The organism is Kitasatospora sp. MAP5-34 (genome assembly GCF_029894335.1).
Classification (GTDB): domain Bacteria; phylum Actinomycetota; class Actinomycetes; order Streptomycetales; family Streptomycetaceae; genus Kitasatospora.
In genome coordinates, this window is record NZ_JARXZC010000009.1 from 115,343 (window position 1) to 171,123 (window position 55,781).

Below are 55,781 nucleotides of genomic sequence, written 5' to 3' on the forward strand. Positions count from 1 at the left end.
AGCAGCGCGACCACCGCGAGGGCGTTGCCCTGCGGGGACCAGCCCAGGGTCAGCGCGATCGCCGAGAGCAGCGCGACCTGCAGCGCCTCGGTGACCAGCACGCATCCGGTCTTCGCGGTGAGCAGCGCCCAGCGCGGCAGCGGGCTCGCGCCCAGCCGCTTCAGTACCCCGTACCGGCGTTCGAAGCCGGTCGCGATGGCCTGGCCGGTGAAGGCCGTGGACATCACGGCGAGGGCCAGCAGTCCGGGTGCCAGGAAGTCGACCCGCTTGCCGGGCCCGGTCACCGAGACCACGTCCACGGCGCTGAAAAGCACCAGCAGCACGGTCGGGATGATCACGGTGAGCAGCAGCTGTTCGCCGTTGCGCAGCAGCATCTTGGTCTCGAACAGGGTCTGCGCGAGCAGCATCCGGCCGACGGGGGCCGCGCCGGGGGCGGGGGAGTAGGAGGTGGTCATGAGCGCAGGTCCCGTCCGGTCAGATCGAGGAAGACGTCTTCGAGGCTGCGCCGTTGCACCGTCAGGCGGTCCGGCATGACGCCCGCCTGTGCGCACCAGCCGGTGACGGTGGCGAGCAGTTGGGGGTCGATCGGTGCCTCGACCCGGTACGAACCGGGGGTGGGTTCGGTGACGGACGCGCCGTCGGGGAGCACCTTGAGCAGTGCGCCGAGGTCGAGTCCGGTCGGGCCGTCGAAGCGCAGGCTGCTCTCCGCGCCGCCTCGGCAGAGCTCCTCGGGGCTGCCGGTGGTGATCACGCGGCCCTGGTCGATGATCGCGACCTGGTCGGCGAGCTGTTCGGCCTCGTCCATGTGGTGGGTGGTGACGACGACGGTGACGCCGTCCCGCCTGAGGTCGCGGACCAGCTCCCAGGTGGCGTGGCGGGCCTGCGGGTCGAGGCCGGCGGTGGGTTCGTCCAGGAAGACCAGCTCGGGGCGGCCGACCACGGCCATCGCCAGCGCGAGGCGTTGCTGCTGGCCGCCGGAGAGCCGCCGGTAGGTGGTCCGGCCGCAGGAGCCGAGGCCGAGGCGCTCGACCAGGTCGGGGACGTTCAGTGGGTTCGCGTGCAACTTGGCGGTGTGTTGGAGCATCTCGACGGCGCGTGCACCGGCGTACACGCCACCGGACTGCAACATGACACCGACGCGAGGTTTCAGCTGTGCGGCGTCCGTGACCGGATCGAGTCCGAGGACGCGGACGGTGCCCGCGTCGGGGCGGCGGTAGCCCTCGCAGATCTCGATGGTGGTGGTCTTTCCGGCGCCGTTCGGGCCGAGCACGGCGGTGACCGCCGCGCCCGGGATGACCAGGTCGAGGCCGTTCACCGCCGCCTTGGAGCCGTACCGCTTGACCAGTCCGGCCACCGAGACCGCAGGTTGATTCCGCATACGAGGGAGTCTAAAAGGCGCTCGCCGGGGCTCTCAGGTAAGGCTTGCCTGCGTGACTGACACCACGAATGAGGCGTGCATCACGGCTTGTCCTTCCGTGAGTAATTACGCAACACTGGTGTTGTGAAAACATCTCGCGAGCACGACCAGCAGCTGGAGGCCGAGTCGGCCCCCGGTTGCGCCGTGCCCGAGACGGCGACCGAGGTGCTGCTCGACGGGCACCGGGCCACCAGGGACAGGGTCGCTCGTTCGATCCTCGACCACGGGCCCTCCTCGGCCGCCGACCTGGCAGGACGGCTGGGCCTCACCAGCGCCGCCGTCCGCCGCCACCTGGACGGGCTGCTCGCAGCCGGCCTGGTCGAGTCCCGCGAGCAGCGGGTCTACGGCAGCCGGGGCCGGGGCCGTCCGGCCAAGCTCTTCGCGCTCACCGAGTCCGGCCGGGACGCCTTCTACCAGGCGTACGACCAGCTCGCCGCCGACGCACTGCGCTGGATCTCCGACGCGGTGGGTGGCGGCAAGGCGGGCGAGGAGGCGGTCGCCGCCTTCGCCCGGGCCCGGTTCGCCAAGCAGGGCCAGAAGTACCTCGATTCGCTGGAGCAGGCCGGTGACGGCCTGCGGACCGAGGCGCTCGCCGAGGCCCTCAGCGCCGACGGGTACGCTGCCACTGTGCGGCGAGTGCCGTCAGCCGGTGTCTCGAAGGCTCCGGTCGGCGCTCAGCTCTGCCAGCACCACTGCCCGGTCGCGCACATCGCCGAGCAGTTCCCGCAGCTCTGCGAGGCGGAGACCGAGGTCTTCTCCCAGCTTCTGGGCACCCATGTGCAACGGCTGGCCACGATCGCCCACGGCGACGGGGTCTGCACCACTTATGTGCCGGCACCCGGTGCCGCATCGTCGCACGGCAAGCGCCAGGCGCCCGATGCCGCGCCGACTGCCGGTACGTCAATCCCATCAGCACCTGCGTCCGCGCGGAGGAACCTCGCATGACTGACACCGTTTCGCACCCGGAGCTCGACGGCCTGGGCACCTACGAGTACGGCTGGTCCGACCCCGACGCCGCCGGTTCGCTGGCCAAGCGCGGCCTCAGCGAGGACGTCGTCCGCGACATCTCGTCCAAGAAGTCCGAGTCCGAGTGGATGCTGAACCTGCGTCTCAAGGGCCTCAAGCTGTTCGGCAAGAAGCCCATGCCGACCTGGGGCTCCGACCTGTCGGGCATCGACTTCGACAACATCAAGTACTTCGTGCGTTCGACCGAGAAGCAGGCCGAGTCCTGGGAGGACCTGCCCGCCGACATCAAGGCGACGTACGACCGCCTCGGCATCCCGGAGGCGGAGAAGCAGCGCCTGGTCGCCGGTGTCGCCGCGCAGTACGAGTCCGAGGTCGTCTACCACCAGATCCGTGAGGACCTGGAGGAGCAGGGCGTGCTCTTCCTCGACACGGACACCGCGCTGAAGCAGTACCCGGAGATCTTCAAGGAGTACTTCGGCACCGTGATCCCGGCGGGCGACAACAAGTTCGCCGCGCTGAACACGGCCGTCTGGTCCGGCGGCTCGTTCATCTACGTCCCCCCGGGCGTCAAGGTGGACATCCCGCTGCAGGCCTACTTCCGGATCAACACCGAGAACATGGGCCAGTTCGAGCGGACGCTGATCATCGTCGACGAGGACGCCTACGTCCACTACGTCGAGGGCTGCACCGCGCCGATCTACTCCTCGGACTCGCTGCACAGCGCCGTGGTCGAGATCATCGTCAAGAAGGGCGGCCGCTGCCGCTACACGACGATCCAGAACTGGTCGAACAACGTCTACAACCTGGTCACCAAGCGCGCCGTGGCGTACGAGGGCGCGACCATGGAGTGGATCGACGGCAACATCGGTTCCAAGGTCACCATGAAGTACCCGGCCGTCTACCTGATGGGCGAGCACGCCAAGGGCGAGACGCTGTCGATCGCGTTCGCGGGCGAGGGCCAGCACCAGGACGCCGGCGCCAAGATGGTGCACATGGCGCCGAACACCTCCTCCAACATCGTCTCCAAGTCGGTGGCGCGTGGCGGTGGCCGGACTTCGTACCGTGGTCTGATCGAGATCGGCGAGGGCTCCAAGGGCGCCAAGTCGAACGTGATGTGCGACGCGCTGCTGGTCGACACCATCTCGCGCTCGGACACCTACCCGTACGTGGACGTCCGCGAGGACGACGTGTCGATGGCGCACGAGGCGACGGTCTCCAAGGTCAGCGCCGACCAGCTCTTCTACCTGATGAGCCGGGGCCTGACCGAGTTCGAGGCGATGGCGATGATCGTCCGTGGCTTCGTCGAGCCGATCGCCCGCGAGCTCCCGATGGAGTACGCGCTGGAGCTGAACCGGCTGATCGAGCTGCAGATGGAGGGCTCCGTCGGCTGACGTCAGCCGCGCGAAGCCTCAGCCCACACCTTTCAGGAAGAGAGCACCACGACAGCCATGGCTGACGTCAACACCCCCTCCGGCTCCACGACGGCCGGTTCGATCGAGGTCGGCACCGCCGGCGCAGGCGTGCAGCTGGCCGGTCCCGGCACGGGCCGCGCCACCGTCACGCAGCCGATCGACGCCCGCGTCGCGACCAAGCCCTCGTACGACGTGAACGACTTCCCGGTGCCGACCGGCCGCGAGGAGGACTGGCGGTTCACCCCGCTGCACCGCCTCGCCGGTCTGCACGACGGCACCGCCGCCGAGGGCGCGAACGGCGAGGACAAGGTCGAGTTCGGCCTGCCCGACGGCGTCACCGCCGAGACGGTCGGCCGCGACGACGCCCGCCTGGGCAAGGCCGGCAAGCCGGTCGACCGGGTCGCCGCGCAGGCGTTCAGCTCCTTCAAGGAGGCGCTGGTCGTCACCGTCCCCAAGGACGCGGTGCTGACCGAGCCGGTGAAGATCGACGTGCACGGCGAGGGCGGTGTCCGCTTCTCCCACGTGGTGATCGACGTCAAGCCGTTCGCCGAGGCCGTCGTGGTGCTGAACCACACCGGTACCGGCACCCGGGCCGCCAACGTCGAGCTGCTGGTCGGCGACGGCGCGAAGCTGACCTTCGTGTCTGTCCAGGACTGGGAGCGCGACGCGGTGCACGCCGCGCAGCAGACCGCCCTGGTCGGCCGGGACGCCTCGCTCAAGTCCGTCGTGGTCACCTTCGGTGGCGACCTCGTCCGGCTGCACCCGCGTGTCACCTACGCCGCCCCCGGCGGCGAGGCCGTGCTCTACGGCCTGTACTTCGCGGACGCAGGCCAGCACCAGGAGCACCGCCTCCAGATCGACCACGACACCCCGCACTGCCGCTCCAACGTGGTCTACAAGGGCGCGCTGCAGGGCCAGGACGCGCACGCGGTCTGGGTCGGCGACGTGCTGATCCGCGCCGCCGCCGAGGGCACCGACACCTACGAGCACAACCGCAACCTGGTGCTCACCGACGGCGCCCGGGTCGACTCGATCCCGAACCTGGAGATCGAGACCGGCGAGATCGTCGGCGCCGGCCACGCCTCGGCGACCGGCCGCTTCGACGACGAGCAGCTGTTCTACCTCCAGTCCCGTGGCATCCCGGCCGACGAGGCCCGCCGCCTGGTGGTGCGCGGCTTCTTCGCCGAGCTGGTGCAGCAGATCGGTGTCCCGGAGATCCAGGACCAGCTGCTGGAGAAGATCGACGCCGAGCTGGAAGCGAACGTCGGATGAGTTATCTCCGTGCCTGTTCGATCGCCGACCTGGCGGAGGACGTCCCCAAGCGCGTCGAGCTCAACGGTGTGCCGGTCGCTCTCGTCCGCACCGACGAGGGGGTGTTCGCGATCAACGACATCTGCTCGCACGCGAACGTCTCGCTCTCCGAGGGTGAGGTCGAGGACTGCATGATCGAGTGCTGGCTGCACGGCTCCAGCTTCGACCTGCGCTCCGGCAAGCCCTCCGGGCTGCCCGCCACCAAGCCGGTTCCCGTTTACCCCGTAAAGATCGAAGGGGACGATGTGCTCGTCTCCGTCAACCAGGAGTCCTGAGCATGGCAACCCTTGAAATCCGCGACCTGCACGTCTCCGTCGAGACCGAGGGCGGTGCCCGCGAGATCCTGCGCGGCGTCGACCTGACCGTGAAGCAGGGCGAGACCCACGCCATCATGGGCCCCAACGGCTCCGGCAAGTCGACCCTGGCGTACACGCTGGCCGGCCACCCGAAGTACACCGTCACCAGCGGTGAGGTGCTGCTCGACGGCGTCGACGTGCTCGCGATGACCGTTGACGAGCGCGCCCGCGCCGGTGTCTTCCTGGCCATGCAGTACCCGGTCGAGGTCCCCGGCGTCTCGGTCTCCAACTTCCTCCGTACCGCCGCCACGGCGATCCGTGGCGAGGCCCCGAAGCTGCGGCTCTGGGTCAAGGAGGTCAAGGCGGCGATGGCCGCCCTGCAGATGGACCCGGCGTTCGCCGAGCGCAACGTGAACGAGGGCTTCTCCGGCGGCGAGAAGAAGCGCCACGAGATCCTCCAGCTCGAGCTGCTCAAGCCGAAGATCGCGATCCTCGACGAGACGGACTCCGGTCTGGACGTCGACGCGCTGCGCCAGGTCTCCGAGGGCATCAACCGGGTTGCCGCCTCGGGCGAGGTCGGCACCCTGCTGGTCACGCACTACACCCGGATCCTCAAGTACATCAAGCCCGACCACGTCCACGTGTTCTCGGCCGGTCGCATCGTCGAGTCCGGTGGCGCCGAGCTCGCGGACAAGCTGGAGAACGAGGGCTACGCGGCATACGTGAAGGGCGGCGCTTCCGAGTGACAACCCATCCCGGCTCGGCATTCGCGGGCCTGCTGGCTCCGGCCCAGGAGTTCGGCGACCTGCTCCGCAAGGACTTCCCGATCCTGCAGCGCGTGCTGCACGACGAGAAGCCCCTGATCTACCTGGACAACGCGGCGACCTCCCAGAAGCCCCGGCAGGTGCTGGACGCCCTCAACGCGTACTACGAGCGCCACAACGCCAACGTGCACCGTGGCGTGCACGTGCTGGCCGAGGAGGCCACGGCGCTGTACGAGGGCGCTCGTGACAAGGTCGCGGCGTTCATCAACGCGCCGAGCCGGGACGAGGTGATCTTCACCAAGAACGCCTCGGAGTCGCTCAACCTGGTCGCCAACATGCTCGCCTGGGCCGATGAGCCGTACCGCGTGGACGCGGACGCGGAGATCGTCATCACCGAGATGGAGCACCACTCCAACATCGTCCCGTGGCAGCTGCTCTCGCAGCGCACCGGCGCGAAGCTGAAGTGGTTCGGGCTCACCGACGAGGGTCGGCTCGACCTGTCCAACATCGACGAGCTGATCACCGAGAAGACGAAGATCGTCTCCTTCACGTTGGTCTCCAACCTGATGGGCACGGTCAACCCGGTCGAGCAGATCGTCCGCAAGGCCCAGTCGGTCGGCGCGCTGGTGCTGATCGACGCCTCGCAGGCCGCCCCGCACATGGTGCTGGACGTGCAGGCGCTGGAGGCCGACTTCGTCGCCTTCACCGGGCACAAGATGCTGGCTCCGACCGGCATCGGCGTGCTCTGGGGCCGCCAGGAGCTGCTGGAGGACCTCCCGCCGTTCCTGGGCGGTGGCGAGATGATCGAGACCGTCACGATGGGCTCGTCCACCTACGCCCCCGCGCCGCACAAGTTCGAGGCCGGTACGCCGCCGATCGCGCAGGCGGTCGGTCTCGGCGCGGCCATCGACTACCTGACCAACATCGGCATGGACAAGATCGCCGCTCACGAGCACACGCTCACCGAGTACGCGGTCACCCGCCTGCAGGAGGTCCCGGAGCTGCGGATCATCGGCCCTCGCACGGCCGTCGACCGTGGCGCCGCGATCTCCTTCGTGCTCGGCGACATCCACCCGCACGACGTGGGCCAGGTGCTGGACGAGCAGGGCATCGCCGTCCGGGTCGGCCACCACTGCGCGCGGCCGGTCTGCCTGCGGTACGGAATTCCGGCGACCACCAGGGCGTCGTTCTACCTGTACTCCACGCCGTCCGATGTCGACGCACTCATCGACGGCCTGCAGCACGTCCGCAACTTCTTCGGCTGACGGGCGGAGGGACCACACATGAAGCTCGACTCGATGTACCAGGACATCATCCTGGACCACTACCGGAACCCCCACGGCAAGGGCCTGCGCGACGGCGACGTCGAGGTGCACCACGTCAACCCGACCTGTGGCGACGAGATCACCCTGCGGGTGCGGCTCGACGGCCCGGTCGTGGCCGATGTCTCGTACGAGTCGCAGGGCTGCTCGATCAGCCAGGCCAGCGCGTCCGTCCTGAACGACCTGGTGGTCGGGAAGAACGTGGGCGACGCCCAGGCCGTCCAGGAGGCGTTCCTGGAGCTGATGCAGAGCAAGGGCACGTCCGAGGGTGACGAGGAGGTGCTGGAGGACGCCGTCGCGTTCGCCGGTGTGTCCAAGTTCCCGGCCCGGGTGAAGTGCGCACTGCTGAGCTGGATGGCCTGGAAGGACGCGACCGCCAAGGCGCTCGCCCAGCAGCCCGCCGTCAACGACTGACCTGCGACCTACCTGCCCGAGGAGGGCTTAGAACATGAGCGACACCGAGACCACCTCGGAGGCCGCGGCTCCCGAGGCCGCCGCCACCGAGGGGCCGACGGTCATCGTCGGCACCACGGCGGGCACCGTCTCCGTCGAGGACCTGATCGAGGCCCTGATGGACGTCGTCGACCCCGAACTGGGCATCGACGTGGTCAACCTGGGCCTGATCTACGGCGTCCACATCGACGAGTCCGACGTGGCCACCATCGACATGACGCTCACCTCGGCGGCCTGCCCGCTGACGGACGTCATCGAGGACCAGGCGAAGACCGCCACCGACGGCCTCGTCCAGGATCTCCGGATCAACTGGGTCTGGATGCCGCCGTGGGGCCCGGACAAGATCACCGACGACGGCCGCGACCAGCTGCGGGCGCTCGGCTTCAACGTCTGAGCTCTTCAACGTCTGAGTTGAGGTAAAAACGCCACTGCCGTGGACTCCCTTCCGGGGTCCACGGCAGTGGCGTTTCTGTGTGCGTCCGGCTGACCGGCGGGGGCGCGTGGTCTGCGCAGCTACTTCCTCTTGACGACCGCTGCGGCGAGGCCCAGGCAGGCCAGCGCGGCGAGGGTGGCGAAGCCGCTGACGGCCGGGAGGAGGCCGTAGTTCTGGCTGATGGCGCCGACCGCGACGATCGGGAGGGAGCTGCCGAGGTAGACGATCACCCAGAGGGCGGAGAGTTCGCTGCCGCGCCGCTCCGGGTCCATCGCGGCGACCGCGCTGGTGAACAGTGAGCGGAAGGCCACGCCCTGGCAGGAGCCGCCGAGCACGCTGCCGATGAAGAGCAGGGCCGGGGTGCCGGTGTAGGCGGCGGTGACGACCAGGGCCAGGCCGGTGGCCAGGCCGGTCATGCCGAGGGCGATCACCACGCGGTCCGCCGTGGGCGGCACGAGCAGCTGGGCGGCGGCGGAGGAGCCGAGCAGCAGGGCCGCCACCACCGCGCCGGTCATGTGCGAGCTGCTGTGCAGCAGCTTGGCGGAGAAGGCGGGCGCCAGGCTCAGGTACACCCCGAAGACCGCGTACGAGACGAAGCCGGCCCCGGAGGCGAGCAGGAACTCGGCCCGGCCCTGGGCGGGCAGCGCCAGCCGGCGCGGGCGCAGGTGGGCCGGGGTGGTGATGCGCGGCGGGGCCGCCGGGGGCCGCTGGCGGCCGGGCATCCGGGGGTGCACCAGTGCGAGCGGGACGCAGAGCGCCAGCAGCGCGACGGCGTGCACCAGGAAGGGCGTCAGCAGCGGGTTGGCCCCGCCGGAGAGGGAGGCGCCGACGATCGGGCCGAGTGCCACCCCGCCGGCCGAGCAGGCCAGCGTGAGCTTGGCGGCCAGCGTCGGGTGGTCGGGCAGCAGGTCGCCGAGGGCCGCTCCGGCAGCGCCGGTGGCGAGGCCGACCGCGATGCCCTGGACGGCGCGTCCGGCGGCCAGCTGCCAGAAGCTGTGGGCGGTCGCGAAGAGCGCGTCCCCGCCGGCCGCGAGGGCGATGGCGGGCAGGATCATGGCCCGGCGACCCAGGTGGTCCGACCAGTGTCCGACGGCGGCGAGCACCGGGACGAGGGCGAAGACGTACACCGTGAACAGGATCGTGGTGTCCAGGGCGGTCAGCCCGAGACGCTGCTGGAGTACGGGGTAGATCGGCGTGGCCAGGTTGGCGCCGATCAGGAGGAAGAGGAGGGCGGCGGCGACCAGGCCGACGCGGATGCCGCGCAGCGCGTTCCAGCGGCTGATCGCGGCGAGCTGGAGCTGCGTACGTGGTGCGAGCTCCAGGGGGAGCAGGGCCTCCGAGAGCCGGCGTCCGCCGAACTGTGCTGTGGACAGTCCGGGGCCGGCAGGGGAGAGGTCCGCCATGGCAGGGGTCTCCTGTGGCTGGGCACCACCGTGGGCCGGACCGGCCCGGGGTGGTGGCCTGGAAACGGAGTCCTGGTGGGGCGGATGTACTGGGGAAGGTGGGCTTCGTTGCCCGGAGGCCGCTGCGGGGTGGGCAGTGGGCCATCCGAAGGATACGTGGTCGTGCGGGCCGGGCGGCGCGCAGACCGGCAAGCGGGGCGCCGGGCGGATACGCTGAGTTGATGGACCGGTACCCACCCGGTCCTCCTGGCAGTGACCACCGCCACAACGGGAGACCTCGCAACAATGGCCGGACGACGCCGCACCACCCCTGACAACCCGTCGCCGACCGGGCCCGGTGGGTTGCCCGCCGAGAGCCTGCTGCCGGCCGACTACGAGCTGGCCGACCTCTACGGCGCGTTCGCCGCGCGGGTTCAGGGCGACGAGGACCTGGACGACGCCGCCGTGCTCGTCCCCCCGATCGCGCTGCCCTCGGAGCCCGAGCTCGCCGCCGCCGCGCTGGCGGTGCCGCTGCTCGACCACGCGCTGAAGCTGGCCCGCTGGACGGACCCGCACCGCGCCGTGGACGAGTTCGGCGACCTGACCGAGCCCGACCAGGAGCCCGCCGCCCGCCTGCTCGGGCTGGCCCCCACCGAGGGCGAGGTGCCGGAGGAGGCTGTGGTCGAGGCCATGCGGGCCTGGTCGCTCGCCTGTGACCTCGACCTGGTCGAGATCGGCACCACGGCGAAGGGTGAGCACGTCGCGATCCCGGGCCCGGATCTGGAGGCCGTGGACGAGGGTGACACCGAGACCGTCCTGGAACTCTGGCTGACCGCCGCCGGTATCGTCCGGGAACTCGCCGCCGAGGCCGACTCGCTCGACCTGGAGGCCGAGGACGGCGACGGCGAGGACGTGGAGGGCGAGGAAGGGGCGGCGAAGGAGGAAGCCCGCCTCGCCGAGGTGGAGGAGTCCCGCCAGGAGGCCGCCGAGCTGCTCGACGAGGCCCTCCAGGTGCTGTACGAGACCACCGCCTTCGCCGAGCCCGGCCAGGAGACCGTGCCGCTGGGCGTGCTCGCCGCGCTGCTGGTCGTCCCGGAGGGTGAGGAGCCGGACGAGGAACTGCTCGGCGACATCACCGACCTGATGGTGATGCTCGACCCGATGCTGGCCGATCTCGCCGAGCTGGGCTTGCTGGAGCACCGCCCGATCGACCCGGAGCTGTTCGAGGAGGAGGAGCCCGAGGAGGCCGCCGCCGCCGAGCAGACCGGGGCGGGGGACCTCGGGGATCTCGGCGACGAGGACTCCGACCGCTTCGGGCTGGTCCGGCTCACCCCGCTCGGGCAGTACGCCGTGCGGCAGTGGCTGCTGGAGGACGGCTACGACGCGCCGCTGATCGGCGAGCTCGCCCAGGGCGACGCGGAGGCGCTGCTGCGCGGCATCTCGGAGAACGCCAACGTGATGCCCGACCGCGAGCTGCTGGTCTGGCTGAGCGGCCGGGAGCCGCTGGCGGCGGCGCGCGAGCTGCTGGACGCCGCGCGGGGCACGGACACCTACAGCCCCGTCCGGCGGCTGCTCTGCGTGCAGGCCCTGGACGAGCTGGGCGCGGCCGCGCAGCCGGCCGCGAACGAGGTGCTGGACGACGAGCAGCTCGGCGGCGCGGTGCGGGCGTGGCTGCGGTCGCAGGGTGTGGAGGTGGCCGCTCCCGAGCGTCCGATGGTGCTCTGGACGATGATCGACACCTTCGCCGCCCAGCTGCTGACCAGCGAGGGCGAGGCGGAGGTGCTGCAGGAGCTGATCCGGGGGCTGCCGGTGACGGACAACCCGGCGAGCTTCTTCGGCGAGGTGTGGCGAGTGCCGCACCCGTACACCGCCGAGGTGCTGGATGCCGTCGGCGAGCTGCACCTGGAGCGGAACGTCGCGAAGGAGGCCCGGAAGGCGGCCTTCAAGGCCCGCTCGCAGAAGTCGTAGAGGCTGCGGGAGCCCGGGGACGGCCGGTTACGGGAGATCGAGCCGGCCGTCCTCGGTGAACGGGAAGAACGGGTTGTGGGCCAGCTCCCACAGGTGCCCGTCCGGGTCCTCGAAGTAGCCCGAGTACCCGCCCCAGTCGGCGGCGGCCGGGGGCTTGACCACCGTGGCCCCGGCCGCGACCGCCGTCTCCAGCGCGGCGTCGACCAGCTCGGGGGACTCCAGGTTGACCGCGAGGGTGACCCCTCGGAAGGACGGCTCGCCACCGGCCGGGACACCGGCGTCGGCCGCGAGCGCCTCGTAGGGGAAGAGGCCGAGCGCGGAGCCCGACGTGCGGAACCAGACGATCTCCGGGCTGGAGGCCGCCGAGCGCCGCCAGCCGAGCGCCTCGTAGAACTCGGTGCTCCGCCCCAGGTCGGAGACCCCGAGCGTGACGATGCTGAGCCGGGCGGGGAAGCTCTTGGAAGCTGTCATGCCGCCCAGGGTAGGCAAGGCTACTGACAAACCGGCCCTGGCGGGGCCGGGTGGGCCATCTGGCAACCGTACGAGGGAAGCTGATGGCTCAGCAGGTCCTTCCAACGTATCGTGGGGCGGCAACGGCGGCAGGCGCGGGCACGGCCCGGTGCGGCGGCCGAGGACCGACGGCGAGGGCGAGCACGCGGGGGTGCGGCAAAAGGATGAAGAGGACGAGCGCGAGCAGGCCCCAGGATCCCGAGGACTTCTACGCCGATCACGAGGAGTACAGCCGTCAGGTGCTCTCGGACGCGGACTTCCCGGTCTACGCGGTGGACCGTGCCGAGCAGGGCGGGGGAGCGCATCGCGCCGACCCGGCGCGCGAGGCGGCTGACACGCCCCCAAATGAGCTGCCGTCGACCGGTGCGGTCGCGGGCGGTGAGGCTACGGGTGGTGAGGTCGCGGGCGACAGTGACGCGCTCGCCGAGTACGAGCTGCAGAACGGCAGACTCGGCTGGGTCGAGGTCCGGTCCGGTGACTGGACTTCGGTCGAGGGCCCGTACGTCACCGTCCGGACCTACCGTCCCGGGGCCGAGCGCGGGGCGGCGCTGCCCGACCTGGAGGACGTGGTCGAGGACGAGCGTGACCGGGTCTACGAGCAGCTGGACATCGACGAGGGCGACGGGCCGGGCAGTGTGCGGGCCCTGCGGGAGTGGATCACCGTCGAGGGCGAACCCCGGGCCGTCCAGATCCACGAGGACTGCCGGTCCGGCGAGGGCGCGGAGCCGTCCAGGCCGGTCTGGGCCGGGCGGCTGCGGGTGGACGGCATCACCGTCACCGTGACGGGTCGTGGGGTGCCACCGGGCGGGATCGAACTGAAGAAGATCCAGGACTTCGAGCGCTACATCCTCGGACGTACCGACCTGATGCGGAAGCTGGCCGCCCAGCAGGCCCACCGGGCGGCCCTGGAGGAGCGCGAACTCCCGCCCGTGGTCGGCCTGGAGGCCCACCGCGCGGTGGTGGAGCACGCCGTCCGGGAGGCCGTCTCGATCGAGGCGCAGGTCCGGGCCCGCCGCACGCCGAGACTGCCGCGCCGCTCACGCGGAGCGGCCGGCGCGGTGCGCTGGGAGGCGGCCGTACGTCAGCAGATGCGGCTGGCCTCGGAGACCCGGGAGGAGGCGGGCGAGTCCGTCACCGCGATGGTCAACCACCTCACCCGGCTGGCGCAGAACACCGACTGGGCCGCCGCGACCCCGGAGGGTACGGCGGCGATGGAGGAGGTCATCCGCTACACCGCCTTCGCGAGCGAGGTGCCGAGCCTGCCCGCCCAGCGCGCCTGGGAGCGCTACTGGTCCGGCGGGGCTCCACGGGCGGCCTCCGCCGCGGAGGAGGCGTGGCTGACGGCCTGGGAGCAGTGGCGGGTGGAGCGAACTCAGCACTGATCCCCGCCCTGCGGGCGCTACGAGTCCTCGGCCGGCAGGCGGAGTTGGAGCATCGCCAGCAGGCGTTGCTGGGGCTGCGCGAGATCGATGCCGGTCAGCTGCTCCGCGCGGCGGACGCGGTAGCGCAGGGTGTTGGGGTGGATGTGCAGGGCGTCCGCCGCGACCCGGACCTCGCCCAACGCGTCCAGCCAGGCGAGGACCGACTCGGCGAGGCGGGTGCCGTGGCGGCGGTCGTACCCGGCGAGGGCCGTCAGCCGGGGGTCGCGCAGGCCGGTGCGGTCCTGGAGCAGCGCCAGCACCTCGCTGACCAGGACCTCCGCCTGGACGTCGATCAGGGCCGCCACGTCCGGGGCGACCCCGCCGCGACCCATCGCGTCGAGGATCCGGTCCGCCTGCGCCCGGGACTCCGGCACCGCCGCGAGCCCGTCCACCGTGCTGCCGATCGCCGCCCGCAGCGGAACGCCCAGGTGCTCCTGCGCGGCCGCCACCACCTCCTGGGCCCAGCTGCGCACCGTCGCCATCGGCAGCGCGGACGGCAGCTCCGGCAGCAGGACGTACACCCGGGAGTCGATCGCGGCCAGCAGTGCGCTGCGGTGCCGGGCGGCGGTGTGCACCGAGATCAGCCCCGTCACCTCGGCCCGGCTCAGCTCCAGGTCCGAGCCCTCGCCGGGCGCGCCCGCCGCGTACGCCAGCACCGTCGCCGGGCGGCGCAGGTCCAGTCCGAGGTGGGTGGCGAGCGACTGCGGCCCGGTGGAGCCCTCCAGCAGGCCGGTGAGCAGGGTCTGCGTCAGCCGTACGTCGGCCGACAGTTCGCGGCGCCGCCGGACCAGTTGGGCCGCCGCGACCCGGGCCGCGCCGACGAGGGCCTGCTCGGCGAGCGGGGCGAGCGGCTGGGAGCCCTCCTGCACCCAGATGGTGCCGAGCGGCTGGGCGCCCGCCCGGATGCCGATGGCGATCCGGCGCCGGATGCCCAGCTCCGGGTGCGGTTCGATCTCGATCGCGCTGTCCAGGCTGCGCAGATGCTGGAAGATGCCCCACTCGCGGAGCTTGGAGAGCAGTGGCTCCGGGCCCTGCCAGCCCAGGATGGAGAGCCGCCGCAGGTCGTCCACCTCGTCGGAGTCCGAGGAGCGCGAGTAGGCGAGCACCCGGCTGGAGGTGTCCTCGATCGAGACGATGCCGTTGGTCAGCACGGCGACGGTCTGGGCGAGTGAGAAGAGGTCACCGGCGTTGTGCTCGGGGGTCTCGGGTGCCTCCGGTCCGGCGATGATCGCGCGGGCGAGCGAGTCGAGGTGCTCCCAGCGGGTCTCCCGGCGGACGGAGAGCAGTGCCACGCCCGCCTCGGTGGCGGCCTCCCGCAGGGCGTCCGCCTGGCCGGGGGCGTCCAGTTTCACCGCGACGGCCGCCGCCCTGGCCCGCCCGGCGGCGCGCAGCGCGGGCAGTGCGGCCCGGCCCCGGGCCCCGATCGCCAGTACCAGTTCGCCGGGGGCGGCGGTGGCCGGGTCCTCCGGGTCGAGGATCGCGACGTCGCGTACCGGTACGTCGAGACCGGCCGGCGCGGCCTGGAGTTCCACCAGCGGCTCGCCCAGCGACATCAGCAGCTGGCGCAGCGGGATGCCGCCGCCTGGGCCGGGTGTTGTCATGTCGCTCGCTCTCTGACCTGAGTGTTCGTCGGCCCGGACAACTCCGTACGGATGACTTTAGCCGCCAGGCCAAATAAGTATCCCCGTCGCCGGAGCTAGCGTTGCCCATGGCCGACCTGTGACCCGCGTCGGCCCACGCCATCAGTCGAAGGAGAGCGCGCGCCATGGATGCTGTGACCCAGGTCCCCGCGCCGGTGAACGAGCCGGTCCGCAGCTACGCCCCCGGCAGCCCCGAACGGGCCCGCCTCGAGGCCAAGCTGAAGGAGCTGGGCGGCCAGGAGCCGATCCAGCTGACCATGACGATCAACGGTGAGCGGCGGATGGGCGCCGGCACCGAGATCCACGTCGTCCAGCCGCACAACCACGCGGCCAGGCTCGGCACGCTGCGCAACGCCACCCAGGACGATGCGCGCGACGCCATCGACGCTGCTCTGGCGGCTGCCCCCGCCTGGCAGGCGCTCTCCTTCGACTCCCGCGCCGCGATCTTCCTCAAGGCCGCCGACCTGCTGGCCGGCCCCTGGCGCGAGACGCTGGCCGCCGCCACCATGCTCGGCCAGTCCAAGACGGCCCAGCAGGCGGAGATCGACTCCTCCTGCGAGCTGATCGACTTCCTGCGCTTCAACGTGCACTTCGCCCGGCAGATCATCGCCGAGCAGCCGATCTCCTCCGAGGGTGTCTGGAACCGCACGGACCACCGCGCGCTGGAGGGCTTCGTCTACGCGATCACGCCCTTCAACTTCACCGCCATCGCGGGCAACCTGCCCACCGCCCCGGCGCTGATGGGCAACGTGGTGCTGTGGAAGCCGTCCCCGACCCAGCAGTTCGCCGCGCACGTGCTGATGCAGATCTTCGAGGCGGCCGGTCTGCCCAAGGGCGTCATCAACATGCTGACGGGTGACGGCCTCGCCGTCTCCGAGGTCGCCCTGACCCACCGCGACCTGGCCGGCATCCACTTCACCGGCTCGACCGCGACCTTCCAGCACCTGTGGCGCGAGGTCGGCACCAACATCTCCGGCTACCGCACCTACCCGCGGATCGTCGGTGAGACCGGCGGCAAGGACTTCCTGGTCGCCCACCCGTCCGCCGACCCGGCCGTGCTGAAGACCGCGATGACCCGTGGCGCCTTCGAGTTCCAGGGCCAGAAGTGTTCGGCGCTCTCCCGCGCGTACGTCCCGGCCTCGATCTGGGCCGAGATCAAGGGCGACTTCCGCGACGAGGTCGAGTGGATCACCATGGGTGACGTCAACGACCTGACGAACTTCATGAGCGCCGTCATCGACGACCGTTCGTTCGCCAAGAACAAGGCCGCGATCGACCGTGCCAAGGCCGACCCCAAGGTCGAGATCCTGGCCGGCGGCACGTACGACGACTCGGTCGGCTACTTCGTCCGCCCGACCGTGCTGGTCTGCGAGGACCCGGCGGCCGAGTACTTCCGCGACGAGTACTTCGGTCCGATCCTCTCGGTGCACGTCTACGAGGACGACAAGTACGACGAGATGCTCGACCAGATGGAGTCGGTGGCGCCCTACGGCCTGACCGGCGCGATCATCGCCCAGGACCGTGAGGCCATCCAGCACGCGATGCTCAAGCTGCGCAACGCGGCCGGCAACTTCTACATCAACGACAAGCCGACCGGCGCCGTCGTCGGCCAGCAGCCCTTCGGCGGCGCCCGGGCCTCCGGCACCAACGACAAGGCCGGCGCCAAGCAGAACCTGACGCGCTGGACGTCGACCCGCTCCATCAAGGAGACGTTCGTCCCGCCGACGGACTACCGCTACCCGCACATGGGCTGACCCTGCCCTGTGCTACCAGGGGCGGCGGCCAACCCTCACCCGCCGCCCCTTTTTTCTGCCACTCTTGAAGAAAGCCCAGGAGTACCGATGCTCCGTTCCGCCCTCCTCGCCGCCTCCCGCTCCCCCCAGGTGCGCACCGTCGTCGAGAAGTTCCCGCCGACCCACGCGATAGTCGAGCGCTTCGTCGCCGGTGAGCGTCTCGACCAGGGCATCACCGCCACGGACGAGCTGGTCGGCACCGGCCGCAAGGTCACCCTCGACCACCTCGGCGAGGACACCAAGGACGCCGCGCAGGCCGCCGGCACCGCCGAGGCGTACGAGCACCTGCTCGCCGCGCTCAAGGAGACCGGCCTGGCCGCCGACGCCGAGGTGTCGGTCAAGCTCTCGGCGGTGGGTCAGTTCCTGCCCGTCGACGGCGAGAAGATCGCGTTGGAGAACGCCCGGCGGATCTGCGAGGCGGCGGCGGACGCCGGCACCACGGTCACCCTGGACATGGAGGACCACACCACCACGGACTCCACCCTCTCGATCGCCCGCGAGCTGCGCGCCGACTTCCCGTGGCTGGGCGTCGTACTGCAGGCGTACCTGCGGCGCACCGAGGAGGACTGCCGCGAGTTCTCGGCGGCCGGGTCGCGGGTGCGGCTCTGCAAGGGCGCCTACAAGGAGCCCGAGTCGGTCGCCTTCCAGGGCAAGCGCGACGTCGACCTCGCGTACGTCCGGGCGCTCAAGGTGCTGATGGGCGGCGAGGGTTACCCGATGATCGCCTCGCACGACCCGAACATGATCAAGATCGCCGGTCAGCTGGCCGAGTGGAACGGTCGCTCGCGCGACAGCTTCGAGTACCAGATGCTCTACGGCATCCGCCCGGAGGAGCAGCTGCGCCTCGCCGAGGCCGGCAACACCATGCGGGTGTACCTGCCGTACGGCCAGGAGTGGTACGGCTACTTCATGCGCCGCCTCGCGGAGCGTCCGGCCAACCTGACGTTCTTCCTGCGCGCGATGGCCACCCGGGGCTGACGGTTCGTTTCGGCGCGTTCCGAAGGGGGCGAGGTGCACTTCGGTGCACCTCGCCCCCTTCGGGGTCGGTGGCCGGGTGGTCGCCTCATCCGCGTGACGCCTGCCAGTCGTGGAGGCCGCCCGGGGCGTCGTCCGGCGGGATCAACTCACCGACCCTCAGGGTTCGTTCCCGGCCGCCACGGAGCGGCGAGACGTACACGCGCTCCTCACGGAAGTCGATCACCTTGACGGCATCCCCGGTGGACCGCAGGTAGGCGGTCTGCCCTGCGGCCGGAACCCACACGGCGGTCACCTCGGGACCTCCACCCGGACAGCGTGCAAGCGGCCGTCCATGGCGAATGACAGGACCAGGCACCTGTCACGCTCCAGGAAGGTGCTCACCCGCTCCTCGGCCCCCGGGGTGTCGAAGAAGTACCGGTAGGCCTCGTACTGCGTCCACCCGAGCGGCAGGGCGCGCAGTACCTCCCAGAGGGCGCCGATGGCTTGTGGGGGCGGGGCGGTGAGCGGGTCCAGGATGCCGTCGATGCTCACCGTGACGGCGGGCCGCTGACTGCGGTTCACCGCTCCCCGCGCGACCGGCGCGGGCCGGCCGTTGGAGATCTGACTGATGATCCAGCGTTCGGCGCTGAAATCCATCGTGAAGAGTTCCAACTGCCCGTCACTTCCGAGGACCAGCTCGCCGGTCGCCTTGTCGCGGATCGCGTACATGCCCGGCTGCCGGCCGACGGGGGGCTGTCGCTCGACCGTGTACCGCTCGCGGGGGTTCACCGGACCACCAGGCAGGGTGTGCAGACCACACTGACCGTGGTGCTGACGACCCCGTCCGCGACCCTCGTGGTGATGGCCGGACCAGGATGAAGGGGGGCCTCCGTGGACCCGCACCGCAGGCAGGCCAGCCCTTCCATCTGCTCGGCGGTGACCAAGACCTGACGGGCTTCCTCGTCAGAGGTCCGGGAATCGGCCCAGGCGCTCGCGTACAGCTTCGGCTGGCGGCCGGTGTCCCAGATCCCCGGCCCGGGAGTGTGGCGGGTGGATGCGTCGAGCAGTGAGAGCACTGCGAGGCCGGTGGTCTGGGGTACGACTACCGCGTCCCGGTGCTCTCCGGCGGCGACGGCGAGCACGGTTCCGTCCGGGGGCATCCAGGTGGGGATGCACCGTTCCTTCATCGTCATGGATCGTTCCTGTCATGGGGGAGCCCGGCATGACTAGATTGGAACGATCAGCGGCCGTGAACTATCGCTGTGCTGCGATAGTCACATTCCCACCCATGCGGCGTAACCGGCGATGCTCTCTCCTACGCTCCGCTGGGCCCGAACGAGTCCGGCCAGGGTCTCGCGCACCACTGGGCTGTGTCGGGCTTGCTGAGGTGCGAGGCGGCGCGCGGCGAGGAGGTTGCGGAACGCCGCGCCGGTGCTGCCTGTCCACAGTTGGGCACGTGCGATATCGGCGTGGTGGCGTGCGGCCCGGGAGACTGGCCAGTCCGCTGGTATCCGGATGCGCCGGGCAACTTGCAGGGCTTCGGCGTACAGCGTTTGGTCGATCAGCGCGGATGTGTAGTGCACCTCTACGTTCGTCGGCCCGAAGGTGAGCCAGCGTTCGCGGTGAATCTCGCCGGTGGAATCGGCGATCCTGCGGGCCTGGCCGATGTAATCCTCGGTGGTGTCGCGGTCCTGCGCGCGGGCGGCGAGGACTGCGGCACCGAGGATGAGCTGCCCGGTGACCGCCGCACGCGCCGGCCCAGGCTGGGCGAGTTCAGCGGTGCGGCGCCCTGCTTCGGCGATGCGAATCCCCGTGCGGTACTGCCCGGAGCGCAAGTAGGCGAGCGAGCGGAGGTACTGGCGAATGCCGGCGGCGACGGGGTCGGAAGCGCGTTCGGCAGCCCACGCCATGCGGTCGAGTGCAATGGACGCGAGATCGAAGAAGCCGAGCTTGGTGGCGATGTCATAGGCGCTGCGGTAGGTGGTGGCGAGTGCGGACCAGAGCCGGTGGTCGGCTGTGGTGTGGGCGGCGGTCGTTGTTTCGACGATGAGGGCCGGGAGTTCGGTTGCGGCGGTGCGGAGGTCGGCGGCGCGGATGAGGCCGCAGATCCGGTCTGCGTGGGCGATGAGCCGGGAGAGGGCGCGGGGAGCCAGGTCGGGGTCTGCGCCGAGGTCGAAAATGTCGAGGGCTTCCCGGATGGGTTGGATGAGACCGTCGAGCTGGTCTTCGCGGAGCTCTTCGAGGTAGGGCTGTCCGGTGAGGTCTGCGACGGGCACGGACAGGGCGCGGGCGATGGCGGCGAGGACGACATCGCTGGGTTGACGGACGCCTTGCTCAATCTGGAAGAGGTAGCTGTACCCGACTCCGGCGGCGAGGGCGAGGCCGCGTTGGGTGAGGTGCCGGAGTTTGCGTGCGGTGGCGATGCGGGCGCCGACGGTGTCAGGGTCGCGGTTGGGCATCGGAACTCCATGGTCAGGCTGGGATTCTGACGATACATCTGGGCAGCGAGGCCGACGGCGGATCGTCGATGAAGTTGCTGCTGCCTGGGTGTGCGCTGTTGCATGGCGGCATGCCGAATCGTGTCCTGTATCTGCTGGGGTCCGCCGCGCCGCCTGTGCTGGGCGTGGGGAGTGTTGTCGAATCCGCCCAGGGCCGGGGGTGGGAGGTGTGCCTCGGGTTGACGCCGACAGCGGCCGATTGGCTGGAGGACGATCTCGGTGCGCTGGCGGAGCTGACCGGGTATCCGGTGAAGAGCCGGCATCGTCGGCCTGGGGATGTTGATCAGTGGCCTCCGGCAGATGCGGCGCTGCTTGCCCCGGCGACGTTCAACACGCTGAACTCGTGGGCGCTCGGGTTGACCAGTACTTGGGTTGTGGGTTTTGCGGCGGAGGCGATCGGCAAGGGCATCCCGCTGGTGACGATGCCGTGTGTGAACTCGGCGTTCCTGGCGCATCCACAGCTCGACCGGAGTGTCGAGGTGTTGCGGGGAGCCGGCGTTCGAGTGCTTCTCGGGGAGGGTGGGTTCGTTCCGAACCGTCCGGGTGAAGGGCGCCCGAACGCCTATCCGTGGGATGTGGCGTTGGACGAGGTGGAGCGGGTCTGACGCCGGCAGCGACGGGGTGGGAGCCCGCATGTGGAGAGCGATCCGGCGGCGGCGCGGCGGCGGGGTCTCGTGGGCCTGGGTGCGGTGGCGATGGCGTTTTGAAGGGCACGGCAGTGGTGCCTCTCCCAATTCCGTGCCTGCTCCGGGGAACGGTACTGGGCGTCAGTCCTGTCGGGTGAGGATGTCGGCGAGTTCGGTCAACGAGTTGACGGTCCAGTCGGCGTCGGGTGCGGTGGCGGTGAGGCCGATGGGTCCGCGACGGATGTGTGCGGCACGGAGGCCTGCGGCAAGGGCGGGGATGATGTCGTTGGCGGGGTGGCCGCCGACGTAGAGGATCTCTGAGGGGGCGGCGGGCGCCCAGTTGACGATGTGCTGGAAGAACGCGGGCTGCGGCTTGGCGACGCCCCACTCGGCCGAGGTTGCGAGGCCGTCGATGGGCAGCCGGAGGGAGCGCAGGAGCTGGCCGGCACGGAGGTTCTGGTTCCCGGCTACGCCGACCCACAGGCCCGCGTCCTTGAGACGTTGGAGGGCGGGGCGGACGTCGGGGTACAGGTCGGTTTCGTCGAGGTACTCATCGTGGCCGGCGGCGCGACGGGCGTCCCATTCGGCGGGGACATCGCAGCCGGACCGGATGATGCGGATCGCCTCGGCGTTGTCGAGGCCTTGGGCGAGTACGGCGCCGACGAGTGCGGACATGGTGTGGGTGGGGACCCCGAGCCAGTTTGCCCAGTCAGCCCAGTAGCGGGTGTCACTCGTTAGTGTCTCGCCGATGTCGAAGACCACTGCCTTGATCGCCATGCGCGGGAGCCTACTGGGCGCGGTGCTTCAGCTATTTGACGGGCCGAGGGCGACGCTCTGTTCGATCCGGTTGACGGCATCCCGGAGGCTGGTGCCCGAATTGGGGTGCAGCTTGCAACTCGTGCTCGACCTCGACGGTCGGCTCCTCGACGCGGACCGTGTCGTCGTTCACGGGTCGGGCAGGATGATGATCGACACTGCAAGGGGTGGAGGCGGACATGGGTGACTTCCAGATCGATGAGAGCTTCGTGCGGGCCCTCCTGGATGAGCAGCATCCGGACCTTGCAGGGTTGGGCCTCCGTCGGGTTGACGCCGGCTGGGCCAACCAAATGTGGCGCCTTGGAGACGAGTTGGCCGTGCGCCTGCCGCGCACGCCGCATGCCCCGTCGCTTCTGCGCAAGGAGCAGGAGTGGCTGCCCGTGCTGGCCCCGGGTCTTCCGCTCCCGGTGCCGATGCCCGTGCGGGTCGGCGAACCGTCCGTGCGCTTCCCGAGGCCCTGGACCATTGCGACCTGGGTTCCCGGCGAACCGGGCGACCGTGCCTCGATCAGCTGCGACGACCACGCGGCCGACAGTCTGGCGGGCTTCCTCAGGGCGCTCCACCGGAATGCCCCGGCCGGGGCGCCGACCAGTCCGAACCGAGGCGTTCCCCTCAGACTGGTCGCGCACGAGTTCGATCGAGCGTTCCAAGCCGTTGCCTCCAGTGGCATCCCCGCCGACGTCCGGAGTGTCTGGGACGGTGCCGTTTCGGCTCCCGATTGGCAGGGTCCGCCGGTATGGCTTCACGGTGACCTGCATCCGGCGAATGTCGTCGTCTCGGGCGGGACGCTCTCGGGCGTGATCGACTTCGGTGAACTCTGCGCCGGTGATCCGGCGACGGATCTCGCGGCTGCGTGGTTGCTCCTCCCCGAAGGCGCGGCTGCGCGGTTCTTCGACGCGTACGCAGACGTGAACGTGGACGCAGACGTGGACGTGAACGTGGACGAGGCGATGATCCGGCGCGCACGAGGGTGGGCCGTCCTGCGCTGCGTCTCCCTGATCGGCATCGGCCAGGCCTGGGATCGGGGCCTCCCCGGTGGCCAGCCGACCTGGGGACCCGCAGGTCGGGCGGCGCTCGATCGTGTGCTGGCGGCCGGTTAGGGCTGTGACCGCATACGTTCACCGGGTGGGCTGAGGTCTTCCCTCTGGCTGAGATCAGCGAGATGCTGCACGTGGGGAGGCTGACATGAGCTGGATGGGACCAAGCACCGCTGACGAGGTGACCGTTCCCGACATAGTCGGGCTGATCGTGACGGACGCACGGAAAGTCGCGTGGGAGGCGGGCGTGGTCATCGCCGCCGCCGATCCGGACGGACCGCCCGTCAGGGCCCTGACCTGGCCTGGAGTCTGGGTGGTCACCGCCCAGACTCCGGCCCCCGGCTCCCGGATGCGCCGCCGGGGCTCGCTGGTGATCGAGTTCAGGAAGGTGCCCGGCGGCGAGGCCGGGGATCGAGAACCACGCCCTCCGTCGCCCTGAAGCCCTGCTGCCACGGCCTAGGCTGGTGGGAGTGCAGTGTGTTCGGAACAGGACCTGGAGCAGGAGAGCGGCGATGGACGGCGGTGACCAGGAACTGGCCGAGGTCCAGCGTGAGCACTGGGAGCGGACCTACGGCGCCCACCCCGGCATGTACGGCGAACAGCCCTCCGATCCGGCGGTTTACGCCGCCGAGGTGTTTCGGGCGGCGGGCGCGGCCGACGTGCTGGAGCTGGGCGCCGGGCACGGCCGCGACGCGCTGTTCTTCGCCCGCTGCGGCTTCACCGTGCTGGCCGGCGACTTCAGCCCGGTGGGCCTGGAGCAGTTGCGCGAGGCGGCGGCGGCCGCAGTGCTGGCCGGGAAGGTGACGACCGTCGTGCACGATGTACGCGAGCCGCTGCCGTTGGCCGACGCGTCCGTGGACGCCGTCTTCGCCCACATGCTGCTGTGCATGGCCCTGTCGACCAAGGAGCTCCACGCCTTGGTCACCGAGGTTCGCCGAGTCCTGCGACCGGGCGGCAGCTTCGTGTACACCGTCCGCCACACGGGCGACGCCCACTTCGGAGCCGGTATCGGTCGCGGTGAAGACATCTGGGAGCACGGCGGGTTCGCCGTCCACTTCTTCCCCCGCGACCTGGTCGACGCCCTCGCCGACGGCTGGGACCTCACCGAGGTCCACCCTTTCGAGGAGGGCGACCTCCCCCGCCGCCTGTGGCGCGTCACCCAGACCCTGCCCCGGTGATCGCCCGGTGGCACAGCTGTACATCTGCCACATTGGTTACATGAGCGAGCCGGTTATCGAGTCGATGGCCACGGTCCGCAGTCACTTGGCGGACGTCCTCGATCGCGCCCGTCGGGACGAGACGCCCACGATCATCACTCGGCGCGGCAGGCGTGAGTTGCCGGTCTGCCGCCCTGCCCGGGGCGTGTGTCGGTCGGGCTGTCTAGGGTGGCGGCCATGTCTGACGCTGTGCGGGACAACGCTTCTTGGGCCTCGACGAGTGATGCCGACGGGTGGTTGACGGATCCGCGTTTTCTGGTGCAGGCGGATCCGGGGCGGGTGGTGGCGGTTCTTGACGGTGCGTCAAGTCATCGGGCGCGGTCGGCTGCGGCGGTGTACCGGGCGTCGGCGCACCTGCACCGGGACGCCACCGCGGACGTGCGCCGACAGCTGCTGGCCGTCGACGCGGCCCGCTTCGGGGACCAGGACCTGGCGGCGCGGATCGCCGCCCTCCCGGCCACTAGCGAACCCGCCTCGCGTTGGCAACTGGACTGGGCGACCGGCTCGCTGGTCACCCATCGGCTCCGGCACTCCGCTGCCGGCCACCACGGCGAGGTGAACGGGGTGGCGACGGCGGTGGTGGACGGCCGTCCGGTCGCGGTCACCGTCGGCGGGCGTGGGAGTGTGCTGATGCGGGACCTGGCGGACCGTAAGCCGGTCGGACACCCTCTTGTCGGCCACACCGACCGGGTGTACTCGGTGGCGACGGCGGTGCTGGACGGCCGCCCGGTCGCGGTCACCGGCAGCGAGGACCGGACCATGCGGATGTGGGACCTGGCCGCTCGCGAGCAGATCGGCGAACCCTTCAGCGGGAGCACCGGCCGGGTGTGCAGGATGGCGACGACAGTGCTGGCCGGCCGTCCGATCGCGGTCACCGGCACCATGTCCAAGGTCGTACGGGTCTGGGACCTTGCCACCCGCGAGCAGATCGGCGGACGCCTCGGGGGCTGGGCCGGGGCGGTGGCGACGGCTGCGGTGGACGGCCGTCCGGTGGCCCTGACGGCCGAGGGGAACACGGTTCGGGTCTGGGACCTGGCGACCCACCAGCAGGTCGGGCAGCCGCTCACCGGTCACCGAGGCGCGGTGGGCGCGGTGGCGACGGCGGTGCTGGACGGTCGCCCGGTCGCGGTCACCGGCGGCTGGGGCGGGACGGTTCGGATCTGGGACCTGCACACCGGCCGACAGGTCGGGCAGCCGCTCACCGGTCACCGAGGCGCGGTGGGCGCGGTGGCGACAGCGGTGCTGGACGGCCGCCCGGTCGCGGTCACCGGTGACAGGGACGGCGTCGTACGGATGTGGGACCTGACCACCCGCGAGCAGATCGGCGAACCCCTCACCGGCCACACCGGCGTGCTGGAAGCCCTGGCGACAGCGGTGGTGGACGGTCGCCCGGTCGCCGTCACCGCCGGCCGGGAAGGGAAGGTGCGGGTGTGGGCCCTGGCCCCCGGGCAGGCGGTCGGCGCGCAACTCCCCGGCCACGACCGAACTGTGGACCGGGTGGCTGCGGTGGCGGTGGGCGGTCGCCCGGTGGTGGCCGCAGCCGGAACCGGCTGGGACGGGACAGTGCGGGTGTTCGATCTGGGCACCGGCCGACAGCTCTGTCGGCCCCTCGCCAGAGGGGCTGTCAGGTGGGTGGGTGCGGTGGCGGCGGTGGTGGACGGTCGCCAGGTCGCCGTAACCGGCGACTCGGCGGGGGTGCGGGTGTGGGATCGGGCCACCCGCGAGCAGATCGGCAGGACCCTCACCGATTCGGTGTCAGGGGTCGCGGGTGCAGTGGTGGACGGTCGCCCGGTCGTGATCAGCGGCGCCGACTGCGGCAGCGACAGCTGGTGGCACCACAACGCGGCGCGGGTGTGGGACCTCGCCACCCACGAGGAGGTCGGCGCGCCCCTCCCCGGGCACGACTACGTGATGGAGGCGGTGGCGACGACCGTGCTGGACGGATGCCCGGTCGCCCTCACCGCGAGCTGGGACGCGGTGCGGGTATGGGACCTCGCCACCCGTACGCAGATCGGCGAACCCCTCACCGACAAGGTGTCGGCGATGGTGACCGGGGTGCTGGAAGGCCGCCAGGTCGCCGTCACCGGCGGTGAAACCGACCGCGACAGCGGACAGGGGGCGGTGCGGGTGTGGGACCTCGCCACCCGCGAGCAGATCGGGCCGGAGCTGGCCTTCCCGCTGCCTGTGGAGTCCCTCGCCCTGGCACCGGGAGACAGGCTGGTGGTCGGCTTCGGCTGGGAGGTCGCCGTACTGTCCTACCGCTGACCGCGAGGGCCGGTTGACGGCGCGATGTTCTGTGCCCTCTGTACCGGATTCGGGCTTCTGCCGTACCGAAATCCGAACGCACCGTTGCACGCTGGTACCAGCTTCTCGAAGTCCCTCTTCGTCTACACGAAGCGATACCTGGAGGAATCAGTTGTTCGGCTCGAAGAAGGTTGCCCTCGCGCTTCTCGCCCCCCTCGCCGCAGCGCTGGCGCTCGCACCGACGACGGCGGTGGCCGCATCGCCGGCCGTGGGAACGTCGACCGCTGTGGCCCACTGGGCCCCGCCGTTCCAGCCGCCGACGACGCATGACTGCTATTCGGATGTGGCGCCGAGTGCCATTGACAGGCTCAGCCAGCACGTCCAGGACCGAATGGACGAACGCGGGGTCAGCCGGGACCAGCTCGACAACGCCATCCGGATCGGCGCCAGGAACGCGAAGTGCCAGCCGAACGGTAACTGGCGCTACACGCTGGGAATGAGCGATGGTGAGCTGACGGTCATCGTGGGGCTCGGGAACGGCGGCTGGGTCGCCGTCACCGCCTGGTGGAACTAACCGTCAACTCGGTTGGGCCGCACGCTGGTCGGCGTGCGGCCCACCGCCGTGCGGGCCCGTCGCGGCGCTGTGTGGAGGAAGCGGGCGATCAACCGTCGGACAGTGGTGGCGAACTCCACGAAGGCGGCCCAGGTTTCGCGCGTTGCCACCCGGGCGGCTGACGTTGCCAAAAGTAGTGGAGTAGTCACCAACTGTGGTCTCTGGCCTCCGTTTGGGTGTAGCGTGACGCCGGAACGGGTCGCCCCTGCCGGAAAAGGGGCGAGCCCGGCAGGTGTTGTCGCACCAGGCCGGGCTCTTCACCCGCCAAGTGGAAAAGAGCCACTGGGGATGCTCAGGAATGTTATCGCGCCTTCGCGCGACTTCACGCAGATCGCCAACACGCTTGTCTGGGACGAGAGTCTGTCGGACGCGGCGTTCCGGCTGCTGGTGCGGTCGTTGGCGCTGCCGCCCTCGCAGGCGCGTTCGACCACCGTCACCGAGTTGGCGGCCGGGTTGTCCGGCGGCCGGATCACCGTGGACCGGGCGCGGCGTCAGTTGACCCGGGCCGGGCTGCTGCACTCCACGCGGTGGCGCAACGCCACCGGGCAGGTGCGGACGGAGTCGCTGGTCTCCAACGTGCCGCTGACCGAGGCTGATGCGGAGCGGCTGTTCGCCGACCACTTCGGGCGCGGTGGTGGCGGTGGCGGCCCGCGTGCCGGGAGGCGAGGCTCCGGCGGGACCACTGCGCGGGGGTCCGGCACCGCCCTCCCTGCGGGAGAAGACTCGGGGGAGGAGAAGACTTCCCCCCTCCCGGTCCCGGTGCGGCCGCCGGAGCTGGAAGCCGACGAGGCTGAGGCCGAACGTGTGCTGCGCTCGCTGCGCCGCACCGATCCACGGCTCGTCCTCGGTGCCGCCGAGGTGCGGCGGTTGCTGCCGCTGGCCGCCGAGTGGCTGGCCAGGGGGGTGAGTTCGGCGAGCATGCTGTACGCGCTGACCGCAGGTCTGCCCCAGCAGGTGAAGAGCCCGGCCGCGTTGGTGCAGTGCCGTCTGCGGGACAAGATGCCGGAGGCCGCGCGGGCCGTCCCACTGACGGACTGTGAGGGCTGTGAGCGTGCTTTCCGTCCGGTCAACGGGGAGCAGCAGTGCGGGAGTTGTCGCCGGAAGACGGCGGCTGCCGCGCCCGGCCTCCGGGTGGGCGAGAGCGGTGCGCGGATCGGCTGGCGCGAACGGGTGGGGATGGTTGCGCCGAGTTGACGCCCCTGAGGTCGTCTCGGGCCGTCTCGGGGTTGTCCCTGGGTGCTGTTCGGGGTGTGGTCAGGGGGCGTCCCCGATGACCGGACGATCATGTTCCGGCAGGCTGGTCGTTGAGCGGGCAACCTGGCCGCCGCCGATCACCCTGGAGCCCTGAACCGTGAACACCCGCCTGCGCCGTTCCCGTTGGACCACCCTCGCCGCCTCCGGCGCGCTACTCGTGGCGCTGACGGCCGGTGCGGCCGCGCCGGCGTTCGCGGCCGGTCCGGCTGGTCCGGCCGCTTCGGATGTCCCCGCCGCCTCGGCCACGCAGCTGCCGCCGTTGGACGCGGCCGCGCTGAGCAAGGCCATCAGCGGCCTGCCCAACGCCGATGTCACCGGCGCTCTGGTCCGGGTCACCGGCGGGGCCGGGAAGTGGTCGGGCACCTCGGGCAGCGCCGATCTGACGACGGGTCAGAAAGTCTCTGCTGACGGCAGTTTCCGGATCGGCAGCATCTCAAAGGTGTTCACCGCCACTGTTGCGCTCCAGCTCGTCGCCGAGCACCGCCTTGACCTGGACGGCACCGTCCAGCAGTACCTGCCGGGTGTACTCCCGGCCGGCTACCCGGCCGTCACCGTCGGCCAGTTGCTCAACCACACCAGTGGCCTGCCGATCGGCGACAGCAGCTCGATTTGGGGTGACGGCAGCAACCAGTGGTTCGTCGACCACCGCATGCACGGCGTCACTCCCGAGCAGGTGGTCGCCGACGGCCTCACGTACCCGATGGAGTTCCAGCCCGGCACCGCGCAGGAGTACAACGGGCTCAACACCTTCATCGCCGGGATGATCGTCGAGAAGGTCACCGGGCAGACCTTCGCCCACGAGGTGCAGACCCGGATCGCCCGGCCGCTCGGCCTGCACCGCACGTACGTGCCCGAGGCCACCGACACCCGGCTGCCCGGCCCGCACGCCCACGGCTATCTGACCGTCACCAACCCCGACGGCACCACCCGTGAGGCCGACGTGACCGAGCAGAGCCCGTGGCCGTGGGCCGAGGGCGGCATGATCTCGACCGCCCCCGAGCTGGACCGCTTCATGACCGCGCTGTTCCGTGGCCGCCTGCTGCCGCCCGCCCAGCAGGCACTGCTCTTCACCGTCCCGGACGTCCCCAACCACCACAACAAGAACTGCGCGGGGACCCACGCCTGCTTCAGCACCGGCCTGATGAGCGCCACCCTCCCCGGCGGCACCGTGATCTGGGGCAAAACCGGCTCCCGTCCCGGCTACACCAGCGGCATGTTCGCCACCCGCGACGGCAGCCGTCACCTGGTCTACTCGATCAACCCGACCGGCCTGACCGGCGCCGAGGCTCCGTACATCATGCGGATCGCCATGGCGGCGTTCGGGCCGAGTGCGTCCTCCTGACGGCAGGCAGGCGCGACATCAGGCCGTTTGAAGGCCTGCTCGAAGCCGCCCGCAGTGGCACCTCCCTGCGGCGGCTTCGAAGCGGAAGCTTGAACGGATCCGCCGGTCGACAGTAGTGTTGAACGTGTTCAAAAAATGTGGCAGGCTGGCTCCGGGCCTGCACTGGATGGTCGATGCCCACGGCAGTGTGCCTGGCATGCGGTCGAGAGAATCAAGTTGATGGGCGGGGCATGGATCCGAGGCGTAACCCGGCCCACCGGCTCAACAGACCCCTTGGGCAGGCGATAACAGTCCTAGGGTGCCTGGTTCTGGCGTGCACTTCATGTGCGGACGCTGGTGGCGACGCAACAGTGATCCGGCAGGTCGATCTGGTTGGCGACTGGGGCAATGCGGCCGGCGCCAGAATGCATGTGGCTGCTGACCACAGCTTGACGGCGAGTGGGATCAAACACGCGGTGCCCGACTACACGTGCTCCACGAGCCTGACGGCCGGTAGTTGGCAGTTCGACGCGCAGAACGGCTCGCCGCAGGACTCCACAGCCTCAGCGACCGCGGGCGATTCGTTCACGGTGTGGGCGAACGACGGCAAGTTCGACCTGGCGGGGTGCAATATCGAGGCCCTGGTCCAGCGTGACGACCGAGGCTTCAACATCTGTCTCGTCCGGGACCCTGACCAGACCTGCACTGATAAGGAGCTCCTCCGCAAGGCTTCAACACCACTTCGGTGAGCAGCACCGTGACCCAACCAGAAACGCCTCCTTCTGCCGCTGCTCGTGCTGATTTACGTCTGCGCCATCGCCAATCGCATGGACATTGACCTTGGCGACGCACTGCGGCGCAAGGAAGCGATCAATGAGACGCGGAGTTGGGTCTCCGCCTGAGCTGTCACACGGCCTCGCCCGGGTCCAGTCCAGCCGGGCCCTCGACTACGTCCGCGAGTTCAACATCGCCCTCGCCCCCTGGCGCCGCGAACCCCGCGTCGCCGAGCTCCTCCACCGCACCCGCACCGAATTCGGCATCGCCGCCTGACAGTGGTCCCCAGCAGCGAGCGATGTTGGGGCCCGTCCGGCTCGCCGGGCGAGGGTCAGAGCATTGCCGCAGCCGGCTGGACCATGCCTCGGGCGGTCTTGGCGTCGACGTACTCGCCGATGGCGGTCATGACCCACTCGCCCGAGTACTGGCGGACGAGTTTGCACATCACCACGCCGGTGTGGGGTTCGGACCGGGTGAGGTCGAAGCGGACCAGTTCCTGGCCGGAGGTGGCGTCGAGGAGGCGGCAGTAGGCGTTCTTGATCTCGGTGAACCGCTGGCCGGAGAAGGAGTTGACCACGAACACCAGGCCGCAGACCTGCGGCGGGAGGCCCTCCAGGTGGACGGTGATCGCCTCGTCGTCGCCCTCGCCCTCGCCGGTCAGGTTGTCGCCGGAGTGGGCGATCGCGCCGTTGAAGATGTTGAGCTTCATGAACCAGGCGGTCTCGACCTTGTTGCGCTGGGCGTCGAAGGCGATGCAGGAGGCGTCCAGGTCGATGTCCCGGCCGCGCCCGGCGGGCTCCCAGCCGAGGCCCATCCGGACGGAGGCGAGGAAGGGCCTGCCGTTCTTCTCCAGGGAGACCGAGGCGCCCTTGACCAGGTTGACCCGGCCCTTGTCCAGGGTGACCTTGGTGGAGCCGGGGGAGGAGACGGTCGGTGAGGCGAACGGCTTCGGGGGCAGCGGGGCCGGGGCCTGCACCGAGACGCCGAAGTCGGTCGCGATGCCGGCCAGCCCGTTGGCGTAGCCCTGGCCGACCGCGCGGATCTTCCAGCTGCCCCCGCGCCGGTATACCTCGACCACCACGAGTGCCGTCTCCCGGCCCAGCCGGGGCGGGGTGAAGGTGACCAGCACCCGGCCGGTGGCCGCGTCCCGGACGGTCGCGGTGGGCTCCGTCCCGGCGAAGGTCGCGGCCGCGTCGTCCAGACTGGCCGTCACCACGACCCGGGTGATGCCGGCCGGCAGTGCGGAGGTGTCCACCGTGACGGCGTCCGGCGAGCCGCCGGACGCGGGTCGGTGGGTGACACCGGGACCGTTCGGGGCGTTGAAGAAGACGAAGTCCGCGTCGGACCTGACCTTGCCGGCCTCGGTCAGCAGCAGGCCGGAGACGTCCAGCGCCTTGGGCGCCGTCACCTCGACCGTCACCCGGGTGGCGGTGAGCGGCGTGTTGCCGCCTTGGGTCAGGACCGTGGACACAGTGCTCCTCCTGGGTACGGGGTGGGGCCCGAACGGCCCAGCCTAGCCAACGGGCCCCGGCCGGGCCCGGTATGACCTGCCGACGGCTCGTTCGACGGCTCGTTCGACGGCTCGTTCGACGGCTCGTCCGACCGATCCACCGGCCCGGCCGATGGATCACCCCGCCCCGGCTGACGGGTCGTCGGCAATGCCCTTGCCCGGGCGGCTCCGGCTGGGGAAGCATGCAGGGATGCCAGCTCTCCAACGCTCCGAGGCGCGCACTCGTGCCCGACTGATCAACGTCCACAGCTACCGGCTGGACTTCGACCTCACCCGGGGGGAGGAGCTGTTCGGCAGCACCACCGTGATCCGGTTCGGTTGCGCCGAGCCGGGCTCCGACACCTTCCTCGACCTCCGGCCCGCCGTCCTGCACCGGGCCGTGCTGAACGGCCGCCCGCTCGACCCGTCCGCGCTCGACGGCAACCGGCTCACCCTGACGGGCCTGGCCGCCGAGAACGAGCTGCTCGTCGAGGCCGACATGCGCTACTCCCGTACCTGCGAGGGGCTGCACCGGTTCAGCGACCCGGCCGACGGCGCCGTCTACCTGTACGCCAGCTGCGCCCCCAACACCGCGCCGCTGGCCTTCCCGTGCTTCGACCAGCCGGATCTGAAGGCGCCCTTCACCGTCGCCGCGACCGTCCCCGAGGGGTGGACGGTGATCGCGAACAGCGCCGGCGGGCAGCAGGGCGACGGCCGGTGGCTCTTCGAGCCGACCCAGCCGATCAGCACCTACCTGTTCACCCTGGTCGCCGGGCCGCTGCACTCGGTCTACTCCGAGCACGACGGCATCCCGCTCGGCCTGCACGCCCGCCGGTCCCTCGCCGCCGACCTCGACCGGGAGGCCGGCGAGCTGTTCGAGGTCACCCGGGCCTCCTTCGACCGGATGCACACCCTCTTCGACGAGCGCTACCCGTTCGGCAAGTACGACCAGGCGTTCGTGCCCGAGTTCAACTGGGGTGCGATGGAGAACATCGGCTGCGTGATCTTCGCCGACCGGATGCTCTTCCACTCCGCCCCCACCGAGTCCGAGCGCGAACTCCGGGCGGCCGTGGTGGCGCACGAGATGGCGCACATGTGGTTCGGCGACCTGGTCACCATGCGGTGGTGGGACGATCTCTGGCTGAACGAGTCCTTCGCCGAGTACCTGGGCCACCGGGTCGCCGGCGAGAGCACCCGCTTCACCGGCACCTGGATCAGCTTCGCGGTCAAGCGCAAGGGCTGGGGCTACGACGCCGACCAGCGCTCCAGTACCCACCCGATCGCGGCCACCGGCGTCGAGAGCATGGCCGAGGCGATCATCAACTTCGACGGCATCTCGTACGCCAAGGGCGCCTCGGCCCTGCGCCAACTGGTCGCCTGGCTCGGCGACGAGGCCTTCTTCGCGGGGAGCAACGAGTACTTCGCCCGGCACCGCTTCGGCAACGCCGACCTCGCCGAGTTCCTGGACGCGCTGGCCGTCACCAGCGGACGCGACGTCCAGGGCTGGGCCGACCGTTGGCTGCGGACCAGCGGTGTGGACACCCTGCGGATCGAGGCGGCGTACCAGGGCGACCGGATCGTCTCCGCCGAGCTGGTGCCCACCGGGACGCGCCCGCACCGGGTCGGCATCGGGGTGTTCGACGTCCAGGACGGGGTCGTACGGCTTCGCGACCGCTTCGAGGCCGAGGTCGAGCCGGGGTGCCGGACGCCGCTGCCGCAGCTCACCGGGGCACCCCGGGCGGCGCTGCTGCTGCCCAACCACGGCGACCTGACCTGGGCGAAGATCCGGCTGGACGAGCCCTCCTGGCGGACCGTGGCCGAGTCGCTCCGGACCATCGAGGACCCGCTGGTGCGGGCCGTGCTCTGGGAGCACGCGCGCGACCTGGTACTGGACGCCGAACTCGCGCCCGCCGCCTACCTGGAGCTGGTGGCCGCCCACCTGCCGGCCGAGACGGCGGACATCGTGGTCAGCGCGGTGCTCACCTTCGCCCGTGGGAACGTCATCCGCTGCTACCTCGACCCGGCGGACCGCCCGGCGGCGGACGCGCTGATCGGTCGGGTCTGCCGCGAGCTGCTGGCCCGCCCGGACGCGGGGGAGAGCGTACGGCTGGTCGCGCTGCGCGGGGCGATCGACAGCACGGGCGCCAGTACGGGTGATGAACTCGACGACCTGAACCGCTGGTTGGCGGAGGGTGGCCCCGACGGGAAGCTCGGCACCGAGATGCGCTGGGCCGCACTGGCACGGCTCGCCGCCGTCGGGGAGATCGACGAGGACCGGATCGCCGCCGAGTTCGCCGCGGACCCGAGCAGCAGTGCGAACGAGGGCGCCGCCCGGGCCCGGGCGGCGCTGCCGTCGCCGGAGGCGAAGGAGCGGGCCTGGAAGCTGTTGTTCAGCGACGGCGAACTCTCCAACCAGCTGATGCAGGCGGCCGGGGCGGGGTTCTGGGAGTCCGGCGCGGAGGAGCTGCAACAGGAGTACGCGCGGCGCTACTTCGCCGAACTGCCGGGTGTCGCGGTGCGGGGCGACATCGTCGCCAAGGTGCTGGCCTTCCGGCTCTTCCCGGGCGGGCGGTCCACCCCGGAGACGGTCCGGGCCGCCGAGGAGTGCCTGACGCGCGAGGAGTTGACCCCCGCGCTGCGCCGGACCCTGGCCGACCGGGTGGACGACCTGCGCCGCGCGGTCCGCGTCCGGGGCACCACTTTCAGCTGACAGACAGTCAGTTGAACGTGCCCCGGACCGCCAGTGCGCGCGGGCGGAGCGGGGCGAACGCCGAGGCGGTCCAGGTCTCCTGGGCCTGGGCCGCCTTCCCGGTGCCACCGGCTGCACCAATCCCACCAGCTGCGCCCTCAGTGCCTGCGCGCCGGGTGCCGCGCACGCCGAAGCTGTAGTCGCCGGGCTGGATGTCCGGCCCGGCGGGCACGGTGAAGCGGTAGACCAGGGTGCCGCGCTCCTGGGTGACCGTCACCACCGCGTCGGGGAGGCTGCTCCACGGCGTGGTGCCCGGCAGGGCCTCGGGTCGCGCCAGCCGCAGTTCCACCTGAAGGGCGGTCAGCGGTTCGCTGATCCGCAGGGTCACGTTGTGCCGGGTGCCGGAGGGGCCGAGCAGATCACGGACGGCCTTGCCGGCCAGCCCGTCGACCGGCGGACGGGAGACCGGGGCGGATACGGGGGCGGATACGGGGATGGAGACGGGCGCGGGGGCGGTCGAGGGCCGGGTCGAGGGCTTGGCCGGGGCCTGGACCGGGTGTGCGACCTGGACCGGGGCCTGGGTCGGGGCTTGGACCGGAGCCTGGGTCCGGGGCGGCGGTGCCGGTGGGACGACTGCCGCCGGGGTGCCGAGTGCGCGCGGGCCGGGGTTCTCGGAGCTGTCGGCCGTCGGGCCGATGGCCGGACGCGGGCTCGGCGGCGGGCTCGGCTGCTGCGTCGACCGGGCGTCGGTGTCGGCGGCGGCAGCGGCTTCGGGGTTCGGCAGTGGTGGCAGGCTGGCGTCCACGGTGGAGACGCCGGGACGCCGCCCGATGTGCTGCTGCGCGGTGACCAGCCAGGTGGTGGCGGCGCTGATGCCGAGGACGGTGGACATCGCCATGGCCGCCCCCGAGAACCGGAGGCTGGGCAGCGCGAACCGTCCGCCGAGCGGCTTCGGCCGACCGTGCCGCGAGGGTCGCGCGGGCCCTGCGGGTCGGACGTCCGCCTGCGCGGTCTCGCTGAGCTTCTGGAACACCATCCCGACCCCCTCCCGGTCCACTGCCGAGTCGTCCGCGCCGTCCGAGTTGTCCGAGTCGTCGTCCGACAGTCTCACGAGATTACCAGCGCCGGACCGGGTCGCCGCCAGTCGGGTGCGCGGGGATCGCGACGGGGACTGGCTTGGTGTGTCCGATAATTGACGGTGCATCCGACCGTCCGCCGATCCTCCCGACCGGCCCGGGTTGCAACCCTCTGCAACCTTTGACCGAAGCCCCGGAGTGCAGCACGCTGGCCTCCAACCCCAGCCGCCTCGGAGAGACCGTCATGCCGCGCGAACCGCAGTCAGCTGCCTCGACCCCGCCGTTCGCCGCCACCCCCACGGGCGGCGAGACGGGGCTCTCCGCCGCCGTACCGGCGCTGGTGGAGGAGGTCCTGACGCTGCGGATCGCGCTCGACCAGGATCTGGTCGGAGAGGTGCGTACCCGTTTCAGGTACGATCCCGAGCGCCCTTACGAGGTGCTGCTCACCTTTCATGTCGGGCGGTCGGACGAGGCGGACTGGGTGTTCTCCCGCGAGCTGCTGCGGGACGGCCTGCGCGGTCTGAGCGGGCAGGGGGACGTCAAGCTGTGGCCCGCGTACTGTCCCTGTCATGGCTCGACGCTGCACATGGCGCTCGAATCCCCGTACGGGAGCGCCCTGTTGGAGGTGTCCAAGCCGAGCGTGCAGTCCTGGCTCGCGCGGACCTACAGCTGTGTCTCGGAGCTTGCCGAGGCGTCGGCGGGCCCGACCGACGCCCAGTTGGCGGCACTGCTGGCGGGTTGACCGGCGGTCGGCCGGCCGTCGGCCACCCGGCCGTCGGGCAGCCAGCTGCCCGGCAGGCGTCCCGTCCCGGCCAGCAGCCCGGCGCGCAACTCCCGTACGCCGGGCCCCGAGGAGCCCGGCAGCAGGTCGTACGGATCGGCGGGCCCGGCCACCGAGACCTCGGCGGAGGCGGACAGCCGGTACGGGCGGTGGTCGAGCAAGCCGCCGAGGTAGCGCCGCAGCCGGGAGATCTCGGCGCGGACGGTCACCGTGCGGGCGGGGTCGCCGAACAGCGCGTCGGCGAGCTGCGCTGCGCTGCGGCCCTCGCGGTGCACGGCGAGCAGCAGCAGGAGTTCGGCGTGGCGCGGGCTGAGGGTGTGCGACCAGCTGCCGACCGCGCCGGAGACCTGGAGTTCGGGGCGGTTCGGGGCTCGTAGGTCGAGCCGGATGCGGGCTCCGGCGGTCTGCTCGGCGATCGCCGGAGCCGAGTCGCCGAGCGGCCGGACCAGCCAGCCGCCGGCCAGCGGTTCTATCGCGCACTCGCCCAGCGCGGGCAGCCAGTGCACGGCGGCGGTGCCCCAGCCCTGGGCGGGCAGCCGGAGCCGGGGGACAGGCGGCAGGCCCATCGTGGCGGCCGTCCACCCGGCGCTGTCCACCACCATGGCGGGTTCGCCGACCCGGGCGAGCAGTGGCGAGGCGACGGTGCGCAGCTGGTGCAGGTCCTCCAGCCGACGGGCTCTCAGCTCGGCCTCGGCGAGGCGGGCGGCGGTGACGGCCAGTTGGAACAGGTACGGCGCCATCGTGCGGGCCGGTCCGCTGAGGTTGACCACGCCCGCGAGCCGTCCGGTGTGCGGCTCGTGGACGGGCGCCGCGACACACGTCCAGCCCCGGTGGCTGCGCAGGTAATGCTCGGCGGAGTGCACCCGCATCGGGCGCCCGGTGCGCAGTGCGGTGCCGATGCCGTTGGTGCCGACCTCGTCCTCGGCCCAACGGGCACCGATGCTGAAGCCGATGTCGTCGGCGGTCCGGCGCAGCCGTCGCTCGCCCTCGTGCCAGAGCACATGGCCCTCGGCGTCGGCCACCGCGAAGATCAACGGGGTGCCGGTACCGGGGGTGAGCAGGGTCGAGCGGAGTACCGGGAGGACGTCGGTGAGCTGGGTCGCCTGCCGCCGGTGCTCCAGCTCGGCGGTGCTCAGCCGGGTGATGTCGCGTCCGCGCTCCGGGTCGAGGCCGAGCCGGCGCAGCCGCTCCCAGGAGTCGCCGATCACCGGCCGGGGGCTGTCGGCGGCGGTGGTCCGTCCGCTCACGGCCCGGTCGGTCGAGTTGGCCCGGTCGGTCGGGTCGGTCGGGGTCTCGTCGCCCGGGATCCCGGGGCGGGGGGTGCCGGCGGGTGGGGTGTCGGAGCCGGGGGTCTCGGTGCTCGGGGTCCGGCGGTTCACGGCCGGTACGCGGCGGGCCGGCCAAGGGCTGTGCAGCACTCCGTCTCCCCTGTCGAGTCGTCCCAAACGATCCGCAGATGTTCGGACACAGGGTACGGCGGCAGAGCTGGAAGATGACGAACTTGTCGAACTCTTCATAACCATCCCGGACGACCGGGGAGGCTGATCGGTTCGGCAGTCGGTGGTTACTCCGTCAACTGGGTCTCCCCGGTCAGTGGTGGGTCTCGCCCTGGGCGGCCTCGACGGTGTGGTGCAGGTCGGTGGTGGCGCTCAGCGCGGTCGAACCGGTCAGGGCCAGGCAGGCGGCCAGGGCCACGGCGGCGGCGGTCCGGGCCGGGGCGTGCCGGTACGGGCGGGGCTCGGGCGCGAGCAGCGCGGCCACCCGGCGGGGGACCGGGCCGGTGTGGGCGGCGGGGGCCAGTCCGGGGCGGTGCGGCCGGGGGGCCCGCGCGGCGGCCAGGGCCGCGCGGCCGACGGCCCGGGCGGTGAGGGCGCGGTCGCCGGTGGCGCGGGCGGCGGTCTCGTCGGCCCAGCGTTCGAGGTGGTAGCCGAGCGGGGTGCGGAGCCCGCGCAGGGCTGGGTGCAGCACGGCGGCGTACTCGGTGAGCGCGAGGAAGACGTGGTGCTGGGCGGTGAGGTGCGCCCGCTCGTGGGCGAGCAGCGCCGCGCGTTCCGGGCCGTCGAGGGCGCGCAGCATGCCGGTGGTGACCACGATCCGCCCGGGCTGCCAGGGCAGGCCCGGCAGGGCGAAGGCGTCGGCGCGCTCGTCCTCCAGGACGGTGAGCTGCCCGGTCGCCGCAGCCTGCGCTGCCGCCGCCCGGGCGCGGCGCAGGTCGGCGTACTGGCGGTGGACCGTGCGCAGGGCCAGCGCGGTGACGGTGAGCAGTACGAGCGCGGCGGCGGCAGCCGTGTAGGGGGAGCCGTCGGGCAGCCAGCGCGGCGAGAGGTGGCCGAGGGCGGCCACGGGCGGGAGCCGGAGCAGCCCGGTCAGGGTGAGCAGGGTGAGCGAGACGGCGGTGGCGCCGCCGAGCGCGGCGGCGGTGCCGGCCAGCATCCAGGCGGCGGTGCGCGGGGCGAGGGCCTCGGCGAACCGCCGGGCCAGCGGGGCGGTGAGAAAGGGGAGCAGAAGTGGCGCCCAGACGGTGAAGGTCACGAGGCTTCCCCCAGCAGCTCGCGGAGCAGCCGCTCGTCGTCGTCGGAGAGGTCGGAGACGAAGCGGGCGAGCACTGTCGAGCGGTCCTGTCCGCGCTCCAGCTCGCTGCGCATCCGGCGGGCGGCCAGGCCGGCCTGGTCCTCGACGGTCGGTGTGTAGGCGAAGCCCCGGCCCGCCTTGGTGCGCCCGACCGTCCCCTTGTCGTGCAGCCGGGCCAGGATGGTGGCGATGGTGGTCCGCGCCAGGCCGTCGCCCAGGGCGGTCTGGACGTCCTGCGGCGTCAGCGGTGTGCGGGCGGCCCAGAGCGCGGCCAGGACCTGGGCTTCCAGTTCACCGGCGTGGCGGCGGGCCTGCGGCAGTTCCGGCATGTCGACGCACCCTCCCGATATCGTCTACAGTCCCGTAGACCGTCTACGTCACTGTAGACGGTCGAGGCGGGCCCGGTGGGGCCGCCTCCAAAGTACGGGAGGTCCGCCAGCCTTGCTCCAGCCACATACCCTGCTCGCGGTGAATGTGCTCGACGCCTCGTCGCTGCTCGCCGCCTTCGGCGCACTCGGGGTCGCCGTCATCATGTTCGCCGAGACCGGCCTGCTGGTCGGGTTCTTCCTGCCCGGCGACTCGCTGCTCTTCACCGCCGGCCTGCTCTGCGTGCCGGGCGCCACCTCCGGGCCGCAGCTCCACCTCGTTCAGGTGATCCCCGCCGCCCTGGCCGGTGCGCTGATCGGTGCCCAGGTCGGGTACGTCATCGGCCGCCGGGGCGGCCGCGCACTGCTCGCGAAGTCCGGCAACAAGAGCCTGCACAAGGGCGCCGAGCGGGCCGAGGAGTTGCTGGCGAAGTACGGGCACGGCAAGGCGATCGTGCTGGCCCGCTTCATCCCGGTGGTGCGTACGGTGCTGAACCCGCTCTGCGGCGTACTGGACGTGCCGGCGAAGACCTTCGCGATCTGGCAGGTCGTCGGTGGCACGGTCTGGGCCGTCGGTGTGGTGCTCGCCGGGTACGGCCTGGGCTCGTCGGTGCCCAATATCGACCATTACCTGCTACCTATCATCGGTCTGGTAGTAGTTGTCTCCGTGATTCCCATTGCTCTTGAACTGCTCAAGGCCCGCCGCTCCAGTGGTGGTGCCCAGTGAGCCCCATGCTTCTCGCGTACGACGGCAGCGGCATCGACGGCGGCCTGTACACCCGGATCATCGGCTGGGCCCACAGCTCGCCGAACTGGCTGGACCAGCTGGTCAAGGTCTGGTCGAACCTCGGTCTCGGACTGTTCGCGGTCTTCATGCTGTACGCCTGGTGGCAGGCGCGCCGCGCCGACTCCGTGGTGCTGGCCCGGGTGCTGGCCTCGCCGGTCATCGTGGTCGCCGCCTACGTGGTGAACTCCGTGCTGAAGAGCATGGTCACTGAGGTCCGGCCGTGCCAGCAGCTGCCCGGCTCGATCACCGTGGAGACTTGCCCGGTCGCCGGTGACTGGTCCTTCCCGAGCAACCACTCGGTGATCGCCTTCGCCGCCGCCACCGCACTGGTCTTCGCCTACCGCCGGCTCGGCTGGGCCGCCATGGTCGCGGCCGCGCTGATGGCCGCCTCCCGGGTCTGGATCGGCGTGCACTACCCGCACGACGTCGTGGTCGGCGCGCTGGTCGGCATCCTGGTGGCGATCCCGCTCGCCCTGCTGGCGGCCCGGCTGGCGCCGCTGGTGGACCGGCTGCGGACCGGCCCGCTCGGGCCGGTCCTGGGCACCGGCCCGACGCCGGCGGCGGTGACGCCGAGCCGGTGATCCGCTGCCGCTGATCCCCTGGTGATGGTCCCTTGTGCGGTTCGCCGCACGGGGAGAGCATGTGAGCCGGGCGAGGGAACTCTCTCGCCCGGCTCCGCTGTTGCCGCACCGCCCGTGGGAGGGACGCGTCATGCCGTACCGGCTGGACATCACCCAGGGAGACTGGCCCGCCGAGGAGTTCGCGAAGGGGGTCGAGGGCATCCTCGCCGAGAGCATGGTGCTCACCCTCGCCACCGCCGGGCCCGAACTCGGCCCGCACGCCAACCTCGCCTTCTTCGCGTACGACGCCGACCTCGTCCTCTACTTCGTCAGCGAGCGCTCCACGAGACACAGCCTGCACCTCGCCGAGGAGGCCAGAGCCGCCGCCACCGTCTTCCTGCCGCCGCCGGTCTTCGGCGAGCAGCTGCGCGGGGTGCAGCTGACCGGCAGCGCGGGCGTGGCCTGGGGCCGGCAGGCCGAGGCGGCGCTCGCCGCGTACCAGGGCCGGTACCCGGCCTTCGCCCAGGACCCGGACGTACGCGAGCAGTTCCTCACCGGCGGCGGGGCGGCGGCGCTCTACCGGTTCCAGGTGGAGGAGCTGACGGCCGTCGACGAGCCGCACTTCGGCCGCCGCAACTACCTGCGGGCCCGGGTGGTCCGGTAGTCCCTGGTGGTTGGGCCCGGGGCAGGTTGTATGTACAACTTTTGATTGGCGGTTAATCTCCAAGCTGCCCGACGGTTGCTGTCAGGACACTTGGGCGCCCCAGTCTGTCCGCATGAGAGTCATCGTCGTAGGAGCAGGCGTGCTCGGCACCATGCACGCCTGGCAGGCCGTCGAACGCGGTCACGAGGTCGTCCACCTGGAGCGCGAGAGCGAGGCGCGAGGCGCCTCGGTCCGGAACTTCGGCCTGGTCTGGGTCAGTGGCCGGGCCGGTGGCGAGGAACTCGCCACCGCGCAGCGGGCCCGCGAGCTGTGGGAGGGGATCGGCGCGCGCGTCCCCGGTCTGTACTTCCGGGCCAACGGTTCGCTCACCGTCGTCCGGACGGAGGCCGAACTCGCCGTCGCCGAGCAGGCGCTGACCCGGCCGGACGCCGCCGAGCGCGGCTACCGGCTGCTGGACGCCGCCGAGGCGCGGGCCGTCAACCCGGCGCTGCGCGGGGACTTCCTCGGGGCGCTCGCCTGTTCCCGGGACGCCGCCGTCGAGCCCCGGCTCGCCCAGCCCGCGCTGCGCGCGGTGCTCGAGGCCAGCGGCCGCTACACCTTCGTCCCCGGGCGCGAGGTGCGCGAGGTGATCGGCGAGAACGCCGTCCGCGACGACCACGGCCAGCTGCACCAGGGCGATCTGGTGATCCTCTGCACCGGCGCCTGGCTCGGCGGCCTGGTCCGCGAGCTGGCGCCCGAACTGCCCGTCCGCAAGGTCAGGTTGCAGATGATGCAGACCGACCCGCTGGGCGAGCCGCTCACCACCTCGGTCGCCGACGGCGACAGCTTCCGCTACTACCCGGCCTTCGCCGGAACGGCCCTGGACGAGCTGAAGGCCGTCCAGCCGCAGCCGCCGGTCGCCGCCGAGCACAAGATGCAGCTGCTGATGGTCCAGCGCCAGGACGGCGGCCTGACGATCGGCGACACCCACGAGTACGACCACCCGTTCGCCTTCGACGTCGACGAGGACCCGTACGAGCACCTCGCAGGAGTCGCCGAGGAGCTGCTCGGCCGCCCGCTGCCCCGGATCCGCCGCCGCTGGGCCGGCGTGTACGCCCAGACCGTCGACACCACCCGCGTCGTCCACCGCGAGCAGGTCCGCGACGGCGTCTGGCTGGTCACCGGGCCCGGCGGGCGCGGCATGACCTGCTCCCCGGCCATCGCCGAGACCACCGCCGAACTCCTCAACTTCTAGGGATACCCGACATGACTGCTGACATCCGCCTGGTCGTGCTGGACATGGCCGGTACCACTGTCGTCGACGACGGCCTGGTCGAGCGCGCCTTCCAGGCCGCCGCCGACGAACTCGACGTGGAGACCGGCAGCGCCGAGCACGCGCGCATGCTGGAGCACGTCCGCGTCACCATGGGCGAGTCGAAGATCTCGGTCTTCCGCCACCTGTTCGGCGCCGAGGAGCGGGCCCAGCGCGCCAACGTCGCCTTCGAGGGCGCGTACCACGACCTGGTCGACGCCGGGCACTGCAGCGCGCTGCCCGGCGCCGCCGAGGCCATCGAGCAGCTGCGCTCGGCCGACCGCAAGGTCGTCCTCACCACCGGCTTCTCCCGGGCCACCCAGGACCAGATCCTGAAGGCCCTCGGCTGGCAGGACATCGCCGACCTGAGCCTCTGCCCGGCCGACGCCGGTCGTGGGCGCCCGTACCCGGACATGGTGCTCGCCGCGCTGCTGCGCACGCAGACCGACTCCGTCCGCCAGATCGCTGTGGCGGGCGACACCGGCTACGACATGCTCACCGGCGTCCGCGCCGGGGCCTCCGTCGTCGCGGGCGTGCTCACCGGCGCCCACACCCAGGAGCGCCTGCGTGCGGACGGGGCCACGCACGTGCTCGCCTCGGTCGCCGAGCTGCCGACTCTGCTGGCCGGCTGACGCCTGCCCCCTGCCGTGACTGACGTGCCATCAGATATTTCTGATGGCACGTCAGTCGTGTTTCCGCGCTTTCTCGGAGCCCCGGGCAGTGTCCAGAAGTCGGCATGTGCATGCAGATATGATGGGAGAATGGCCGGAACACATCGTTCTGGCAGAAACTTTCTGAACGTCAGGTATCGCTGGACGTTTGGAAGATCAGCTCGGCGATAGAGCGGCGGTGGCGGGACAACGCAGAGCCCCCACCGGCCCACGACGGCTGATGGGGGCGCACCTGCCCACTGCGGACGGACGGTCACCCGGCCTTGGAGGCAGCTCGGCAGTGAAGTGGCGGAAGCAGCGAGAACCTCAGTGCGAGGTACGCAGGTTGAGCACCACCACGCCCACGATCACCAGGGCGATGCCGATCCACTGGAGCCGGCCCAGCTGCTCGCCGAAGGCCAGTACGCCGATCCCGGCGACCGCCGCCGTGCCCGCGCCCGACCAGACCGCGTACGCGATCGAGACGGGGATGTGCTTCAGCGCCCGGCCGAGCAGCAGGAAGGAGAGGGCGTAGCCGATCCCCACACCGAGGCTCGGCCAGAGCCGGCTGAAGCCGTCGGTGAGCTTGAGGCAACTGGTCGCGCAGACCTCGCTGGTGATGGCCAGGGCGAGCAGGAGGTAGGGCATCAGGCCCGCTGCCGCGCGGCGGTGAGCCCGCTCAGGAAGGCCAGATCGGCCTGCTCCAGGCTCTCCAGCAGGGTGATCCGCTCGGCGGCGGCGATCGGCACGGTGGAGGGCACGGCCAGCACCGCGCAGCCGGCCGCGTGGGCGGAGGCGACACCGGTCGGGGTGTCCTCGACGGCCACGCAGTCGGCCGGGGCGAAGCCGAGGCGGGCGGCGGCGGCCAGGTAGGGGGCCGGGTCGGGCTTGGTGAGCTCGGTGTCCTCGGCGGCCATGGTGAGGGCGAACCACTCGCGGCCGAGGGTGCCGAGCACCAGGTCGACCACCTTGCGCGGCGAGGCCGACACCAGCGCGGTCGGCACGCCCGCGTCGCGCAGCTCGGCGAGCAGCGCGAGCGCGCCGGGGCGCGGCACGACCTCGGCGGCGACCCGGCTGCTGAACGCCTCGTTGAGCACCTCGGTCAACTCCGCCTCGGCCCGGTCCGTCCCGCTGGTGCGGTGCAGGTGGGCGGCGGTGTGCTCGACGGCCCGGCCCAGGATCTCGGGCAGGTCGGCGTCGGTGAGGGTGAGATTCAGCTCGGCGGCGAGTTCGGCGGTGGCCTCCAGCCAGAGGTGTTCGGTGTCGACCAGGGTGCCGTCCATGTCGAACAGGACGGCTGACGGCCAGTCGGAAACGGCGGGATCAGGCATGACGTATTCAGGCATGGCGGTACCTTTTGTGGAGGATCAGGCGGTGCGGCGGTCGACCAGCACCGGGCGGTCCGGCAGGGTGAGGTGGGCGGTGCCACCGACGGGCAGCGCGGCGGCCGCCTCGGTCGGCAGGTCGACCTTGACCTCGGTGCCGTCGGACAACCGTACGGTGAGCCGGGTGACGCTGCCCAGGAACGAGGCACCGACGACCAGCGCCTCGCCGTGCTCGCCCGGGGTCAGACCGACGTTCTCCGGCCGTACCAGGACGTGGAGTTCACCGTCGGCGGGGATCGCACCGTCGACCGGGAACTGGCGGCCGAGGACGGCCACACCGTTGCCCACGCGCTCGCACGGGATACGGCTCATGGTGCCGACGAACTCCGCGACGAAGGCGGTGGCCGGGCGGGCGTACAGCTCCTGCGGGGTGGCGCACTGCTCCAGGCGGCCCGCCCGCAGCACGGCGACCCGGTCGGCCATCGAGAGGGCCTCCTCCTGGTCGTGCGTCACGAACAACGTGGTGATGCCGAGCTCCTGCTGCAGGCGGCGGATCTCGTCGCGCAGGTTGAGCCGGACCTTGGCGTCCAGCGCGGAGAGCGGCTCGTCCAGCAGCAGCACGCGCGGCTGCAGCGCCAGCGCGCGGGCCAGCGCGATGCGCTGCTGCTGCCCGCCGGACATCTGGTGCGGGTAGCGGTCGGCGTGCTGCGGCAGGCCGACCAGCTCCAGCAGCTCCAGGGCGCGCTTGCGGCGCTGGGCCTTGCCGGTGCCGCGCATCCGCAGGCCGAACGAGACGTTGTCGGCGGCGCTCAGGTGCGGGAAGAGGCTGTACGACTGGAACACCATGCCGGCGTCGCGCTTGTGCGCCGGGATCTTGGTGATGTCCTCGCCGTCGACCAGGACCTGACCCGAGTCGTGCTTCTCGAAGCCGGCCAGGATGCGCAGCGCGGTCGTCTTGCCGCAGCCCGAGGGGCCGAGCAGGGCGAGCAGCTCGCCCGGGTGGACGGTCAGGTCGAGCCCGTCCAGCGCGGTCGTGGCGCCGAACTGGCGGCGCAGCGAACGGAATTCGACGGTCGCGCCGCCGGGGGCGAGGGCCACTCCGGAAGCGGGGGCGGTAACCGTGGTCATGGGGGTCTCCGTGAAGTGCTGAAGATCAGGGGCGGGCGGGCTTGCGGCCACGCCGTTCGCGGCCGGCGGCCGACAGGGCGAGCAGCAGGACCCAGGCGATCACCAGGCTGAGCACCGAGACGGCGACCGACATCTGGCCGTCGTTCTTGCCCGCCTCGTAGATCCAGACCGCGAAGGGCTGGTAGCCGAGGATCGAGGAGGTGGTGAACTCGCCCAGCACCAGGGCCAGGGTGATGAAGGTGGCGTTCAGCAGTGCGCCGCGCAGGTTGGGCAGCACGACCGTGATCACCGCGCGCGGCCAGTTCGACCCGCAGCTGCGGGCGGCCTCGACCAGCGTACGGACGTCCACCCCGCGCAGCCCGGCGTCCAGCGCGCGGTAGGCCAGCGGCAGCGACATCAGCACGTACGCCAGGACCAGCACGACCGGGAAGCTCGGGTTCTGGATCGCCACGATGGTCTGGAAGAACGGGGTGTCGTGCAGGTAGTCCGGGCCCCAGCGCAGCACGCCGATGATGCCGGCGGTGAGCGCGACCACGGGGACGACCAGCGGCAGCGAGCAGACGATCTCGATCACCGTCCGCAGCCGCTGCGAGCCCAGCCGGACGGCGATCAGCGCGGGCACCAGCAGGAGCAGCATCACCACGACGGTGACGGCGGCGAGTTCCAGGGTGAACGTCAGGCTGTCCAGGAAGCCGGGCGCGCTGAGCAGACCGGTGTACGCGTTGAGCGAGAAGCCGGTGTTGTCGTCGACGCTGAAGATGATCGAGCAGACCATCGGGACCAGGAAGTAGGCGCCTGCGATCAGCAGGACCGCACCCCGGCCCCAACGGATACGGGACATCAGGCTAGCCATCGGGCACTCCGGCGCTGGAGGGGCAGGTAGACGGCCATCACGAGGGCGGCCACCACGATCATGTCGAGGCTGAGGGCGAGGGCGACGTTGCCCTGGCCGACCAGCACGTTGCCGGACAGCGCGTCGGCGATGTGCAGGGGGATCAACGGGATGGAGGCGCCGACCATCGCGGCGGCGGTCGCGTACGCGGCGAAGGCGCTGCCGAACAGCATCACGTAGCCGCCGAGCAGCGACGGCAGCAGGATAGGCAGTGCGACGTGCCGCCAGTACTGCCAGTTGGTGGCGCCGTTGTTGTTCGCCGCTTCGCGCCACTGCACCCGCAGGCCCTCGAGGGCCGGGGTGATGGTGAGGATCATCAGCGGGATCAGGAAGTACAGGTAGACGATCGTCAGACCGTTGAAGGTGTACAGGCTCCAGCCGTGGCTGGTGAGCTTGAACTGCTTGGTGAGCTCACCGGCGTTGCCGAGGGTCGCGACGAAGGCGAAGGCCAGCGGCACGCCGCCGAAGTTCGCCAGCACGCCGGACGCGGAGAGCACGGCCTCGCGCATCATCCGGAACCGGGAGGTCACCACCGCCTGGGCGAGCGGCAGTCCGACCAGCACGCCGATCAGCGCGGTGAGCGCCGACAGCTTGATCGAGCCGAGCAGGGCCGTCGCGTAGGCGCCCTGGACCGAGGCGGTCATGTTCGAGGTGGTGAACGTGCCGGCGCCGGTGGGCGCGTCCGGCGAGAGCGTGAACGCGCCGATGGCGATCGCGATGGCCGGGAGGCCGAAGGCGATCGCGAAGAACACCAGGAGGGGGAGGGTGGCGAGCCAGGGCCCGCCGGCGGGCCGCAGCCGGCGGCGGGGGGCCGCCGAGGTTGCGAGGGGGGTCTGCGGTGCGGTGCGGGGTGCCCCCGCACCGCCGCCGACGCGAGTGGAGTCGCGGTCGGCGGCGGCGGAGGACGGCACCGGGGTGGGAGCCGTTGTCATGGTGATGGTCAGCCCGCGATCGCCGTGGCCCAGCCCTCGGTCACGGCCTTCTTGGCCGCGTCCGTCTGTGCCTGGGTCGGGAAGGTGGTGAACGGCTTGTCGATCGTCGGCAGCTTGGCGACGGCGGTCGCGTCCAGCGTGCCGGCGGCCTTCATGCTGTCGAACAGGGCCGGGGTGGCGTAGCCGGCGAGGAAGCCGTTCTGGCCCTCCGCGCTGTAGAGGTACTCCTCCCAGAGGCGGGCGGCGGCCGGGTGCGGCGCCCACTTGTTGATGGCCTGGTTGTAGTACTGGGCGTAGCTGCCGTCGGCCGGGATCGAGACCTGCCAGTCGATGCCCTTGGGCTTGAACAGGTCGGTGTAACCGGCGTTCAGGTAGGACCAGTCGACCGAGATCGGGGTCTCACCCTTCTCGATGGTCGCCTTGGTGGTCTCGACCGGGTTGAAGTTGCCGGCCTTCTTCAGCTTGCCGAAGAAGTCGATGCCGGGCTGGATGTTGTCCAGCGAGCCACCGTTGGCGAGCGCCGCCGCGTACACGGCACCGAAGGCGGCACCGGCCTTGGTCGGGTTGCCGTTCAGGCCGACCATGCCCTTGTAGTCGGGCTTCAGCAGGTCCGCGAAGGTCTTCGGGCAGACGGCGACCTTCTTGGCGTCGCAGCCGATCGACATGTAGCCGCCGTAGTCGTTGTAGGACGCGCCGTTGGCGTCCTTCATCGTGGCGGGGATCTTGTCGAAGCCGGCCACCTTGTACGGGGCGAGCAGGCCCTGCGAGGCGGCACTCAGCGCGAAGGCGCTGCCGAGGTCGACGACGTCGGGGGCACGGTCCTGGTCCTTGCGGGACGTGATCGCGTTGATCTCGTCCTGGCTGGAGCCGTCCGGGTTCTCGTTCTCGATCTGGATGCCGTACTTGGCGGTGAAGCCGTCCATGATCTTGCCGTAGTTCGCCCAGTCGCGGGGGAGGGTGATGGTGTGCAGCTTCCCCTCCTTCTTCGCGGCGGCGACCAGGGCGTCCATACCGCCGAAGTCGGCGGCGGCCGTGGCGACCTTGGGGTCCTTGGCACCGGCGGCGCCGGTCGTCGCGGCGGTCGAGCCGGCGGAGCCGCAGGCGGTGAGGGAGAGCGCGGCGGCGGTCAGCACGGCCGCGAAGGCGGCGGCACGGGCGCGGGGCACGGTCACGGGTCTGTCTCCTGAACGAGGGTGACGCAGAACAGGGGGAGCGGAGCTGTGGAAGGTGTTGCTCGGTTTCGAGCGAGGTTTCGAGCGGGGTGTCGAGCGTGGCTTCGAGCGAGGTCTCAAGGTGAGGAGATGTCAGCGAGTTCCGGCCAAGTTGGCTGTGCAACTTCCCTGACGGGGGTAAGTACGCCGGAGTCCGGTGACGGGAAGGTGAACGGACGCCCCAGACCAGGGGTCGGCTGCGGGAACGGTGGAGTCCGGGCCCGTTTCGGGTGATCCCCAGCGGCTACAGTCGGTTGTGTCCGCACCGAGACCTACGGTGCAGGACCCCGGCCCAGGAGGGACTTTGACTGACGTGGCAGTGGACCCGGACCGGTCCGTCGGCACGCTCTACCGCAAGGTGGCGGCCGACCTCCGCGAGGCGATCACCTCGGGCTCGTACGGCGAGGCCGGACGCCTCCCCGCCGAGGGCGCACTCGCCGAGCAGTACGGGGTCTCCCGGGGAACAGTCCGCCAGGCGCTCGCCGTCCTGCGCGCCGACGGCCTGGTGACCTCGCGACGCGGCACCCGCCGGGTGGTACTCGGCAACGCCCGGGTGCAGAGCTTCTCCGAACTCCTCAGCTTCACCCACTGGGCCCGCTCGATGGGCGAGGAGCCCGGCGGCCGCCTGGAGTCCCTCGTCCGCCGCCCCGCCGACGCCGCCGAGCGCGAGCAACTCCGCCTCGAACCGGGTGCGGAGGTGTACGTGACGCTCCGGCTGCGCACTCTCTCCGGCATCCCGGTGATGGTTGAACGCACCGTCTACCCGCCCAAGGTAGGCGAGTTGGTCGCCCAGCTCCCTGCGGACGTGGTCTCCCACACCGAGCCGCTGCGCGAACACGGCATCCTCTTCACCGACGCCGACCACACCATCGACGTGGTCGCCGCCAACGCCGACGACGCGCGGCTGCTGGGCTGCCGCCGGGGCAGCCCGCTGCTGCGCGAACGCCGCCGCACCACCGACCCCACCGGCATCCCCGTCGAGTGGTCCCAGGACCGCTACCTCCCGGGCACGGTGGCCTTCAGTATCCACAACTCCCTTGCCTCATCGGCCCTTTCGCGCCATGCCCGCGAGGGCGACTGACCGCACCGGCCCAACGGGGGCGCGGGGCCCTGTCGGATCAACTGCGTGCGCGACCGACGGTGCACGTCAACAGGTCTTAGCCCCTGGTGGCGCTAGTCAGCCGAACAGGCGCGAGAGCAACGGCCGGAAGTGCTCGACCCCCGGCGTAGCCACTGCCGCGTCCTTGGCCTGGTCGTCCCAGCGCCGGACGGCCACCGCGTCCGCCGCGCCCGGCAGCGCTGCGAAGGCCGCCGCCTGCTCGGTGTCCATCGGGCCGCCCTGCACCTGGAGGGTGTACTCGGAGGCCTCGGAGAGCTGCGCCCGGTAGCTGGGCTCGACCGCGCAGAGGTACCGCTTCGCGGCGACGTGCAGGCGGATCGGCTCGGTGACCTCGGGGCCGAACCAGCGGGCCAGCCAGTCGGCGCCGGTGTGGCTGTGCCGGTTGTCCTGGCCCTGCATCAACTCCAGGCTCGAGCCGCCGAAGTGGCCGATGTCGTGCAGCAGGGCGGCCACGACCAGGTGGTCCGGCGCCCCGGCGGCCTCGGCCAGCGCCCCGGCCTGGAGCATGTGCTGGGCCATGGTGACGGCCTCGCCGAGGTACTCGCCGGCCCCCTCGCCGTCGAAGAGCTCCTCGATCGCGTCCAGCGCCGTCGCCCGCCTGCCCAGTACGGCGAGCGTGCTGGCGAGTGAGTCGAGGTCGGCGTAGCAGCCCTGGAGGTGACGGCTGCCCTGCTGCTCGAAGGCGGTCCGGGCGTGCAGCAGCCGGACGTTGTCGAAGATCAGGCAGTCGCCGGGGCCGAGCCGGAAGTCCAGCTGGAGTTCGGGCCGCAGCGTGATCGCGGCGAACCGCCGGTACGCGGCGTAGAAGGCGTCCAGCTCGGCGGTACTCAGGCCGCGAAGAGTACCGATCGAGCGGTTGTTGAACCGTACTTCGCGGATCCGGCCCACCGCGTCCACGCCGATCAGCGGCTGTTCGGCCCGCAGTTCGGTGGCCCGGTCCCGGAAGACGAACGGCACGGGGGTGCGGGTCAGCACGGCGAAGTCCTCGGGCGACTCCTCCCGTAGCAGCGCCGCCGCGTGGAAGCCGTCGACCAGGCCCGAGTCCCCGCCGTCCGACTCGTTCCGCAGGCAGTGCAGCAGCTGGAGCGTCGGTACCGGGTCGCGGTAGGGGTTGTCGGTGTGCGGCGCGATCGCCGCGCTGGTGAACGCCAGGTTGTTCGGGTCCGCCTCGACCCGGACGTCGAACAGCTTGCCGTAGTTGGTCTCCCGGACGTACCCGAAGGTCTCGGCGACCTTCAGCACCTGCCCCTCGACCTCCGGCACACCGCGCAGCACCGCGAACCCGAACCGCCGCACCGCACTCAACACCGCCACCTGCTCGGCCGGCTCCGTCACGTACGCGGACCACTCGGCCTCCGGCAGGCCCCGGGCGAAGTCGGCGGCCCGCCAGAGCCGCTTGCCCTGCTCGGTGCGGCCGTCCCCCGCACCCTGCTCGTCCTCACCCCGCTCGTCGAACCACTCCAGCGGGTAACGCGAGCGGTGGCCGTCCGACCACACGACCTCGAGTACGCCGCCGGCCTCGGTGCTCTCGACCACCGCCAGGTCCTCGGGCAGGTCGGTGATCTGGAACAGCTTCTGCCCGTTGCGCGGGTCGCGGCACCCGTCGCACGGGCAGTTGTCACGCAACCAGTACGGGGAAAGGGACATCGGAGATCCTTAACAGCGCGAGTCTCTTCGCAAAGTTGTACAGACAACTTTGCCTCCTTCATGACCCTTCCGGGAGTCTGTGAGGTCTGCGAGACATCCAGTTGGACGGCGGGCGAACAGACGGCGTCATCCGCTCCGGCGTAGGCTGGCTGAACGAAGCCGGGCGTTGCCGGGCCCAGGATGTCGGTGATCCTTCGTGACGGTTTTTCTTCTGTCCATCGCCTCCGCGTGCTGCCTCGGTCTGGGCTTCGTCCTCCAGCAGCAGGCGGCCCAGCGGGCGCCGAAGTCCGACATGCTGCACTGGCGTCTGCTGTGGGATCTGGTGCGGATGCCCGAGTGGCTGGCCGGCACCGCGTTCACGACCAGTGGCCTGGTGCTCAGTGCGTTCGCGCTGAACAGCGGTGACGTCTCGCTGGTGGAGCCGCTGCTCGCCACCAACCTGCTGTTCGCGATGGCCCTCTCCCGGGTGATCACCCGGCAGTCGCTGGGGCGCTCTGGCTGGGGTGGGGTGGTGTTGCTCGGGCTCGGGGTGACGGCGTTCATCGTGGGCGGCCGGCCGCACGGGGGCGGACCCGAGGCCGGATCGCTCCGGCACTGGCTGGTGTTCGGCATCGTGACGGGCGTGGCGCTGCTGCTGGTCTCGGCGGCCAAGCGGATGCCGCTGTTCGAGGAGGCGACGCTGCTGGCACTGGCGGCGGGCCTGCTCTACGGCCTGCAGGACGCGCTGACGCGTGTCACGGCCCAGCGCGTGGACAAGGGCGGGATCGGCCTGGCACTGGTCAGCTGGCAGCTGTACGTGGTGGTGGCGATCGGCGTGATCGGCCTGCTGCTGGTGCAGAGCGCCTTCGAGGCGGCGCCCCTCAAGATGTCGCTGCCCGCCCTGACCGCCGCGCAGCCCCTGGCGGGGATCGTCTGCGCGGTCGGCTTCCTGGGCGACCGGCTACGCGTGACGCCCGGGGCGCTGGCCGCCGAGACGGCCGGCCTGGTGGCCATCGTGATCGGCGTGCTGGTGATCGGCCGCCACCCGAGCATGCCCGGCCACTCCCACCATCCCCACCTCCCTCACCGGCACGCGGGGCACGGTTGACGGGCCGGTCCGTACCCCGTCCCGGGCCGGTCGCCCGTGGGTAGAGTGCGGGCATGAGTGATGCCGGGGTGCTGCACATCAAGGGGCGGGTGCTGGTCGGGCCCGAGGACGTCCGGGACGAGCTGTGGGTGGTCGGCGGGCGGGTGACGTTCGAGCGGCCGGTCGGGAGCGGGGACGTCCGGACCGTCCAGGGGTGGGCGCTGCCCGGGTTGGTGGACGCGCACTGCCACGTCGGTCTGGACGCGCACGGCGCGGTGGACGCCGCGACCAGCGAGAAGCAGGCGCTCACCGACCGTGACGCGGGCACCCTGCTGATCCGCGACGCGGGCTCCGCCGCCGACACCCGCTGGGTGGACGACCGCGAGGACCTGCCCCGGATCATCCGGGCCGGCCGCCACATCGCCCGCACCCGCCGCTACATCCGGAACTACGCCCACGAGATCGAGCCCGGCGACCTGGCCGCATACGTCGTCCAGGAAGCCCGGCGCGGCGACGGCTGGGTCAAGCTGGTCGGCGACTGGATCGACCGCAGCACCGGTGACCTGTCCGCCTGCTGGCCGGGCGACGCGCTGCGCGAGGCGATCGCGGCTGCGCACGCCGAGGGCGCACGGGTGACGGCGCACTGCTTCGCCGCCACCTCGCTGCCCGACCTGCTGGCCGCCGGGATCGACTGCGTGGAGCACGCGACGGGTCTGACCGAGGAGTTGATCCCGCAGTTCGCCGAGCGCGGGGTGGCGATCGTCCCGACGCTGGTGAACATCGCGACCTTCCCCGAGCTGGCGGCCGGTGGCGAGGCCAAGTTCCCCGCCTGGTCGGCGCACATGCGGCGGCTGCACGAGCGCCGGTACGACACCGTGGGCGCGGCCTACGACGCGGGCGTCCCGGTCTTCGTCGGCACGGACGCGGGCGGCTCGCTCGCGCACGGGTTGGTCGCGGACGAGGTCGCCGAGCTGGTCAAGGCCGGTCTGCCCGCCGCCGCCGCGCTCTCGGCGGCGAGCTGGGGAGCGCGCGAGTGGCTCGGCCGGGACGGCCTGACCGAGGGCGCGTCCGCCGACCTGGTGGTGTACGCGGAGGACCCGCGCGCGGACGTACGGGTGCTGGCCGACCCGCAGATGATCGTCCTGCGGGGACGGATCATGTAGGCAACTGGTCCGCCGCATACAGGGGCGCAGTGGTCACCCGGTCAGCCGATAGGGTGACTGTATGGCACCGCGACCACTGAACGAGATCGTCGAATCCGGCTGGGCCAAGGCCCTGGAACCCGTGACCGGGCAGGTGGCCGCGATGGGCGACTTCCTGCGCGGCGAGCTGGCCGCAGGCCGTACGTACCTGCCCGCCGGGCCCGACGTGCTGCGCGCGTTCCAGCAGCCGTTCGACTCGGTGCGGGTGCTGATCGTCGGTCAGGACCCGTACCCGACTCCCGGGCACGCGGTCGGGCTGAGCTTCTCCGTCGCGCCGCAGGTGCGGCCGATCCCCGGCAGTCTGATCAACATCTACCGGGAGTACGGCCAGGACCTGGGGTTTCCGCCGCCCGGCAACGGTGACCTCACGCCGTGGGCCCAGCAGGGGGTGCTGCTGCTCAACCGGGCGCTGACCACGGCACCCGGCAAGCCGGCGGCGCACCGTGGCAAGGGCTGGGAGGAGGTCACGGAGCAGGCGATCAAGGCGCTGGTGGCCCGCGGTGGCCCGCTGGTGGCGATCCTATGGGGTCGCGACGCCCGCAACCTGCGCCCGCTGCTCGGCCAGGTCCCGGCGATCGAGTCGGCGCACCCCAGCCCGATGTCCGCCGATCGCGGCTTCTTCGGCTCCCGCCCGTTCAGCCGCGCCAACGACATGCTGGTCAAGCAGGGCAGCCAGCCAGTTGACTGGCGTCTGCCCTAGCGGCACGCCCACACCGATAGGGCGGGAACGACGGTCGGGGGAAACTCAGTTCAGGAGCGATGGCCAGCTGGTTCTGGATACGGGCAGTCACTCAAGTGGGTCCCATGCACCGTTGAAGAGGGCCAGCTCGAGCATGGCGGGTGCTGAGTTTGGCCACTCGGTGACAACCACTTCGAGCTGCTTCGACGCAGCGGCCATCCAGTCCAGGTAGACGTCGTATCGGTGAGCGGAACGACGGCTTCCCTTACCCAGCCAACCCCCGAGGCGGAGGAGTCGACCGCTACGAGGGTCTGTTGCGAAAGTTGATCTCGGCTTTCGGTGATCACGGTGTGGCACGAGCGGATCTGACGGACCCCGGCAGTGGTCCTGGCTGGAGCTGTTGCTGCCGACGGGGAAGAAGGCGGGCAGGCCGCGGACGTGGACGCGCCGGCAGCTGATCGACGGGATGCGGTGGCAGACGTGGACGGCACCCCGTGGCGCGACAGCCCCGAACGATACGGTCCGTGGGACCAACTCTACGACCTCCCAGCGGTGCCAGACCTGCCTCGACCCCCGGCGGCAGGATGTCGGACCCGTCCGGTTGGATCTCCCGCATGGCTTCCACTTCCCATGACGTCGCCCGCCAGTTGCCCGACGTCCCCGAGCTCCGCAACCGGTGCCTGGCCCTCGCCATGCTGGAGGCGATCCTCCGGCCGGACGATCCGGATCACCCCGATCACCGCTTCGATCCCCGGTGGTCGGCGACGGAGCAGCTGGCCGTCCGGGACAACGGTGCCGGTGACGACTACTCGATTCTCTTCTCGGAGGCGGGGGTCTGTCTGCGTGGCTTCGACCACGAGTCGCCGATGAGCCCGTTCGGCCAACCGGACGAGCGGCCGTGGCCCGGGGTGCTCGACTCGCTCCCCGATGCCTTCCGCCCGTTCGTAGACGGCTCGGCATTCGAGCCCGGCGAGGTGCCCCGGGTGACCACGTGCATCTGGCGCGAGAGCGGTGACGAGTCCTGGCAGACCGGTGCGATCTACTACCCCGAGCACAGCTACAGCCCCGACGGCGCCTCCTGGCTCTTCCTCCCCCTCATCGACCAGTCCCCCGAGTGGCTCCTGGCCTGGGCCGAGGGACGTTTCGCGCTGCTGAACCCGGCGGCCGTCTACCACGTGCAGTCCCTGCGGCCGCTCACGTCCGCCGTGGTG

General features: G+C 71.3%; 56 protein-coding genes and 1 pseudogene (2 of these 57 running past the window's edge). 35 read left to right on the forward strand and 22 right to left on the reverse strand.

Annotation, left to right across the window (positions count from 1 at the left end; genetic code table 11):
• Both P3T29_RS11065 and P3T29_RS11070 read right to left on the reverse strand, forming a co-directional pair.
• A protein-coding gene (locus P3T29_RS11065; RefSeq protein WP_280716165.1) for an ABC transporter permease crosses the window boundary here: on the reverse strand, window positions 1-455 show its 5' portion. 313 nt of this gene lie to the left of the window's left edge; the window shows 455 of its 768 coding nt (coding positions 1-455); the start codon lies at window positions 453-455; its stop codon lies beyond the left edge, outside the window.
• The gene (locus P3T29_RS11070) at window positions 452-1,378 is read right to left on the reverse strand and encodes an ABC transporter ATP-binding protein (RefSeq protein ID WP_280716166.1); all 927 of its coding nucleotides are present in this window, start codon (window positions 1,376-1,378) and stop codon (window positions 452-454) included. Before P3T29_RS11070 ends, P3T29_RS11065 begins: the two co-directional genes overlap by 4 nt.
• Window positions 1,379-1,561: 183 nt before the next feature.
• On the opposite strand from P3T29_RS11070, the gene P3T29_RS11075 reads away from it, so the two are divergent.
• From P3T29_RS11075 to P3T29_RS11110, 8 genes are read left to right on the forward strand one after another with little or no spacing between them, the layout of a single operon-like run.
• Window positions 1,562-2,362: a helix-turn-helix domain-containing protein gene (locus P3T29_RS11075; RefSeq protein ID WP_280716221.1), complete on the forward strand. Its 801-nt coding sequence runs from the start codon at window positions 1,562-1,564 to the stop codon at window positions 2,360-2,362.
• Window positions 2,359-3,774: a Fe-S cluster assembly protein SufB gene (gene sufB / locus P3T29_RS11080; protein WP_280716167.1), complete on the forward strand. Its 1,416-nt coding sequence runs from the start codon at window positions 2,359-2,361 to the stop codon at window positions 3,772-3,774. Before P3T29_RS11075 ends, sufB begins: the two co-directional genes overlap by 4 nt.
• A 57-nt stretch (window positions 3,775-3,831) precedes the next feature.
• A complete protein-coding gene (sufD, locus tag P3T29_RS11085; protein WP_280716168.1) occupies window positions 3,832-5,067 on the forward strand; it encodes a Fe-S cluster assembly protein SufD in 1,236 nt (411 codons plus the stop codon).
• The gene (locus P3T29_RS11090) at window positions 5,064-5,381 is read left to right on the forward strand and encodes a non-heme iron oxygenase ferredoxin subunit (RefSeq protein ID WP_280716169.1); all 318 of its coding nucleotides are present in this window, start codon (window positions 5,064-5,066) and stop codon (window positions 5,379-5,381) included. Before sufD ends, P3T29_RS11090 begins: the two co-directional genes overlap by 4 nt.
• A 2-nt stretch (window positions 5,382-5,383) precedes the next feature.
• On the forward strand, window positions 5,384-6,148 hold the full coding sequence (sufC, locus tag P3T29_RS11095; protein WP_280716170.1) for a Fe-S cluster assembly ATPase SufC: 765 nt from the start codon (window positions 5,384-5,386) through the stop codon (window positions 6,146-6,148).
• A gap of 29 nt (window positions 6,149-6,177) precedes the next feature.
• Complete coding sequence (locus P3T29_RS11100) at window positions 6,178-7,431, forward strand: cysteine desulfurase (protein ID WP_280716222.1); 1,254 nt, start codon at window positions 6,178-6,180, stop codon at window positions 7,429-7,431.
• 18 nt (window positions 7,432-7,449) lie between these two features.
• Window positions 7,450-7,902, forward strand: coding sequence for a Fe-S cluster assembly sulfur transfer protein SufU (sufU, locus tag P3T29_RS11105; RefSeq protein WP_280716171.1), 453 nt, complete (start codon window positions 7,450-7,452; stop codon window positions 7,900-7,902).
• Between the two features lie 34 nt (window positions 7,903-7,936).
• Entirely contained in the window at window positions 7,937-8,335 is a 399-nt protein-coding gene (locus P3T29_RS11110) for a metal-sulfur cluster assembly factor (protein ID WP_280716172.1), read from the forward strand.
• Window positions 8,336-8,454: 119 nt separating this feature from the next.
• Here the strand turns inward: P3T29_RS11110 and P3T29_RS11115 are convergent, their stop codons facing one another.
• A complete protein-coding gene (locus tag P3T29_RS11115) occupies window positions 8,455-9,777 on the reverse strand; it encodes an MFS transporter (protein WP_280716173.1) in 1,323 nt (440 codons plus the stop codon).
• A gap of 285 nt (window positions 9,778-10,062) precedes the next feature.
• Here P3T29_RS11115 and P3T29_RS11120 point away from each other — a divergent pair, with 285 nt between their 5' ends.
• Entirely contained in the window at window positions 10,063-11,724 is a 1,662-nt protein-coding gene (locus P3T29_RS11120) for a hypothetical protein (protein WP_280716174.1), read from the forward strand.
• A gap of 27 nt (window positions 11,725-11,751) precedes the next feature.
• Here the strand turns inward: P3T29_RS11120 and P3T29_RS11125 are convergent, their stop codons facing one another.
• Window positions 11,752-12,195 (reverse strand): VOC family protein, encoded by a 444-nt coding sequence (locus P3T29_RS11125; protein ID WP_280716175.1) that lies wholly within the window; start codon window positions 12,193-12,195, stop codon window positions 11,752-11,754.
• 203 nt (window positions 12,196-12,398) lie between these two features.
• Here P3T29_RS11125 and P3T29_RS11130 point away from each other — a divergent pair, with 203 nt between their 5' ends.
• Entirely contained in the window at window positions 12,399-13,616 is a 1,218-nt protein-coding gene (locus P3T29_RS11130; RefSeq protein ID WP_280716176.1) for a hypothetical protein, read from the forward strand.
• Between the two features lie 17 nt (window positions 13,617-13,633).
• Here the strand turns inward: P3T29_RS11130 and P3T29_RS11135 are convergent, their stop codons facing one another.
• Window positions 13,634-15,256 (reverse strand): helix-turn-helix domain-containing protein, encoded by a 1,623-nt coding sequence (locus P3T29_RS11135; RefSeq protein ID WP_280716177.1) that lies wholly within the window; start codon window positions 15,254-15,256, stop codon window positions 13,634-13,636.
• Between the two features lie 164 nt (window positions 15,257-15,420).
• Here P3T29_RS11135 and pruA point away from each other — a divergent pair, with 164 nt between their 5' ends.
• Window positions 15,421-17,049 carry an L-glutamate gamma-semialdehyde dehydrogenase gene (pruA, locus tag P3T29_RS11140; protein WP_280716178.1) on the forward strand — a complete coding sequence of 543 codons (1,629 nt, stop codon included), beginning with the start codon at window positions 15,421-15,423 and terminating at the stop codon, window positions 17,047-17,049.
• Between the two features lie 87 nt (window positions 17,050-17,136).
• Complete coding sequence (locus tag P3T29_RS11145; protein WP_280716179.1) at window positions 17,137-18,066, forward strand: proline dehydrogenase family protein; 930 nt, start codon at window positions 17,137-17,139, stop codon at window positions 18,064-18,066.
• A gap of 85 nt (window positions 18,067-18,151) precedes the next feature.
• Here the strand turns inward: P3T29_RS11145 and P3T29_RS11150 are convergent, their stop codons facing one another.
• From P3T29_RS11150 to P3T29_RS11165, 4 genes are all read right to left on the reverse strand, one after another.
• Window positions 18,152-18,358: a hypothetical protein gene (locus tag P3T29_RS11150; RefSeq protein WP_280716180.1), complete on the reverse strand. Its 207-nt coding sequence runs from the start codon at window positions 18,356-18,358 to the stop codon at window positions 18,152-18,154.
• Window positions 18,355-18,834: a hypothetical protein gene (locus P3T29_RS11155; protein ID WP_280716181.1), complete on the reverse strand. Its 480-nt coding sequence runs from the start codon at window positions 18,832-18,834 to the stop codon at window positions 18,355-18,357. Before P3T29_RS11155 ends, P3T29_RS11150 begins: the two co-directional genes overlap by 4 nt.
• Window positions 18,831-19,238 carry a hypothetical protein gene (locus P3T29_RS11160; RefSeq protein WP_280716182.1) on the reverse strand — a complete coding sequence of 136 codons (408 nt, stop codon included), beginning with the start codon at window positions 19,236-19,238 and terminating at the stop codon, window positions 18,831-18,833. Before P3T29_RS11160 ends, P3T29_RS11155 begins: the two co-directional genes overlap by 4 nt.
• An 81-nt stretch (window positions 19,239-19,319) precedes the next feature.
• The gene (locus P3T29_RS11165) at window positions 19,320-20,504 is read right to left on the reverse strand and encodes a helix-turn-helix transcriptional regulator (RefSeq protein WP_280716183.1); all 1,185 of its coding nucleotides are present in this window, start codon (window positions 20,502-20,504) and stop codon (window positions 19,320-19,322) included.
• Between the two features lie 68 nt (window positions 20,505-20,572).
• Here P3T29_RS11165 and P3T29_RS11170 point away from each other — a divergent pair, with 68 nt between their 5' ends.
• On the forward strand, window positions 20,573-21,148 hold the full coding sequence (locus P3T29_RS11170) for a flavoprotein (RefSeq protein WP_280716184.1): 576 nt from the start codon (window positions 20,573-20,575) through the stop codon (window positions 21,146-21,148).
• A gap of 162 nt (window positions 21,149-21,310) precedes the next feature.
• Here the strand turns inward: P3T29_RS11170 and P3T29_RS11175 are convergent, their stop codons facing one another.
• Complete coding sequence (locus P3T29_RS11175) at window positions 21,311-21,946, reverse strand: HAD family hydrolase (protein WP_280716185.1); 636 nt, start codon at window positions 21,944-21,946, stop codon at window positions 21,311-21,313.
• 218 nt (window positions 21,947-22,164) lie between these two features.
• Between P3T29_RS11175 and P3T29_RS11180 the strand changes: the two genes are divergently transcribed.
• From P3T29_RS11180 to P3T29_RS11225, 10 genes and pseudogenes are all read left to right on the forward strand, one after another.
• On the forward strand, window positions 22,165-23,085 hold the full coding sequence (locus P3T29_RS11180) for an aminoglycoside phosphotransferase family protein (protein ID WP_280716186.1): 921 nt from the start codon (window positions 22,165-22,167) through the stop codon (window positions 23,083-23,085).
• 85 nt (window positions 23,086-23,170) lie between these two features.
• Window positions 23,171-23,461, forward strand: a complete 291-nt coding sequence (locus P3T29_RS11185; protein ID WP_280716187.1) for a PASTA domain-containing protein — start codon at window positions 23,171-23,173, stop codon at window positions 23,459-23,461.
• A gap of 73 nt (window positions 23,462-23,534) precedes the next feature.
• Window positions 23,535-24,200: a class I SAM-dependent methyltransferase gene (locus P3T29_RS11190; RefSeq protein WP_280716188.1), complete on the forward strand. Its 666-nt coding sequence runs from the start codon at window positions 23,535-23,537 to the stop codon at window positions 24,198-24,200.
• A gap of 40 nt (window positions 24,201-24,240) precedes the next feature.
• Window positions 24,241-24,357: pseudogene (locus tag P3T29_RS11195) on the forward strand (type II toxin-antitoxin system prevent-host-death family antitoxin); the annotation flags it as partial.
• A gap of 215 nt (window positions 24,358-24,572) precedes the next feature.
• Entirely contained in the window at window positions 24,573-26,504 is a 1,932-nt protein-coding gene (locus tag P3T29_RS11200) for a hypothetical protein (protein ID WP_280716189.1), read from the forward strand.
• A 151-nt stretch (window positions 26,505-26,655) separates the two neighbouring features.
• A complete protein-coding gene (locus P3T29_RS11205) occupies window positions 26,656-27,057 on the forward strand; it encodes a DUF4258 domain-containing protein (protein WP_280716190.1) in 402 nt (133 codons plus the stop codon).
• A gap of 327 nt (window positions 27,058-27,384) precedes the next feature.
• A complete protein-coding gene (locus tag P3T29_RS11210) occupies window positions 27,385-28,290 on the forward strand; it encodes a hypothetical protein (RefSeq protein ID WP_280716191.1) in 906 nt (301 codons plus the stop codon).
• Between the two features lie 157 nt (window positions 28,291-28,447).
• Window positions 28,448-29,692 (forward strand): serine hydrolase domain-containing protein, encoded by a 1,245-nt coding sequence (locus P3T29_RS11215; RefSeq protein ID WP_280716192.1) that lies wholly within the window; start codon window positions 28,448-28,450, stop codon window positions 29,690-29,692.
• Between the two features lie 350 nt (window positions 29,693-30,042).
• Window positions 30,043-30,420 (forward strand): hypothetical protein, encoded by a 378-nt coding sequence (locus P3T29_RS11220; RefSeq protein WP_280716193.1) that lies wholly within the window; start codon window positions 30,043-30,045, stop codon window positions 30,418-30,420.
• A gap of 124 nt (window positions 30,421-30,544) precedes the next feature.
• Window positions 30,545-30,721: a hypothetical protein gene (locus P3T29_RS11225; protein ID WP_280716194.1), complete on the forward strand. Its 177-nt coding sequence runs from the start codon at window positions 30,545-30,547 to the stop codon at window positions 30,719-30,721.
• Between the two features lie 55 nt (window positions 30,722-30,776).
• On the opposite strand, the gene P3T29_RS11230 is transcribed toward P3T29_RS11225, so the two are convergent.
• On the reverse strand, window positions 30,777-31,904 hold the full coding sequence (locus tag P3T29_RS11230; RefSeq protein ID WP_280716223.1) for a TerD family protein: 1,128 nt from the start codon (window positions 31,902-31,904) through the stop codon (window positions 30,777-30,779).
• Between the two features lie 241 nt (window positions 31,905-32,145).
• On the opposite strand from P3T29_RS11230, the gene pepN reads away from it, so the two are divergent.
• On the forward strand, window positions 32,146-34,644 hold the full coding sequence (pepN, locus tag P3T29_RS11235; RefSeq protein ID WP_280716195.1) for an aminopeptidase N: 2,499 nt from the start codon (window positions 32,146-32,148) through the stop codon (window positions 34,642-34,644).
• Window positions 34,645-34,651: 7 nt separating this feature from the next.
• On the opposite strand, the gene P3T29_RS11240 is transcribed toward pepN, so the two are convergent.
• Complete coding sequence (locus P3T29_RS11240; protein ID WP_280716196.1) at window positions 34,652-35,734, reverse strand: hypothetical protein; 1,083 nt, start codon at window positions 35,732-35,734, stop codon at window positions 34,652-34,654.
• A 146-nt stretch (window positions 35,735-35,880) separates the two neighbouring features.
• Between P3T29_RS11240 and P3T29_RS11245 the strand changes: the two genes are divergently transcribed.
• The gene (locus P3T29_RS11245; RefSeq protein WP_280716197.1) at window positions 35,881-36,441 is read left to right on the forward strand and encodes an SsgA family sporulation/cell division regulator; all 561 of its coding nucleotides are present in this window, start codon (window positions 35,881-35,883) and stop codon (window positions 36,439-36,441) included.
• Here the strand turns inward: P3T29_RS11245 and P3T29_RS11250 are convergent.
• From P3T29_RS11250 to P3T29_RS11260, 3 genes are all read right to left on the reverse strand, one after another.
• Window positions 36,363-37,898: a helix-turn-helix domain-containing protein gene (locus P3T29_RS11250; protein WP_280716198.1), complete on the reverse strand. Its 1,536-nt coding sequence runs from the start codon at window positions 37,896-37,898 to the stop codon at window positions 36,363-36,365. The two genes, P3T29_RS11245 and P3T29_RS11250, sit on opposite strands and share 79 nt — an antisense overlap.
• 172 nt (window positions 37,899-38,070) lie before the next feature.
• Window positions 38,071-39,012 (reverse strand): M56 family metallopeptidase, encoded by a 942-nt coding sequence (locus P3T29_RS11255; protein ID WP_280716199.1) that lies wholly within the window; start codon window positions 39,010-39,012, stop codon window positions 38,071-38,073.
• A complete protein-coding gene (locus tag P3T29_RS11260; RefSeq protein WP_280716200.1) occupies window positions 39,009-39,380 on the reverse strand; it encodes a BlaI/MecI/CopY family transcriptional regulator in 372 nt (123 codons plus the stop codon). Before P3T29_RS11260 ends, P3T29_RS11255 begins: the two co-directional genes overlap by 4 nt.
• A gap of 112 nt (window positions 39,381-39,492) precedes the next feature.
• Between P3T29_RS11260 and P3T29_RS11265 the strand changes: the two genes are divergently transcribed.
• From P3T29_RS11265 to P3T29_RS11285, 5 genes are all read left to right on the forward strand, one after another.
• Window positions 39,493-40,143, forward strand: coding sequence for a DedA family protein (locus P3T29_RS11265; protein WP_280716201.1), 651 nt, complete (start codon window positions 39,493-39,495; stop codon window positions 40,141-40,143).
• 5 nt (window positions 40,144-40,148) lie between these two features.
• Window positions 40,149-40,784: a phosphatase PAP2 family protein gene (locus tag P3T29_RS11270; protein WP_280716224.1), complete on the forward strand. Its 636-nt coding sequence runs from the start codon at window positions 40,149-40,151 to the stop codon at window positions 40,782-40,784.
• 130 nt (window positions 40,785-40,914) lie between these two features.
• Window positions 40,915-41,427, forward strand: coding sequence for a pyridoxamine 5'-phosphate oxidase family protein (locus tag P3T29_RS11275; protein WP_280716202.1), 513 nt, complete (start codon window positions 40,915-40,917; stop codon window positions 41,425-41,427).
• Window positions 41,428-41,539: 112 nt separating this feature from the next.
• The gene (locus P3T29_RS11280) at window positions 41,540-42,661 is read left to right on the forward strand and encodes a TIGR03364 family FAD-dependent oxidoreductase (protein WP_280716203.1); all 1,122 of its coding nucleotides are present in this window, start codon (window positions 41,540-41,542) and stop codon (window positions 42,659-42,661) included.
• A gap of 11 nt (window positions 42,662-42,672) precedes the next feature.
• Entirely contained in the window at window positions 42,673-43,350 is a 678-nt protein-coding gene (locus P3T29_RS11285) for a phosphonatase-like hydrolase (protein WP_280716204.1), read from the forward strand.
• A gap of 345 nt (window positions 43,351-43,695) precedes the next feature.
• On the opposite strand, the gene P3T29_RS11290 is transcribed toward P3T29_RS11285, so the two are convergent.
• From P3T29_RS11290 to P3T29_RS11315, 6 genes are read right to left on the reverse strand one after another with little or no spacing between them, the layout of a single operon-like run.
• Window positions 43,696-44,016: a multidrug efflux SMR transporter gene (locus tag P3T29_RS11290; protein ID WP_280716205.1), complete on the reverse strand. Its 321-nt coding sequence runs from the start codon at window positions 44,014-44,016 to the stop codon at window positions 43,696-43,698.
• A complete protein-coding gene (locus P3T29_RS11295; RefSeq protein ID WP_280716206.1) occupies window positions 44,016-44,714 on the reverse strand; it encodes an HAD family phosphatase in 699 nt (232 codons plus the stop codon). The genes P3T29_RS11290 and P3T29_RS11295 overlap by 1 nt, the downstream gene beginning before the upstream one ends.
• 21 nt (window positions 44,715-44,735) lie before the next feature.
• Entirely contained in the window at window positions 44,736-45,821 is a 1,086-nt protein-coding gene (locus P3T29_RS11300; protein ID WP_280716207.1) for an ABC transporter ATP-binding protein, read from the reverse strand.
• A gap of 25 nt (window positions 45,822-45,846) precedes the next feature.
• Complete coding sequence (locus P3T29_RS11305) at window positions 45,847-46,662, reverse strand: ABC transporter permease subunit (RefSeq protein ID WP_280716225.1); 816 nt, start codon at window positions 46,660-46,662, stop codon at window positions 45,847-45,849.
• On the reverse strand, window positions 46,662-47,645 hold the full coding sequence (locus tag P3T29_RS11310) for an ABC transporter permease subunit (RefSeq protein ID WP_280716208.1): 984 nt from the start codon (window positions 47,643-47,645) through the stop codon (window positions 46,662-46,664). The genes P3T29_RS11305 and P3T29_RS11310 overlap by 1 nt, the downstream gene beginning before the upstream one ends.
• Before the next feature lie 8 nt (window positions 47,646-47,653).
• Window positions 47,654-48,817, reverse strand: coding sequence for an ABC transporter substrate-binding protein (locus P3T29_RS11315; protein ID WP_280716209.1), 1,164 nt, complete (start codon window positions 48,815-48,817; stop codon window positions 47,654-47,656).
• A gap of 352 nt (window positions 48,818-49,169) precedes the next feature.
• Here P3T29_RS11315 and P3T29_RS11320 point away from each other — a divergent pair, with 352 nt between their 5' ends.
• Window positions 49,170-49,937 (forward strand): GntR family transcriptional regulator, encoded by a 768-nt coding sequence (locus tag P3T29_RS11320; RefSeq protein WP_280716226.1) that lies wholly within the window; start codon window positions 49,170-49,172, stop codon window positions 49,935-49,937.
• A 96-nt stretch (window positions 49,938-50,033) separates the two neighbouring features.
• Here the strand turns inward: P3T29_RS11320 and P3T29_RS11325 are convergent, their stop codons facing one another.
• Window positions 50,034-51,623, reverse strand: coding sequence for a phosphonate degradation HD-domain oxygenase (locus P3T29_RS11325; protein WP_280716210.1), 1,590 nt, complete (start codon window positions 51,621-51,623; stop codon window positions 50,034-50,036).
• A gap of 196 nt (window positions 51,624-51,819) precedes the next feature.
• On the opposite strand from P3T29_RS11325, the gene P3T29_RS11330 reads away from it, so the two are divergent.
• The 4 genes from P3T29_RS11330 to P3T29_RS32690 form a co-directional block, all read left to right on the forward strand.
• A complete protein-coding gene (locus P3T29_RS11330; RefSeq protein ID WP_280716211.1) occupies window positions 51,820-52,710 on the forward strand; it encodes a DMT family transporter in 891 nt (296 codons plus the stop codon).
• Between the two features lie 53 nt (window positions 52,711-52,763).
• Window positions 52,764-53,852 (forward strand): amidohydrolase family protein, encoded by a 1,089-nt coding sequence (locus P3T29_RS11335; protein ID WP_280716212.1) that lies wholly within the window; start codon window positions 52,764-52,766, stop codon window positions 53,850-53,852.
• 61 nt (window positions 53,853-53,913) lie between these two features.
• A complete protein-coding gene (locus P3T29_RS11340) occupies window positions 53,914-54,591 on the forward strand; it encodes a uracil-DNA glycosylase (protein WP_280716213.1) in 678 nt (225 codons plus the stop codon).
• 593 nt (window positions 54,592-55,184) lie between these two features.
• Window positions 55,185-55,781 carry the 5' end (the start) of a hypothetical protein gene (locus tag P3T29_RS32690; RefSeq protein WP_348532816.1) on the forward strand. Its footprint extends 2,349 nt past the window's final position, so 597 of the gene's 2,946 nt are visible here — the first part of the coding sequence; its start codon is at window positions 55,185-55,187; the stop codon falls past the right edge of the window.

Coding starts and splice junctions, on each gene's coding strand:
- P3T29_RS11145 (WP_280716179.1), top strand. CDS start 17,137: ATGCTCCGTTCCGCCCTCCTCGCCGCCTCCCGCTCCCCCCAGGTGCGC.
- sufC (WP_280716170.1), top strand. CDS start 5,384: ATGGCAACCCTTGAAATCCGCGACCTGCACGTCTCCGTCGAGACCGAG.
- P3T29_RS11210 (WP_280716191.1), top strand. CDS start 27,385: ATGCTCAGGAATGTTATCGCGCCTTCGCGCGACTTCACGCAGATCGCC.
- P3T29_RS11120 (WP_280716174.1), top strand. CDS start 10,063: ATGGCCGGACGACGCCGCACCACCCCTGACAACCCGTCGCCGACCGGG.
- P3T29_RS11180 (WP_280716186.1), top strand. CDS start 22,165: ATGGGTGACTTCCAGATCGATGAGAGCTTCGTGCGGGCCCTCCTGGAT.
- P3T29_RS11340 (WP_280716213.1), top strand. CDS start 53,914: ATGGCACCGCGACCACTGAACGAGATCGTCGAATCCGGCTGGGCCAAG.
- P3T29_RS11295 (WP_280716206.1), bottom strand. CDS start 44,714: ATGCCTGAATACGTCATGCCTGATCCCGCCGTTTCCGACTGGCCGTCA.
- P3T29_RS11260 (WP_280716200.1), bottom strand. CDS start 39,380: ATGCCGGAACTGCCGCAGGCCCGCCGCCACGCCGGTGAACTGGAAGCC.
- P3T29_RS11280 (WP_280716203.1), top strand. CDS start 41,540: ATGAGAGTCATCGTCGTAGGAGCAGGCGTGCTCGGCACCATGCACGCC.
- pepN (WP_280716195.1), top strand. CDS start 32,146: ATGCCAGCTCTCCAACGCTCCGAGGCGCGCACTCGTGCCCGACTGATC.
- sufB (WP_280716167.1), top strand. CDS start 2,359: ATGACTGACACCGTTTCGCACCCGGAGCTCGACGGCCTGGGCACCTAC.
- sufU (WP_280716171.1), top strand. CDS start 7,450: ATGAAGCTCGACTCGATGTACCAGGACATCATCCTGGACCACTACCGG.
- P3T29_RS11225 (WP_280716194.1), top strand. CDS start 30,545: ATGAGACGCGGAGTTGGGTCTCCGCCTGAGCTGTCACACGGCCTCGCC.
- P3T29_RS11115 (WP_280716173.1), bottom strand. CDS start 9,777: ATGGCGGACCTCTCCCCTGCCGGCCCCGGACTGTCCACAGCACAGTTC.
- P3T29_RS11185 (WP_280716187.1), top strand. CDS start 23,171: ATGAGCTGGATGGGACCAAGCACCGCTGACGAGGTGACCGTTCCCGAC.
- P3T29_RS11310 (WP_280716208.1), bottom strand. CDS start 47,645: ATGACAACGGCTCCCACCCCGGTGCCGTCCTCCGCCGCCGCCGACCGC.
- P3T29_RS11175 (WP_280716185.1), bottom strand. CDS start 21,946: ATGGCGATCAAGGCAGTGGTCTTCGACATCGGCGAGACACTAACGAGT.
- P3T29_RS11335 (WP_280716212.1), top strand. CDS start 52,764: ATGAGTGATGCCGGGGTGCTGCACATCAAGGGGCGGGTGCTGGTCGGG.
- P3T29_RS11070 (WP_280716166.1), bottom strand. CDS start 1,378: ATGCGGAATCAACCTGCGGTCTCGGTGGCCGGACTGGTCAAGCGGTAC.
- P3T29_RS11090 (WP_280716169.1), top strand. CDS start 5,064: ATGAGTTATCTCCGTGCCTGTTCGATCGCCGACCTGGCGGAGGACGTC.
- P3T29_RS11290 (WP_280716205.1), bottom strand. CDS start 44,016: ATGCCCTACCTCCTGCTCGCCCTGGCCATCACCAGCGAGGTCTGCGCG.
- P3T29_RS11190 (WP_280716188.1), top strand. CDS start 23,535: ATGGACGGCGGTGACCAGGAACTGGCCGAGGTCCAGCGTGAGCACTGG.
- P3T29_RS11170 (WP_280716184.1), top strand. CDS start 20,573: ATGAAGTTGCTGCTGCCTGGGTGTGCGCTGTTGCATGGCGGCATGCCG.
- P3T29_RS11165 (WP_280716183.1), bottom strand. CDS start 20,504: ATGCCCAACCGCGACCCTGACACCGTCGGCGCCCGCATCGCCACCGCA.
- P3T29_RS11270 (WP_280716224.1), top strand. CDS start 40,149: ATGCTTCTCGCGTACGACGGCAGCGGCATCGACGGCGGCCTGTACACC.
- P3T29_RS11275 (WP_280716202.1), top strand. CDS start 40,915: ATGCCGTACCGGCTGGACATCACCCAGGGAGACTGGCCCGCCGAGGAG.
- P3T29_RS11285 (WP_280716204.1), top strand. CDS start 42,673: ATGACTGCTGACATCCGCCTGGTCGTGCTGGACATGGCCGGTACCACT.
- P3T29_RS11305 (WP_280716225.1), bottom strand. CDS start 46,662: ATGTCCCGTATCCGTTGGGGCCGGGGTGCGGTCCTGCTGATCGCAGGC.
- pruA (WP_280716178.1), top strand. CDS start 15,421: ATGGATGCTGTGACCCAGGTCCCCGCGCCGGTGAACGAGCCGGTCCGC.
- P3T29_RS11135 (WP_280716177.1), bottom strand. CDS start 15,256: ATGACAACACCCGGCCCAGGCGGCGGCATCCCGCTGCGCCAGCTGCTG.
- sufD (WP_280716168.1), top strand. CDS start 3,832: ATGGCTGACGTCAACACCCCCTCCGGCTCCACGACGGCCGGTTCGATC.
- P3T29_RS11160 (WP_280716182.1), bottom strand. CDS start 19,238: ATGACGATGAAGGAACGGTGCATCCCCACCTGGATGCCCCCGGACGGA.
- P3T29_RS11325 (WP_280716210.1), bottom strand. CDS start 51,623: ATGTCCCTTTCCCCGTACTGGTTGCGTGACAACTGCCCGTGCGACGGG.
- P3T29_RS11110 (WP_280716172.1), top strand. CDS start 7,937: ATGAGCGACACCGAGACCACCTCGGAGGCCGCGGCTCCCGAGGCCGCC.
- P3T29_RS11300 (WP_280716207.1), bottom strand. CDS start 45,821: ATGACCACGGTTACCGCCCCCGCTTCCGGAGTGGCCCTCGCCCCCGGC.
- P3T29_RS11130 (WP_280716176.1), top strand. CDS start 12,399: ATGAAGAGGACGAGCGCGAGCAGGCCCCAGGATCCCGAGGACTTCTAC.
- P3T29_RS11125 (WP_280716175.1), bottom strand. CDS start 12,195: ATGACAGCTTCCAAGAGCTTCCCCGCCCGGCTCAGCATCGTCACGCTC.